This is a genomic window from Baekduia sp. Peel2402, from assembly GCF_052567285.1.
On the sequence record NZ_CP199582.1, the window covers coordinates 840573 to 895349 of the forward strand.

A 54777-nucleotide genomic window follows, 5' to 3' on the forward strand; every position below is an offset into this window, starting at 1 on the left:
GCATCCGCAGGCGCCCTACGTGGCAGGCGACCCGCGCTCGAACTTCACGCAGGGCGTCGAGCTGGAGCTGTCGACCGCCACCCACGCCGAGGCCGGGCTGATCGCCCGCGCCGCCCGCGAGGGCCGCGCGACCGACGGGGCGACGATCTACGTCACCGACTTCCCCTGTCCCCCGTGCGCCAAGCTGATCGCCAACGCCGGCTTCTCGCGCCTCTACTACCGCCGCGGCTACGCGGTGCTCGACGGGCGCGACGTGCTGGAGGCGGCCGACGTCGAGATCGTCGCCGTTACGGTCAAGGATCTGGAGCATCCAGCCGACTAACCGACCATGGAGCGAGCAGGCGCCATCCGGACGGGCGACGCGCGGCGCGTCGACCTCGACCTTTCCCCCATCACGCCCGAGCACGTCCTCGAGGGCGAGCCGATCGCGCGCAGCACGCAGCTGACCGCGTCGGACTGCGGCGCGGTCACGACCTACGTCTGGGACTGCACGGCGGGGCGCTTCCACTGGTACTTCGGCGTCGACGAGGTCGTCCACATCCTCGACGGCGAGGTCCACGTCACCGACGACGACGGCACCCAGCACGTGCTGCGCGCGGGCGACGTCGGCCACTTCCCGCTCGGCAGCCACTCGATCTGGCACGTGCCGGAGTACGTGCGCAAGTTCGCCGTCCACCGCGCCCCGGCGCGGCGGCCGCTGGTCCGGCGCGCGGCAGGACGGGTGCGGCGCCTGGCGCTGGGCCTCAACGCGCTGGCGCTGCCGGCGATCGAGCTCCTGCCGGTCTAAGGGCTAAAGCGCCGCGGCGTCCAGCGCCTGGTTGACCAGCGCGTCGGCGTCCGCGTTCTGCGCGCGGGGCACGGAGCGGATCGACCAGGACTCGAAGGCAGCCAGTGCCTCGGCGGCCTGGGCGTGCAAGGCCTTCATGTCAGGGTGCTTGACCTTGTACTCGCCGTTGACCTGCTTGGCGACGAGCTCGGAGTCGTTGATGACCTCGACGCGGGTGGCGCCCAGCGCGCGCGCTCGTTCGAGGCCGAGCAGGAGCCCGCGGTACTCCGCCACGTTGTTGGTGGTCTCGCCGAGGTAGGCCGAGGCCTCGTCCAGCACCGCGCCGCTCGACGCGTCGCTGAGCACCGCCGCAGCGGCCGCCGGGCCGGGATTGCCGCGGGCTCCGCCGTCGACGTGGACGACGACGTCCAGCGCCACGGTCACTCCGGGTCGAGCTGCGGGAACTCGCCGGGGACGCGTGCGCGACGGCGGTCGCGCAGCTCGCGGCGGTGCTCGCCGTTGTCGGATCCGCGATCGCGCCGCTCAGACTTGCGGCGGTCGATGATGACCTCGACGTTGGGATCTTCGGAGTAATACGACGTCAGCTGGTCGTACAACTCCGGTGCCAGCTCTTGTGGGACGACGCAGTAGATCATCGCTCGATACCCCCCGGCGGCGAACCCTAAGCCAGCGAGGCTGCAGGGTGCAAACGACCGCTGTCGTCGGCCGCCGCGTTCGGCGTCTGGTCGATCGTGTCCAGCTCGGACAGCTCCGAGCCCTGCGCGGCGACGCGCACGCCCGCCGCCTCGTTGCCCAAATCCACTTCAAAGCGGTACCAGGACAGCTCCCACGCGACGACGATCGTCACGACGCTGCCCTCGGTCTTCGACGGCCGCGCGCTGACGATCGGCGCGCCCAACGAGCGTGCGACGCCGGCGACGGTGCGGACCTGCGGCGACCCGTTGAAGAGCTCCATCGCGCGACCGACCTTCAGCTCCGCGTTGGTCGGCACGCCGTGGACGTCGCGCTGCGTGTAGAGCGTGTGGTCCAGCGGCTCGGCGACCTCGGGCTCCGGCGCGGCCGCGGCGGGCAGGGGCGCTGGCGCCGGCGCGTCGTCGTAGAACGGCGGCTCGTCGTCGCGCGGGTAGGCGTTGTCGGCCTCCACGCGCTCGACGTGCGCGCGCGGGCGCGAGTACGGCAGCTCGTCGGGCGCCAGCTCGCGCTCGCCGACGCGGGGCTCGCGGCGGCTGCGCAGGCGCGAGAGCAGCGAGCCCCGGCGGTTGCGTCCGTCGCGGCCGCGGGCCACGACGTCGTCCAGGCCTTCGCGGATCCAGCCCTCGTGCACGGCGCGTCCGGTGCACAGTTCACACACGCTGCGACGCTGGCCGCCCGCGATGAACACGTCGTGATGCTCGCCGCGCAGCAGCGTGCGGCCGCAGACGTCGCATGTGACGACGACGGGGTTTGTGGTGATCGACTTGCGGGTCAAGTCGCCGCCCACGGTAGCGAAGTGCCTCTTGGCACCGGCCTCCCGCAACGGCGCATGCGTTTAGGCGTGTGCCGCCTCCTCCTCCTTGGCCGCCGCCGCGACCACCTTGCTGGCCAGGTGCCCCGGCACCTCCTCGTAGCGCACGAACTCCATCGTGTAGTCGCCCTGCCCGCCGGTGATCGCGCGCAGGTCGGGCGCGTAGGTGAGCATCTCCGCCATCGGGACCTCGGCCTTGACCTCCGTCATGCCGGTCGCGCTGGGCTCCATCCCCTGCGGCCGCCCGCGCCGCGAGTTGAGGTCGCCGATCACATCGCCGACCGAGTCCTCAGGCACCGAGAGCGTCACCATCATGATCGGCTCCAGCAGGACCGCGCCCGCAGCCTCCATCGCTTGGCGCATCGCGATCGCGCCCGCGGTCTTGAACGCCTGCTCGGACGAGTCGACCGAGTGGTAGGACCCGTCGAAGACCGTCACGCGGACGCCCTTGAGCGGGTAGCCGGCGATCGGGCCGTGGGCCATCGCGTCCAGGACGCCCTTCTGCACCGCCGGGATGAAGCCCTGCGGGATCACGCCGCCCTTGATCGCGTCCACGAACTCGAACTCGCCTTCGGGATGCGGCTCGATCGTGATGTGGCAATCGCCGAACTGGCCGCGGCCGCCGGTCTGCTTCTTGTGGCGGCCGTGCGCCTTGGCCGGCCGACGAATCGACTCCTGGTATGGCACCCGCGGCGGCTTGAGCGTGACCTCGACGCCGAAGCGCGACTTCAGCCGGTCGACGACCACCTCGACGTGCATCTGCGACAGGCCCGCGACGATCTCCTCACCGGTCTGCCGGTCGCGGTGCAGGTCGATCGTCGGGTCCTCCTCCTGGAGGCGCCGCAGCGCGGTGAAGACCTTCTCCTCGTCGCCCTTGGCCTTCGCCTCGATCGCGAACGCCATCACCGGCGCCGGGAGCCTGATCGCCGGCATCGCGATCGGCTCGTCGACCGCCGCCAGCCAGTCGCCGGCGCGCGTCTCCTTCAACTTGGCCACCGCGCCGATGTCGCCGGGGCCGAACTCGTCGACGGTCTCGGACTCCTTGCCGGAGAAGCGGATCAACTGGCCGATGCGCTCCTTGCTGTGGGAGCGGGTGTTGAGCACGTGGCTGTCGTGGGCCATCACGCCCTGGTAGACGCGGAACAGGTTGATGCGGCCCGCGAACGGGTCGGCGCGCGTCTTGAAGACGTAGGCGAACAGCTCCTTGTCCTCGACCGGCTCCAGCGCGACGTGGTCGGTGACCTCCATGAGGCCGTGCTTGACCGGCGACGGCAGGTCCTCCACGATCGCGTCGAGCAGGCGGTTGGTGCCGAGGTTGCGCGTCGCGACGCCGCAGACGACGGGGAAGATCCCGCCGTGGTTGGTGCCGTCCTTGAGCGCGGCGACGATCTCGTCGTGGGAGATCTCGCCGCCTTCGAGGTAGCGCTCCATGAGCGTGTCCGAGACCTCGGCGACCTCGTCCATCAACTTCTCGCGGTATTCCTCGGCGGTCGCGCGGAGGTCGTCCGGGATCGGGATCTCTTGGCAGTTGTCGCGGCCGGCGCCGTCGTAGGCGTAGGCCTTCATGTCGACCAGGTCGACGACACCGGAGACCTCGTGCTCGGCGCCGATCGGGATCTCGACGGCGACGACGTGCGGCCCGAACGCGGCCTTGAGGCCGTCGAGCGACCGGAAGAAGTCCGCGCGCTCGCGGTCCAACATGTTCACGTACACCATGCGCGCGAGGTCGAGCTCGGACGCCCGATCCCACAGCCGGATCGTCGAGACCTCCACGCCCATCATCGCGTTGATGACGAAGACGGCCGACTCGCAGACGCGCAGGGCGCCGAGCGCGTCGGCCACGAAGCTCGGCTCGCCGGGCGTGTCGAGCAGGTTGATCCGCCGGTCCTGCCATTCGAACGAGTTCAGCGCGGCGCCGATCGACATCCCGCGCGCCTGCTCGTCCGGCTCGCTGTCTGAGAGCGAGGTGCAATCCGCGACGCTGCCTAGGCGGTTCGTCGCCTGTGCCTGGAAGAGCAGCGCTTCAAACAGCGACGTCTTGCCGCATCCGCGGTGGCCGACAAGGGCCACATTGCGGATGCGATCCGCAGCCTTGTGCATGCCCAGGCTCCTTTCCTCGGAGGCCGCCTCCAAATGCGCCCGGGACCCGTTTGACTCAGGCGCCCGCGGCCTGATGTTCGGTGCGGCGACCCTAGCGGCAAACGGCACAAGGCCGCAAGCGGCAGACATGCCCGGCGTCAGAGCCGACCCGCGGCGCGGACGTTCGGTGCGCCGTGCTACTCGGTCTCGATCAGCCGCGCACGCAGCCGCAGCACGGCCTTCGTATGCAGCTGCGAGATGCGCGACTCGGTGACGCCCAGGACCTCGCCGATCTCACGCAGCGTCAAGTTCTCGTAGTAGTACAACGCGACCACGAGCTTCTCGCGCTCGGGCAGTCGCGCGATCGCGTCGGCCACACGGTCCTTGAGGTCCGTCTGGTCCATCACCGCGGCCGGGTCCGGCGCGTTCTCGTCGGTCAGCGTGTCCAGCAGCGACACGGCGTCTCCGCTCGAGTCGCCGACCGTCCACAGCTCGTCCAGCGCCGCAACCGAGGAGTTGGAGATCTGGAGCAACGACTCCTGGAACTCGTCGGTCGTCACACCGAGCTCGCGCGACATCTCCTCGTCGGTCGGCGCGCGCTGCAGCTGGTGCTCGAGCTTGGTGTTGGCCTTCTCGATCTCGCGGGCCTTGGCGCGGACGGAGCGCGGCACCCAGTCCAGGGAGCGCAGCTCGTCGATGATCGCGCCCTTGATGCGGGTGATCGCGTAGGTCTCGAACTTGATCTCGCGCTCGAGGTCGAAGCGCTCGATCGCGCTGATCAGGCCGACCAGCCCGTAGGAGATGAGGTCGGCCTCTTCGACGTGTGCCGGCAGGCCCGAGGCCATGCGGCCAGCGACGTACTTGACCAGCGGCGAGTACGCGACGACCAGCCGTTCGCGCGCATGGACATCCCCCGTCGCCTTGTAGCGGCGCCAGAGGTCCCGTAGCTCAATCGCCTTGACGTTTGTCTCCATCCGTGTCCCCGACTTGCTCATGCCCTCGGATGCGCCCGCGCATACGCTGACTTGAGCCTCGCGGACTCTACACGGGTATAGATCTGCGTCGTGGAGATGCTGCTGTGGCCGAGCATCTCCTGGATCGCGCGGAGGTCGGCGCCGCCGTCCAAAAGGTGGGTCGCGAACGAGTGACGCAGCGCATGTGGGTGCGCGCCGCCTTGCAGCGCGGCACGCTTGGACCAGACGCGCAAACGCCGCCGGACGTCGCTTGTGGACAACCGCTTGCCGGACTTGGACAGAAACAGCGCGGGCTCGGCGCGATCAGTCTGCAACGCGGGACGCGCGCGTTCCACATACCTCGTCAGGGCGCGGACGGCGGCCTCGCCCACGGGGACGATCCGGGTCTTGCCGCCCTTGCCCTCGACGCGGACCTCCTCGGCGTCGAAGTCCAACGAGGGCGTGTTGAGGTTGACGAGCTCTTCGGCGCGCAGGCCGCACGCGTAGGCCAGCTCGAACAGCGCGCGGTCGCGGACGTCCAGCGGCGTGGTCTGCGGGATGCGATCCAGCAGCTCGGCGACCTCGTCGGCCTTTAGGACGCGCGGCAGCTTGGATGGCTTCTTTGGCGCCGGGACCAGGTCGGCGGGGTTGGCAGGCATGACGCCGTGCTCGCGCAAGGTCCGGTAGAGAGCGCGTAGCGCGGCGAGCTTGCGGGCGACGGTCGCCGGGACGACGTCACGCTCGCCGAGCGCTTGGGCGTAGCGGCGCAGGACGCGCGTGGTGACGTCGGTCGGCTCGCAACCCTGGGTCGTGCACCAGAGCGCGAACTGCGAGCAGTCAAAGCCATAGGCGCGGCGGGTGCGCTCGGCGGCGCCGCGGCGGACGAGGTCGGCCTCGAAGAGGCGCAGGGCATCGGTCCACGCTTCGCTCAGCGCGGGCCTATCCTCCGTGGGCGTGGGACTCTTCTTCATCGACACCAACTCCGGTCAGGTCGCCACGCACGCGCAGCTGATCGAGGCGGGCATCTCGCCGCCCAGCGACGACCCGCCGCGGCCCTGGCATCGAGTCCGCGGGGACATCGACGGAACGACCATGTGGTACGCGGTGCTGCGCAAGAGAACGCACGGGATCTTCATCGGCACGCTCGTTCTTCGCCACTCGGACCGCCAGGCCTCCCTGCTGGAGGACGGCTGGGAAGAAGTCCCAATCGACGCTATTCGCGACGTGGACCTCACCGCCGGCTAGGCGATGAGGATCGGCGCGCCGACCGGGACCCGCGGGTAGAGCTCTTCGACGTCGGCGATCCGCATGCGCACGCAGCCGTGGGAGGCGGCGTGGCCGATCGAGCCGTACTCGGACGGGTCGACGCCGTGGATCCCCGCGCCGTTGAAGATCCCCAGCCAGCGGGCCTTCAGCGGGTTCGCCGCCGTGCCGCCCGGGACGACCGTGCCCTGCTCATCCTTCGGGACCCAGTCGCTGTAGGGCTTGGTCCAGGCGGGGTTAACCGCCTTGTTCTGGATGTGGTAGAGCCCCTCGGGCGTGTCGCGGCCGACCGCGCCGATCGCCACGCTGTAGGTCTTGGCCAGCTTGAGGTTCTTGTAGAGGCGCAGCTCGAAGTGCTCGCGGTCGACGACGAGCATGGTCGCGGCCTGCTGCTCGATCGCGGCCTCGGTGACCTTCGGCTGAACGTGCCTGGTCGCCGCGCTGAAGCGCCGCTTGGCGTCGGGTGCGACGAGCGCGGTCTTGATCTTCCTGTGCAACGAGGTCGCGTCGACCGCGAGGCCGTCGTGCGACGGCGTCGTCTTCGGGCCCTGAAGCGTGTACTTGACCGTCGCGTTCATCGCGGGCCGGTCGATCGAGCGGCGCACGCGGTCCAGCATCCGGATGATCGCGGCGTCGGAGAACGTGACCTTCGGCTCGAGCTTGGCGTCGATCGACTCGCCGGTGACGCCGCGCCAGGCCCGCTGCACCATGTTGCCCTCGCGGCTGCGCAGCAGCGCCTCGTCGACGGTGGCGGTGAGGTTGGTCGCGACCTTCGCCTCGCGCGCGCTCAGCGTCCAGCGCTTGTTGCCGTGGTCCACGACGACCGCCTGGTTGAGCGGATCGAGGATCTCGGCGCGCAGCTTGGCCTCGGCCGCCGCGCGCTTGAGCCCCCCGACGTCCACCCCGCCGATCGTCACGCCCTTGGCGATCGTTTCCTGACGACCGTGGTCGTAGACGTACGTGCCGATGGCGAGCGCGGCAATGGTGGCGACGATGACGGCGCCGGCGATGAAAGGACGGGTGAGCAACACTGAGTGCGAGGAGGGGCCCTGGAGAGTGTCAGGGTAGTCGGTCGGACAACCCGAGAAAACCCCTGCAAGGACCGCTGCCCGCCGGATCGGGCGCGTCGGCGTGCTTCAAATTGTCAGCGAGCGGACGTCTGCGGTTCGCCCAACAGGCGGTCGATGCCCCGCAAGACGGTCTGGCGCGCGGCGTTCGCGGCCTCGTGATCGCGCAATGCGCGGAGATCGTCGTGGCCCAGCGACGGCAGGATCGCGAGGATCTCCCGCGCGGGCAGCGAGGCGTAGGGCGTCGTGGGCGCCGCGATGGGCGCGGGCGAGTCCCCGTCTCCCGCCTGCTCCTCGGCCAGCCGCGCCCGGGGCGCGCTGTTGGACGGCCCCAGCTGCGGCCGCGCATTGGCCTGCCGCACGCTCGGGCTGAAGCGCAAGAACTCCTCGACCGCGGACTCATAGCGGTACGACGTCCCCGTCACCCCGCGCAGGATCGGCTCCAGGCGCTGCTGCTCGCGCAGCTTGAGGACCGTCTCGCGTGTCGTGTGCTGGTAGACGAACCCGGTCGCCTTGTAGCGGCGGTTGTCCAGCGCTCGGCCAAAGCGCAGCTGCGGGAGCATCTCGGCCTGGATCGGCAGCCCGGCACGGCGCGCGACCGTCGTCGCCAGGCCCGTTCCCCACGGCGGCAGGATCGGCAACAGCGGCTTGCCGAGCAGGTCGGCGACCTCGCTGAGGACCAGGACGCCGTCGGCCGCGCAGTTGAACGTGCCGTCGAGGTCGTAGAGGACCGCGTGCTGGAGGCAGTTGGCCATGTCCTCCTCGTGGATGAACTGGACCCGCGGGTCGAAGCCGAGGATCGCCGGGATCGCCGACAGGCCAAGGTAGGTCTGCCACGAGGTCCGCAGGTCCGGGCCCAGCGCGTTGGCGAAGCGCAGCGTCGTGACCGTGACGTCCGGGTTCTTGTGGCGGAAGTCGCGGACGTTGGCCTCGGCCTCGCAGATGTCGCGCTCGATCGGCGTCGTCGGCGCGTGCGGGCGGCGCATCGTCTCGGTGAAGAACGCCGGGTCGTCCTGCTCGGCGCCGTAGTAGCGGGCGCTCGACTTGAACACCAACTTGCGCACGGGCGAGTCCGGCCCGCCCGCCGCGGCCAGGACGTTCATGGTGCCGATGACGTTGTTCTCGTGCGCGCGGGAGCGCGACGTGACGATCGAGTCGACGACCAACCTCGTGTCCACGATCGTGTCGATCTCCGCGGCGTCCACGATCCGGCGGATGAGGCTGTGGGCATCTGAGACCTGGACGAACTCCGTGCGCTCCAGCGCGAGCTTGGGCGGCGTGCGGTCGATCCCGATGACGGTCTCGATCTCCGGGTCGCGCTCCAGGGCCTGCGCCAGGCGCGCGCCCCAGTAGGTCGACAGGCCCGTGATGAGGATGCGGCGAGAGCGCATGCCGCTATCCGAACCAGACGGACTTGCGCTTGCCGAGCATGTCCAGCAGCTCGTCCTGGATCGTCGCGCGGATGTCGTGCGCGATCGTCTGCACGAGCGCCTGGTCCTCCCATGGCTCGTCGACGCCCAGGTCGTCGGTCGGCACCGGCGGCAGGAAGCGGATCTTGAACTTGGCGGGCAGGTAGGCGGTGCCGAGCAGGCCGAAGTGCGGGAACAACGGCGTGATCGGGAAGTAGATGAGGCCCGTGAGCTTCTGCAGCGGGCGGACGTGGGCGAAGATCGGCTGGGCCTCCTCGGCGCCGATGACCGCGATCGGGACGATCGGCGCCTTGGCGCGCATCGCCGCCTCGACGAAGCCGCCGCGGCCGAAGCGGCGCAGGCGGTAGCGCTCCTTGTAGAGCTTCTCGGTGCCCTTGCGACCCTCGGGGAAGACGAGCACGAGCTGCTGCTCGTCGTGCAGCAGGCGGTGGACGTTGGCCGGGTGTGCGGTGACGCCGCCGATCTTGGGCAGCAGCATGCTCAGTCCCGGATAACCCCGAAAAAAGTTCTCCATCGTGAGGTGCAGGGGCCGCGGGTGAGCGTGCTCCTCCTTGATCGCCTTGGCGATCATCGGCGCGTCGGGCGGCAGCGCGCCGCTGTGGTTGGACACCAACAACGCGCCGCCGTCGGACGGGACGTGCTCGATGCCCTCCACCTCGGTGCGAAACCACAGGTGGTAGTAGAAGTCATACAACGTGCGGTCGAAGAAGCCCTCGACGCGCTCGCTGCGGCCCCAGTCGCTGACCTGGCGGTCGGGCTCGATCGGCGCCAGGTACGGGCGCAGATCGGGCTCCTCGGGGCGCTCTGCGACCTCTTGGCCGGCGCTCCCTGGCGCCGCGGGCGCCGGTGCGTCGTCGACCAGCGCCAGCCGGTCGTCCTCGTCGATCCGCGCGGGCTCCTGCTCGCCCTGCCGCAACGTGCTCCGGGTCGTGTTCGCCATCCCGCCGGGGATTGTCCCAGGCGGGGGCGTGCTAAGCGACCGAGGTCTTGGTCTTGGCCAGCAGCGGGGCGAGCTTGGCGGCCAACTGCGCCCAGTCCTTGGCGCACATGACGTCTTCAATCTCGCAGACGTCGGCGTTCCACGGGTGGTGGATCGTCGCCACGCGGATGCCGCGCTCCATCGCCCGCTCGATGTTCTTGGGACTGTCGTCGATCAGCAGGTCGATGCTGATCTCGGTGCAGCGCGTGACCTTGTCGTCAGAGCAGTAGAGCTCGTCGTACTTCAGGCCGATCGCGTCGAGCCACTGCTCGGTGGCCGCGTGCGCGCGCTGCGCGCGGTGGCTCGTGATGTGGATGAAGTGGCCGTCGGCGTGCCACGCGTTGACGGTCTCGACGGCCTTGTCGTACGGGCGACCCGCGAGGATCGCCGCGTCGGCGTGGGTCTCGTCAATCACGCAGCGGAGCTGCTCGGGCTTCAGGCGGGTGATCCCCCAGTCGAACTGCTCCTCGTAGGGCAGGTCGATCCCGAAGCGGCGCTGGGCGGCGTCTGAGAGGACGTCCCAGTAGTGGTGGAGGGTGGAGTCGATGTCGATCGCGATGCGCATAGGTGTGACCCGGTGCGCCGACGGCCGTCTCCTCCCGCGGCGACGACGCTCCGGGACGTATCGTAGGGCCATGGCGAGCGTGACGATGCCGGACCAGCCGACCGTGGCCGTCGACCTATACGGACCGGCAGGTAGAAGCCTGTGGCTCGACATCGACTGGCGACAGCACCAGCGCTGGGTCGAGGTGGCCGGACGACCAGTGAACGTGATCGACATCGGGCCGGGGCCTGATGCGGGCGCCGCCCACGGCACGATCGTCTGGATCCACGGCCTCTCCGGCTCCTGGCAGAACTGGCTGGAGAACCTGCCCGTGCTGGCGGCGGCTGGCTGGCGCTGCATCGCGATGGACCTGCCCGGCTTCGGCGCGTCGCCGATGCCAGCGGAGAAGATCTCGATCACGGGCTACGCGGGGATCGTCGACGAGCTGCTGCGCGGGCTGGGCGTGACGCGTGCGGTCGTGGTCGGCAACTCGATGGGCGGCTTCGTCGGTGCCGAGATCGCGCTGCGGTTCCCGACGTGGGTCGACCGGTTGGTGCTGGTCTCCCCCGCGGGCCTGACGATCGAGTCCCAGCGCAACGTCTACCGCGCGGCGCGGCTGACGGCGAACATCACGGCGGCGAGCGCGGGCTGGCTGGCCTCGCGCGCCGACTCCGCCGTCCGCCGTCCACGGCTGCGCAAGCAGCTGCTGGCGATCGTCGCGGCGCATCCGGGCCGGCTGCCGGCTCCGCTGGCCGCCGAGCAGCTGCGCGGCTCGGGCAAGCCCGGGTTCGTCCCTGCTTTGGATGCCCTGACGTCGTACCCGATCCGCGACCGGCTGCCGGAGATCACCGTCCCCACGCTGGTCGTGTGGGGCACCAAGGACCCGCTGATCCCGGTGCGTGACGCGTGGGAGTTCGGGAAGCTGATCCCGGGGTCGCGCGTGGTCGTCTACGAGGAGACGGGCCACGTGGCGATGCTGGAGCGCCCGGTGGCGTTCAACGCGCTCGTCGAGGAGTTCTTGGAGGACTAGGTCGTCACCGCGCCCTGGCCGGCGCTGCCGACCAGCTTGGCGTACTTGGCCAGGACGCCCGTGGCGTCGGGGCTGACGGGCGGGTCGTAGGCGGCCACGCGCTCGGCGATCTCCGCGTCGTCGAGGTCGACGTCGATGCGCTTGGCGTCGACGTCGATGGTGATGACGTCGCCGTCGTGGACGGCGGCGATCGGGCCGTTGAGCGCCGCCTCGGGCGCGACGTGCCCGCCCATGAAGCCGTGCGTCGCGCCGGAGAAGCGCCCGTCGGTCAGCAGCGCCACGTGCTCGCCGAGGCCGGCGCCATTGAGCGCGGCGGTGACCGCGAGCATCTCGCGCATCCCGGGACCGCCCACCGGCCCCTCGTTGCGGATGACGAGGACGTCGCCCTGCTCGATGGTGCCGGCGAGCACCTCGCGCATCGCGGCCTCCTCGCCTTCGAAGACCCGCGCGGGACCTTGATGGTGGCGTCGCTCGTGGCCGGCGAGCTTGACGACGCAGCCGTCGGGCGCGAGGTTGCCGCGGAGGATCGCGAGACCGCCGCTCGGTTTGATCGCCTCGCTCATCTCGCGCACGACCACTTGCCCTTCCGCCTCTTCCGCCGCCCGCGCGATCTCCCCCACCGTCCGGCCCGTCACCGTCGGCGCGTTCTCGTTCAACCGCCCGAGCTGTTGTAGGCGCTTCAGCACGAGCGGGACGCCGCCCGCCGCGTAGAGGTCGACCGCGACGTACTTCCCGCCCGGAGCCAGATCGCACAGCAGCGGCGTCGCGTCGGAGATGCGGTCGAAGTCGTCGATGCTCAGCGCGACGCCCGCCTCGTGCGCGACCGCGAGCAGGTGGAGCACCGCGTTGGTCGAGCCGCCGCTGGTCGCGACGGCGGCGATCGCGTTCTCGAGCGAGTCCTTGGTGATCACCTGCCGCGCGGTGACGCCGCGCTTGAGCACCTCCACGATGAGTTGCCCGGCCTCGAAGGCGACCTTCTGCTTGGTCTCGGCCTCAGCCGGAACCATCGACGAGCCTTCGGGCGAGATCCCGAGGACCTCGAAGGCCATGGCCATCGTGTTGGCGGTGAACTGCCCACCGCACGCGCCCGCGCCCGGGCCCGGGCTGGCGACGCCCTCCAGCTCGTGCAGCTCCGCGTCGGTCATCTTGCCCGCGGCGTGCGCGCCGACCGCCTCGAAGACCGCCTGGATCGTGACGTCCTTGCCCTGGAAGCGGCCGGGCCGGATCGAGCCGCCGTAGAGCATGAGTGACGGCAGATCCAGCCGCGCGAGCGCCATCACGGTGCCGGGCAGCGTTTTGTCGCAGCCGCTCAGCGCGACGACGCCGTCGAACAGATGGCCGCGCGCGACCAGCTCGATCGAATCGGCGATCACCTCGCGGGAGACGAGGCTCGTCTTCATGCCGGAGGTGCCCATCGTGATCCCGTCGGAGATCGCGACCGTGTTGAGCTCCATCGGCGTCCCGCCCGCCGCCCGGATCCCGTCCTTGACGTGCTTGGCCAGCATCCGCAGGTGGAAGTTGCACGGCATCGTCTCGATCCAGGTGTTCGCCACGCCGATGATCGGCTTGGCGAGGTCCTCGTCGGAGTAGTTGATGCCCTTGAGGTAGGCGCGAGCGGCGGCGCGCTCCGGGCCCTCGGTCAGCGCGCGGCTCTTGTGCTTGGGGTCCACGATCCGTGGGCTACCCCGCGGCGTGCCGCGTCTCCCCTACGCGCGGCCCATCGCCGGCGCGGCCGCCGCTTACGACGTGGTCGTGCGCTGCTCGCGCGCGAGGCGGCGCAGGCGCGCCTGCTCCCACTGCGTCAAGCGCCACAGGTCACGGCGGACCTGCTTGGGGTCGACCTGGCGGCCGGGCAGGTGCATGTTGGCCTGGCCGACGAGGTGGCGCTCGTCGCCGGTCAAGGCCATCCACTTGGCCAGCGCGTCGTCGGAGTCCGGCAGGCGCGCAGAGCCGTAGGGCCGCGTCTCGTCCGGGAAGGCCACGCAGTACTCGGCGAGCAGCTCGCGGGTCTGCGGCAGGTAGGCGACGACCGGCTTGTGCGGGTAGATGAGGTAGGCGTAAGGCGCGCCGGCGCGGGTCGCGTTCGTGCCGCCCTGGTCGGGACCCTCGGCCAGGCCGCCCCAGACGCGGATGAACCCGAGCTCGCGATACATATCCCACTCCTCGTCGTTGACGCAGGAGCGCAGGAGCTGGCGAGCGCGCTGCTCGGCGCGGCGCTCGCGGCCGGGGTCGTAGACGTCGACGGGGACGCGCGCGCGGCGGGCCTTGTGCCGCTCGAAGGTCTCGGTCAGGCGCGGAGCGGCGACTTCCCACAGCAGCGCCACGATCACGATCAGGGTGGCGCCGAGCGCGAGCAGCATCGCGGTGGTCCTCTACCGCCCGCCCGCGGCGCGCGGGAAGAAGATGACGCGGTCGGCGTCGCGCGGGACGTCCTCGAAGGCCTTCACCATCCGGGCCTCGCGGCGCCCGGCGCTGGACGTGACCGGCACCGCCGCCCACATCCCCTCGTCGAGCTGGCGGCGAAACTCGTCCAGGAGCATCTGCTCCTCGCTGACGACGTCCACGTCGCCTTCGGCCAGGAGGACCTCGCCATGACCAGGCTTCATGCGCAGGAACCTCACCGGCGTGATTATGGCAAAGGCCGAACGGTCCGGTGCGCCGTGAATGTGCCGGATGTCCTACTCCGTGATGGCGGGCGCGCCAAGGCGGCCGGCGTTCGGGACCGCGTGGACGTCGCCGTAGCCGACGCCGAGGACGTTGACGGGCCCGGCACCGGCGCCAAGGTCGCGCAGGCCGTAGCGCACGGCCTCGGCGGCGATCGCCCGCGCGGCATGGGCGGCTTCGACGATCTCGAAGCCGAGCGCGAGGTGCGCGGCGAGCGCCGAGGAGTGCGTGCAGCCGGAGCCGTGGGCGGCGCCGTCGGGGTGGCGCGCGCCCGGGATCTCGATGGCGTTGCCAGCGTCGGCGCCGAGCGGGAGCAAGACGTCGGTCGCCGTCGCGCGGTGGCCGCCGGTGACGACGACGGCGTTCGCGCCGCGTTCGCGGACCGCGACGGCCAGCTCCGCCCCATCCAGCGTGGCGGCGGTCGCGCCCGCCAGCGCGCGCGCCTCCGGGACGTTCGGCGTGACCACCGTCGCCCGCGGGAGCAGCAGCTCGACCAGCGCGCGCTCGGCGTCCTCGGGCAACAGGCGGGCGCCGGACTCGGCGATCATCACGGGGTCCAGGACGACGGGCGTGTTGGGCGGCAGCGCATCGAGCGCCTTGGCCACCGCTTCGATCACGGGCGCCCCTCCGACCATCCCGATCTTCACGGCGCCGATCGTGAAGTCGCTCGCCACCGCCTCGATCTGCGCCACCACCATCTCCGGTGACACCGGCTCCACCCGCGTGACCGCCACCGTGTTCTGCGCGGTGATCGCGGTGATCGCCGTCGTCCCGTGCACCCCGCAGCGCGCGAACGCCTTCAGATCCGCCTGGATCCCCGCGCCCCCACCCGAGTCCGAGCCGGCGATCGAGAGGCAGACGGGGACGCGCGGGGAGGTCGTGGCCATCGGCGGCGATGCTAGCCGCCGCCCCTGCCAAGCGGCGTCCTCTTCGTGCTAGCACCCCTGGCCACGCGCTGCGACGGCTGGTACCGTCGGCGATGAGGCCTCTGACGACGATTCGTTGCCAAGACGCCGCCGGCCCTGTGCGCTGACCAAGCGCCGCCCGCGGCCCAATGCGATCTCCCCCGCCGAACGCGATGTTCGGCGCGGTCGTCGATTCCTTCCTGCCGAAAGGCCTACAAGAAGTGCTTTCCGATCACCGGATCCAGCAGTACCTGCGCGGCGCGGCCGCGCGTGGGCGCGACGTCGAGCGCGTCGGCCCGTTCCTCGCGACGTTCAACGCGCGCGATGCCATGCCCTACACCAACTACGCGATCCCCGACGACGGCGCGCGGCCGACGGCGGCGGACGTCGCCGCGCTGGTCGATGCCTACAACAAGCGCGACCGCCTGCCGCGGCTGGAGTACCTGCCGAACGCCGCACCGGACGTCGAGGCCGCGCTGATCGCCGGCGGCTTCGTGGTCGAGGCGCTCCTGCCGGGGATGGTGTGCGAGCCGCCTGACGTGGTCGCCCTGCCGGCACCCGACGGGATCGTGTTCGAGGTGCCGGCGTCCGACGACGACTGGCACGAGCTGGACACCGTGCAGCACGTGGCCTTCGGCGTTGAGCCATCGCCCGCCACGGCGGCCGAGCGTGCGGAGGCCGCCGAGCGTGGCCGCGAGCGCTTGGCCGACGGCGGCCTCACGCTGCTCGCCCGTGACGTCGAGACCGGCGCGGTCGTCGGCGGCGGCGTGGCGACGGTTCCGGGCGATGGCGTGACCGAGATCGCCGGCATCGGCGTCTCGGCGACCCACCGTCGCCGCGGCATCGCCGGCGCGCTGACCGCGTCGCTGGCGAGCGCCGCCTTCGCCGCGGGCATCGAGATCGTCTGGCTGACGCCCGGCGACGCCGGTGCCCACCGCGTCTACGCCCGCGCCGGCTTCACCGACGCGACGACGATCCTGCACGTCAGCTTGGCGATGCCGTAGAGCTCGCTCGGCGGGGCGACGGCCAACGCCGTCGCCCCGTCGCCGAGCGCGGCGGGACCTTCACCAGCGCACTGGGCCGTCGGCGTCGAAGAAGCCGCCGGTCGGGCCGTCTGAGTCGAGGAGGGCGAGGTCGACGACGACGTGGGCCGCATCGGCGGGCGTGGTGGGTGCGGCGGCGCGGTTGTGCGGGCCGCCGAGATCGGTCTGGACCCAGCCGGGACACACGGCGTTGACCTTCATGTTGGTGTCGGCCAAAGACTTCGAGAGGCCGATCGTGATCGAGTTCAGCGCGGCCTTCGACGCCTGGTAGGCCGGCACGACGAGGCCGTGGTAGGCGGAGGTGGGGTCGGACTGGTCGGCCAGCGAGCCGACGGTGCTCGACACGTTGACGATCCGTCCCCGCGGTGCGGCGAGCAGCAGCGGCAGGAACGCGGCGGTCGTCGTCACGACGCCGAAGAGGTTCGTTGCGAAGGTCTCGCGGAACATCGCGATGTCCATCGGCCCTTTGACGCGATGGGCGGCAGCCGCCTCCGGCAGGATCCCGGCGTTGTTGATGAGGATGTCGACCCGTCCGTGCTCGGCCCGGACGAGCTCCGCCGCGGCGCGGACGCTGTTGTCGTCGGTGACGTCGATCTCGACCGCGACGGCCTCGACGCCCTTCTCCACCAGCTCCGCCACCGCCGCCGCGCCCTTCGCCTGCTCGCGCGCGCCGACCACGACGCGCACCCCCATCCCACCCAGCCGCTCCGCGGTCGCCAACCCGATGCCCTTGTTGGCACCGGTGATGAAGGCAATGTCCATATCTCGCTCCCTGCCTCGTTCGCACGTTGTCGCCTTCCACAACGCGCCCGCGGCTCGGGACGTGAGATCGACGTCAGGCGAACGCCGAGCGCATCGTGCGGGTCAGGCGGCCGGTGGGCGAGCGGCGGACCAGGCCGAGGAGCTCGAGCTCCATGAGTGCGGCGCGGACAGTGGAGGCTCCCGCGGGGTCGGGTGCGAGAGCGGCGATCGTGTCTTGTCCGTCCTCGACCGCGGCCAGCAGCGCGGCGAGGTCCGGCGCGAGGTTGGCGGGCGGTGGGAGCGTGGACGTCGCGGCGTCGCGCAGCGCGGCCTGGGCGGCGGTGATGCCGACGGTGAGGTCGAGGGCGTCGATCGCGTCGCGGACCACCGTGGCGCCGTCGCGCAGGAGCGCGTTGGTGCCGCGCGAGCGCCAGCTCATCACCGGGCCGGGAACGGCACCGACGTCGCGGCCGAGCTCCAGCGCCAGCTCGGCGGTGATCAGCGAGCCGGAGCGCTCCGCGGCCTCCACGACGATCGTCGCGGGCGCGAGCGCCGCGATGATCCGATTGCGCGCCGGGAAGTTCCAGCGGAACGCGCGGAAGCCCGGCGGCATCTCCGACACGACCGCGCCGCCCCCGGCCAGGATCGCGTCATACAACTTGGACTTGCTCGCGGGGTACGGGACGTCGGCGCCGCCGGCCAGGACCGCGATCGTCCGGCCGCCCGCCTCCAGCGCGCCCGCGTGGGCGGCGGAGTCGACGCCAAGCGCCATGCCGGAGACGACCGTCACGCCCGCGGAGGCCAGCCCGCGCCCGAGCGCACGAGCGACCTCTAGGCCTTCATCCGACGCGCGCCGCGTCCCGACGATCGCCGCAACGGCCAGCGGCGTGCCCTCGGGGCGATCGTGGCCGAGCAGCGCCGCCAGGCGCGCCCGCGCCTCCTCCCCGCCGCGGACGAACAGCGCGTGCGGCGCGGCGCGGTCGTCGGCCAGCGGCTCCGGGTAGTCGGCGGTGTGACGGCAGAGCACCTCCAGCTCAGCGTCGGCGGCGGCGATCAGGAGGTCGAACGGGTCGAAGGCGGCCATGTGGTCACGCAGCGCGTCCACCCCGTCGCGCTTGCCCGCGGCCGCGACGATCAGCGACTCGTCGTCGAGCGCCAGCACGTCGCGGATCGGCCGCCGCTGCTTGTGGGCGACCTCCAGCCCGCCCGCGACCAGCGCGAGCAGTCGCGCGCGTCGCAGGCAGGCCGGGCACGCCACTCCCGGAGCGTCGCTCATGCCGCGCCCTCCATGCGCGCGTCGTCCAGCGCCTGGCGCAGGCTCAGCGCCTCCAGCAAGTGGTCGGTCGCGACCGCCTCGCGCTCCGCCAGGTCGGCGATCGTCCGCGCCACGCGCAGCACGCGATCGTGCCCGCGCGGGCTGAGCGTGCCGCGGTCATACGCCCGGCGCAGCACCGACGCGCCGCGGGCATCCAACGGGATCATGTCCCGGATCAGCGACGCGGGCAGTTGCGCGTTGCAGCGCGCGCCCGTGCGCGCGAGCCGCGCCACCTGGCGCTCACGCGCGGCGACCACCTGCGCGCGGACCTCCGCGCTGCGGCACGTCGGCGGTCCTTCGAAGTCCTCCGGCGTCGGACGCTGCACGTCGACCAGGAGGTCGAGGCGGTCGAGCAGCGGTCCGGACAGGCGCTGTTGGTACTTCATCATGTCGCCCTCGCCACAGCGGCAGCGCGGCGTGCCCGCGTGGCCGCACGGACACGGGTTGGTCGATGCCACCACCATCACTTCAGCTGGGAACACGGAGCGACGCTGCCCGCGGACGATCGCGACGCGACCATCCTCCAGCGGCTGGCGCAGCGACTCCAGCGCGGAGCGCGAAAACTCCGCTAGCTCGTCCAGGAACAGAACGCCCTGATGCGCCAGCGTGATCTCGCCCGGCTGCGGATAGGACCCGCCGCCGACCAACCCGGACGCCGACACCGTGTGGTGCGGCGCGCGGAACGGCCGCTCGGTCGCCAGCCCCTCACCCGGCCGCAGCCCGGCGATCCCCTGGATGCGCGTCACCTCGATCGCCTCCGCGCGTGACAGCGGCGGCAGGATGGTCGGCAGGCGCTGGGCGAGCATCGTCTTGCCCGTTCCCGGCGGACCGGCCAGCAGCAGGTTGTGGCCGCCCGCCGCGGCGATCGCCAGCGCGCGCAACGGTCCGGCGTGGCCACGGACATCGGCGAGATCGAGCGCGTACGCGGCAGTAGCCGGCACGTCCGATGGCTCGGGCGGCAGCGTCCCGGCGCTCTCGCCGCGCAGGATCGTCACAACCTCCGCGAGGTCCTCCGCACCCGACACGCCGACGTCCTCGACCAGCGCCGCCTCCCGCGCGCTGTGCGCCGGGAGCACGAGGGCCGGCAACCCTGCCGCCGCCACGCCCTCCCCCACGGCCAGCGCGCCGCGGCACGGCCGCAGCTCGCCACCGAGCGCCAGCTCGCCGAACACCGCGGTGCGCTCCAGCGACGCGGCCGGGAGCTGGGCGCTCGCCGCGAGGATCCCGCACGCGATCGCCAGGTCGAACCCCGGCCCCTCCTTGCGCAGCGACGCCGGAGCGAGGTTGACGGTGATCCTTCGCGCCGGGAACTCGAAGCCGGAGTTCAGCACCGCCGAGCGGACGCGCTCGCGCGCTTCGCGGACGGCGCGGTCGCCCAGCCCGACGATCGCGAACCCGGGCAGCCCCGGGCGGATGTCGACCTCGACGGTGACGCGGCGGCTCTCGACGCCGTGGATGGCAAACGTGGTGACGTGGGCGAGCATGGCCGCCGAAGCTATGGCGGCGGTCGTGACGGATCAGCGCGTGGCGGTGACGAAAGCGCGCGCGGTCCGCGCAGCGGCGCGCCGCCTCAGCGGTGCTTCTTGGCGGCGGCGGTGGCGCGCGCCCGCACCACCGTCACCTGCACGCGCGCGCCCTTGGCCACCTTCAGCTTCAAGGTCGCGCGGCGAGTCAACGTGATTGCCTTGCTGCACGGCGTCGTCTCGTCCGCCGCCGGCTTGACCAGGCACGCCCACGCGCGCAGCTTGCCCTTCGGTGCCTTCTTCGCGCGCGTGAGTGACACGCGGACCGTCCGGTCACGGGTCCCGGAACCAGCGGCCGCCGCACGCGCCACGCCGCCCGTCGACGCCGCCACCGTCGCCGACGCCAGCGCCATCCCGCTCGACGTGCGCAGCACCTCGGTCCCGCCGCGCGCCGCGAAGGACGACGACGCCACCGTGGGCGAGTGCACCGGACCGACCCACGCGCTCGCCCACGCGACGATCGTCCCGCCCGGGCCGACCGCCGTCTCCGACCCGCGGATCAGCGCGCCCGCGTCGTCGTTGGTCAGCACATAGGAGCCCGCGCCGCCGGTCGTCAGCGAGACGCAGCGCGGGTTGCAACGCCAGAACTCAAGCGTCTTGGACGTGATCTCGGTCGTCCCGTTCCAGGAGCCCGGGGTCAAGGTGATGGTCTTGCCGACGTCCGCGCGGCCGGTCGACGTCAGCCGCGGCGTGGTCATCAGGCCGGGCTTGGCGGGGACGATCGGCACCGTCACCGGCGTCGCGGCGGTCACGGTCCCGTCCGGGTTGGTCGCGCTCTGGACGACCCGCAAGCGCTTGCGCGCATCCGCGGTCTGCAGGCGGTAGTACTGGGCGCGCGCGCCCACGATGTCCGCGCAGTTGGCGCCATTGGCGTCGCAGCGCTGCCACTGAAAGCCGTAGTTGGTGTCCTGCGTCGTGCGCCAGGTGCCACGGCGGACCTGGATCGTCTGCGGCACCTGCAGCGTCCCGATGATGTCGCCGACGGTGACGAGCTGCGGCAACACCTGCGCGACCACGCCGGTGGCCGCCGACGGCGCCGCGGTGATGCCCTCGGTGTTCTCGGCCGATACGACGGCGACGATCGTGTGGCCGGTGTCGGCCGCGGTCAGGACGTAGTTGGCGCGCGTCGCGCCCGTGATGTCGGCGCAGTTGGCGCCGTTGGCGCCGTTGGCGTCGCAGCGCCGCCACTGGTAGCTGAACGCGGTCGGGTCGTTGCGCCACACGCCGCGCGACACCTGCAGGTTGGACGCGCGCGCCGCCGTGCCGGTGACGACCGGCGCCGAGACGATCACCGGCACCGGCTGGTCGGCGACGGTCGCGGCGAGGCTGTCGGCCGTCGCGTTGCGCCCCCAGGACGTCGCAGCTTCGCGCAAGACCAAGGTGTGGTCCTTGTCGCTCGTGACGACCTTGTACTCCGTGCGCGTTGCGCCGGGGATGTCCGCGCAGTTGGTCGTGCCGTCGGGGTCGCAGCGCCGCCACTGGTAGCGCAACGCGATCGTCGGGACGCTCCACGCGCCTGCGATAGCCCGCACGGTCTGGGCGACCTGCACGGTCCCGGAGATCACCGGGACCACCGAGTTGGTGAGCGCGCGGCCGGTGACGTTGGCGGTCAGCGCCGAGGAGACGACCGTCGAGGCGCCCGGGATCGTGCCGGTGACGCGGACGCCGATCGTGTGCCCGACGTCCGGGCCGACCAACGTGTAGGTCCTGCCGGTGCCGATCGTGATGCAGCCGCCGATCACGGTCGCGCCCGACGGGCAGCGCAGCCACTGGTAGGTCAGCGTGGTCGTCGACGGCGTCCAGGTGCCGCCGTTGATCGTGAGCGTCCCGGTGTCCTGCAGCGTGCCGGACGGCGCAGCGATCGTCGCGGGCGCGACCGGCGGGGCGATGACCGCGGGCGTGGCGGGGCTGTAGCCGTCGCCGGTGCCGTCGGCGTTGGTCGCCGTCACCTTCGACCGGATCTCCGCGCCCTCGTCAGCGGCGACCAAGGCGTAGGTCTGCGAGGTCGCCCCGCTGATGTCCGTGAACGTCCCGGCGACCTTGCGCTGCCACTGGTAGGCGTAGCTCGTCGCCGCCGGGATCCAGGTGCCGGTGTTGGACGTCAGCAGCTCGCCGACGCGGGCGCTGCCGGTCACGATCGGCGGGGTCGCGCTGCCGGGCGTGGCTGCGAGGACCGTGGCGGTCGGAGCCGAGTAGGCGGTGGTGTTGCCGTCCACGTTGGTGGCCTTGACCGCGACGCGGACCGTCGCGGCGACGTCGCCGGCGACCAAGGTGTAGGTGGTGGCGGTCGCGCCGCTGATGTTCGCAAAGCCCGAGCCGGTGTCGCGCTGCCACTGGTAGGTGTAGGCCGCGCCCGCAGGCGTCCAGGCGCCGGCCGAGGCGGTCAGCGTGAACGTACGCTTGGCGGTGCCGGCGATCCCGGGCGTGCCCGTGTTGACCGGCGGGTCGGTGGCGATGTTGGCGGTCGGCGCGGAGGTCGCGACCGTGTCGCCGAAGGAGTTAGACGCGGTGACGACGACTTGCAACGGGTAGCCGATGTCGTCGTCGCCGAGCGTGTAGGTCGTCCCGGTCGCGCCGGCAACGTCCGCGTAGCCGGTGCCGTCGTCGCGCTGCCACTGGAAGCTGTAGGTGTTGGCCGTAGGGCTCCACGTCCCGGCGGTGACCGCGAGCCGGTACCCGCGCTTGGTCGTGCCGGAGACGACGGGCGCGACGACGCTGGCGGGCTTGCCGGTCGTGATCGCGCCGAGCGCGTTGGTCGTAACCGTGGTCGAGGCGTAGGCGTTGGTCGCGGTGACCGTGGCGCGAACCGTGGCGCCGACGTCCGCGGGGAGCGTCGTGTAGGTCGACGTCGTCGCGCCGCTGATGGCGGTGTAGCCCGAGCCGGTGTTGCGCTGCCACTGGTAGGTGTAGGACGTGCCCGCGGGGTACCAGGAGCCGCGCGTGGCGGTCAGCGTGTTGCCGCCGACGGTGCTGCCGGAGATCGTCGGCGCGACCGTGTTGACCGGCGTGGCGGCGAGAACCGGGCCGACCACGTTGGAGTCGACGGCGCCGTTGCCCGAGGCGTTGGAGGCGATGACGTGGACGCGGATGGTGGCGGTCTGGTCCGTGGGGACCAAGGTGTAGGTCGTCGCGGTCGCACCGGAGATGTCGGCGTAGCCCGAGCCGGTGTCGCGCTGCCACTGGTAGGCGACCGAGGTCGCGGACGGGTTCCACGAGCCGGAGTTGACGATCAGCGTGTTGCCGCGGACGGGCTGTCCGGAGATGGCCGGAGCGCCGATGGAGATCGGCGGGCCGCTGGTCAGCGAGGACGTGGTCCCCGTGAACGGATCGTCATCGAACACGGTCCCGGCGCTCGCAGGGGCGACCGACGTCGCCAGGAGGGCGACGGTGGCAAGCAGACAGCGAAACAGGGCACCGAAAGCGCGCGGCACCCCCCTTGCAACGGCAGGCGCGCGCGTGGGGCACAGCGTTTTGGACGCATGTCGGGCGCGCCGTTAGGTCCGGACCGTGACGCGCGTGGCCGGACCGAGTTGGAGCTGGTCGCCGTCGTGGAGCGCGGCGCCGGTGCGGATCGCGCGGCCGTTGACGCGCGTGCCGTGGGTGGAGGCGAGGTCGGTGAGCAGCCAGCCGCCGTCGTCGAGGCGGTGCAGGACGGCGTGGCGGCGGGAGACGGTGGGGTCAGCGAAGCGGATCCGGGCGGCGCGGGAGCGGCCGAGCAGGAGTTGGGTGCCGGGCGGCGCGGCCGCGGGCGGCGGCAGGACGAGGACCGGGAGGTCGCCGGCCGTCCGGGCCTTCCGTGCCCGCGCCGCCGTCGCCCAGCAGCCGTGCCGGTGTGGATGCCTCATCAGGCTTTGAACGGCTTTCTGCGCCGGATCGTGACGTTCGCGCCTTGGTCCGTCACGGTGCGCCGCCGAGGGTGAAGCGCATGCCCGTCACCGATCCCCGACACCACCTCGGCCGCCTCGGCGAGCGCCTGGCCGCCGAGCACCTCGAGCGCCGCGGCTGCTCGATCATCGGCCGCAATCACCGCACGCGCTACGGCGAGATCGACCTGATCGTTATGGACGGCGACATATTGGTCTTCGTCGAGGTCAAGACCCGCCGCGGCCGCGGCTCACCTTGGGACGCGCTGCACGGAGCCAAGCAAGCGCAGGTCCGCCGTATGGCCCGTGCCTACCTCACCGAGGTCCCGGGCCGCCCGCGCGCTGCGGGGTTGCGCTTCGACGCGATCGGCATCCAGATCGATGGGCGCGGGCAGCTCACGTCGCTGAGCCACCTGGAGGGAGCGTTCTAGTGCTTGGCGGCAGGCGTGCGCTTGGCGACCACGCCGGCGATGATGAGCACCAGGATCACGCCGATGATGGCGCTGAGCAGGCCGCCGAGGTCGAAGGCGTCGTCGTCGCCGATCCCCAGCCCGCGCGTGAAGATGAAGTAGCCGACGAGCGCGCCGACCAGGCCGAGCACCACCGAGGCCGCCCAGGACTTCGGCCCTCGCTCCATGCCGCTGAAGACGTCGTTGGGAACCAGGGCGCGGCCGATGAAGCCGGCGACGAGGCCGAGGATGAGTGCACCGATCATGCGCTCGACGTACCCGACCGCCGCGCTCCGATACATGGGTCTTGCGTCGAACAGCGAGGCGCGGCGCGCCTACAGCGGAAGTCGCTGGTAGGCCGCCGACTGAAACGACATGCGGTGCAGCGGCGAGACGCCCTGGCGCTGGATCGCGTCGCGGTGCTCCGGGGTCGAGTAGCCGACGTGTGCGGCGAACTCCCAGCCGGGATGCAGCGCGTCGGCGCGGCGCATGAAGCGGTCGCGGGTGACCTTGGCGATGATCGAGGCGGCGGCGATGGCGGCGGAGGTCGCGTCGCCGTCGACGATCGCGCGGCGGTCGTGGCCGTCCATCTCCCCCACGGCGAACCCGTCGCTCAAGAGGATGCAGCCCGGACACGCGACCTTCAGCAGCGTCTCGCGCAGCGCGGCGATGTTCGTCTTGTGCAGGCCGCGGCGATCGATCCCGCCGGCGCTGCGCGACGTCACCACGACCTTGGTCGCGATGCGCATGACGAGCGGGTAGAGCTCCTCGCGCGCTTCCTCGGTGTGCTGCTTGGAATCGTTGAGCTTGCCGAGCGCGCGAACCTCGCGCGGGCCCAGTCGCTCGTAGTCGAACAGCACCGCGGCGGCGACCAGCGGACCGGCCAGGCAGCCACGCCCCGCCTCGTCGGCGCCCGCGACCCAGCGGTAGCCGAGCTTGCGGTCGTGCTGGAAGAGACGGCGGCCGCCCTTGGTCTTCGGCTTGCGCTTGGCGCGGGTACGCGGCTTCTGCGGTGCCGCGCCCTCCACCACGCCGGCCAGCTCGTCGGCGAGGTTCACGCGCGACCCACTAGAGGAGACCGATGCGCTTCGGTGGCCAGTAGGTGGCGAAGGCGCCGCCGATGATCCACTTGCGTGGGACGGGCCCCCAGAAGCGGCTGTCGTCGGACTCTCCACGGTTGTCGCCCATCATGAACCAGTGGTCCGCCGGAATCGTGATCGGCCGCGTGAAGTCGCAGCCGGAGCCGCCGTCGGCACACGGGCGGGTGAAGTCGTCCTTCTGCCGCTTGCCGTTGACGTAGGCGTGCCCGCCCTTGATGTACAAGGTGTCGCCCGGGCCCGCGACGACGCGCTTGATGAAGTTCACGTCCGATCGTTGCGACGTCGGCTTGTCGCACGCCTGGTCGGGCTTCTTGTTGTTGTCGCCGCAGGTGTTGGACTCGCTGCCCGCCGGCGGGTGGAAGACCACGACCTCGCCGACCTCGGGCTTGTTGAAGCGGTTGCCCAAGCGGTTGACGAGCACGCGCTGGCCGATCTTCAAGGTCGGGACCATCGACTCGCTCGGGATCCGGTACGGCTTGACCAGGAAAGCCTGGATGCCGAGCGCCAGTCCGAGGGCGACTACGACGATCACGACCAGCTCGACGAACGAGCTGCCGGCCGACTTCTCCTTCTTCGCTCCGCCGGCGGCGGCGCTCATCGACTGCTACTTGGCGTCGGCGTCGGGCTCCGTGGACGCCTCGGCGGCGGCCTCGGACTCGGCCGCGGCGCCGTCGTCGGTCGCCTCAGCGGCCGGCGCGTCAGGCGCCTCGACGACCGTCTCCTCGGCCGTCGCGCCCTCGGCGTCGACGGCACCGTCGCTCGCGGCGGCCTCGGCCTCGAGCTGGGCGGCGGGGTCGTGCAGCAGACCGGCCTCGACGACTTCCTCCGGGCCGATGTACCGACGCTCGCGGACGCGGGCGGCCTTGCCGACGCGATCGCGGAGGTAGTACAGCTTGGCGCGACGGACGTCACCGCGGGCGGCGACCTCGATCTTCTCGATCTTCGGCGAGTGCACGGGGAACGTGCGCTCCACGCCGACACCGAACGACTGCTTGCGGACCGTGAAGGTCTCGCGGGCACCGTGGCCCTGGCGCTTGATCACCACGCCCTCGAAGACCTGCGTACGGCGACGCGTGCCCTCGATGACCTGGAAGTGGACACGGACGCGATCGCCCGCCTGGAAGCGGGGGACGCGGCGCAGCTGGGCGCGCTCGAGTGAGTCGATGACGGTGCTCATGGCAAAGAGGGGGCGCGACAGGCGCAGAGCGGATCTCCGCGCGTCGGCCGGATGATGGTAGCGAACACGCTCTTCACGAGCGGAGCGCCTGGGGTTCGAGCCTGGCGAAGCCTCGCCCTGCGGGCTCGTTTCGCTGCGGCAGCTCGCCTGGCGGCTCGCTCCCGCGGTTTGCGGGTCCTTTTACCCGGACATGGGCCCGAACGGGTCGGGCCCGGACGCGCGTGGCGCGTCCTCGTCGCCGGACATCGGTCCGAACGGGTCCGGACCGGCACCGCGGCGAATGGTCGTGTCGCCCTCGGGATCCGGCGGGTGAGCCGTCGGACCGACGACACCGCGCTCGGCGGAGCGCATGCGGCGCCAGGTGTGGATCTCCTCGTGGTGGCCGCTCAGCAGCACCGGAGGGACCTTCCAGCCGCGGTACTCGGCCGGACGGGTGTAGTGCGGGTACTCGGGATCGCCGCCCAAGGCCTGGGAGAACGACTCCTCCAGGGCGCTCTCGGAGTGGCCCAGAGCGCCCGGCATCTTGCGCAGCACCGCGTCCATGACGACCATCGCCGCCAGCTCGCCGCCGCTCAGCACGAAGCGGCCGACGCTCACGGCATCCGACGCGAAGTGCTGGACGATCCGCTCGTCGAAGCCTTCGTAGCGCCCGCACAGCAGCGTGATCGCCGACTCCTCCGCGAGCTCGTTGACGAGGTTGTCGTCGAGCATCCGACCGCCGGGCGTCAGCGCGATCACGCGCCGCTCGCGCCGCAGGTCGAGCGGGTCCTGGTTGTAGATCCCCTGCAGCGCCTTGTCCATGACGTCGACGCGCAGGACCATGCCGGCGCCGCCGCCGAAGGGCGTGTCGTCGACCTGGCCGCCGCTCAGCGGCGTCCAGTCGCGCGGGTTGAACGCCCGCACCTCGTGGCCGCGCTGCACCGCGTTGCGCACGTGGCGCTGCGTGTGGAACCAGTCGAACCACTCCGGGAAGAGCGTGACGACGTCGAGCTGCATCTAGGCGTTGTCTCCAAGGAAGGCCAAGTTGATGTCGATGACCTTGGCCTGGACGTCGACGGTGCGGACGGCATCGGAGATCAACGGCACGAGGATGGCTTTGGTGCCGGGCTCGGGCCGTTGCACTTCGAGCAGCTCGCACGACGGGTACGGCAGCAGCTTTGCGACGACGCCGACCCGCGTCTCACCGTCTACGACCGCGCAGCCCACGAGGTCCTCCGCCAGCCACTCGTCCTCTTCCAGCGGCGGCGCCTCGGCGCGCGGGAAGAAGAGGTCGTGCCCACGCACCGCCTCAACAGCCTCGCGCGACGTCATGCCGCGCAGCCGCAGGATCGGCTCGGCGGGCGTGCCGTCGTGGCGGACGATCTCCACCTCGCGGCCATCGAGCACCAACCGCGTGGCGTCAGCGAGGACGCGCTCGCGCGGTTGGGTCACTTTGAAGGAGCCGTCCAGGCCGTGCGGGCGCCCGATGCGCCCGACGGCGAGGAGATCGCCGGCGGCGGAGTCGGTCACCGCCGCGTCAGTCGACGATGTCGACGAGGACGCGGCGCTGCTCCTTGACGGCGGAGGCCTTGACGACCGTCCGCAGGGCGTTGGCGGTGCGCCCGCCCTTGCCGATTACGCGGCCGTAGTCCTCCTCGCCCACCGACAGCTCGAGGACGACGGTGCCGTCCTCTTCGTCGAACTGCTCGACGGCCACCTTCTCAGGGTCGTCGACGAGCTGGCGGGCGAGGTAGTCGAGCAGGTCCTTCACGGCGATGGCGAGCTAGGAGAGCTCGATGCCCTGCGTGCGCAGGAGCTTGCGGACCTGCGGCGTCGCCGTCGCGCCGGTGGCGACCCAGTGACGCACGCGATCCTCGTTGAGCGTGATCGTCGAAGGCTCGGTCTGGGGGTTGTACTGACCCAGGATCTCGATGTTGCGGCCGTCGCGGGGAGAGCGCTGATCAGCGGCGACAATGCGCCAGATCGCGTTCTTCTTCGCGCCCACGCGCGTCAATCGGAGTCGAACTGCCATGAAGTTCCTTGCGTTACGGGATGAAAGCGGCGAAAACCGACGCTGGAGGTTAGCGAGCCTGGCGCATCAAGGCCTGGAGGTCGGGCATACGGCCCTTCCCCATCTGCTTCATGACCTTGCGCATCTGGCTGAACTGCTTGACGAGCTGGTTGACCGCCTGGACGTTCGTGCCCGAGCCCTTGGCGATCCGCAGACGGCGCGAGCCCTTGATCAGCTCGGGCTTGCGGCGCTCTTCCGGCGTCATCGAGAGGATGATCGCCTGAACGCGGTCGAGCTCGCGCTCGTCGACCTTCAAGTTCTTGAGCTGCTGGCCCGCGAAGCCCGGCATCATGCCCAGCAGCGAGGTCAGCGGGCCCATCTTGCGCAGCTGGCGGAGCTGCTTGAGGAAGTCGTCGAGCGTGAACTCGTCCTTGCGGAGCTTGCGCTCCAGCTCCTTGGCCTCGTCCTCGTCGAACTGCTGCTCGGCCTTCTCGATGAGCGACATGACGTCGCCCATGCCGAGGATCCGCTGCGACATGCGGTCCGGGTGGAAGGCCTCGAACTGGTCGAGCTTCTCGCCGACCGAGGCGAAGACGATCGGCTTGCCGGTGACGGCCTTGACCGACAGCGCGGCGCCGCCGCGGGCGTCGCCGTCCAACTTGGACATGATGACGCCGTCGAAGTCCACCGCCTCGGAGAACTGCTCGGCGACGTTGACCGCGTCCTGGCCGGTCATCGCGTCGACGACGAGCAGGATCGAGGTCGGCTTGACCGCCTTGCGGATGTCCTTGAGCTCCTGCATCAGGCGCTCGTCGACGTGCAGACGGCCGGAGGTGTCGACGATGAGGACGTCCTTGCCCTCCATCTTGGCCTGGTCCAGCGCCCAGCGGGCGATGTCGACCGGGTCCTTGTCGGTGCCCTGCTCGTAGACGGTGGCGCCGGCCTGGCCGCCGACCTTGATGAGCTGGTCGACCGCGGCCGGACGGTAGACGTCGCACGCGGCGACGGCGACCGAGGAGCCGTTGTTCTCCTTCAGGTACCGCGCGAGCTTGGCCGTGGCGGTCGTCTTGCCGGAGCCCTGCAGGCCGGCCATCAGGATGACGGTCGGCGGGCGCGGGGCGAACGTGATCCCGGCCGAGGCGCCGCCCATCAGGGCGGTCAGCTCCTCGTTGACGATCTTTACGACCTGCTGGCCCGGGTTGAGCTGCCCGATGACGTTGGCGCCGAGGCAGCGCTCCTTGACGGTCGCCGTGAACTGCTTGACGACCTTGAAGTTGACGTCGGCTTCCAGCAGCGCGAGGCGGATCTCGCGCATCGCCTTGTTGACGTCGTCCTCGGTCAGCGTGCCGCGGCCGCGGACGTCGGACAGGGTCTCCTGGAGCTTCTCGGCGAGGGCGTCGAACACGTCGCAGACAGTCTAGGGCGCGGGGCGCGCCGCGACCGAGAAGAGGCTCGACGTTCCGGCGAACTGGCCGAACTCGGCAAGCGCGGCGCCGGTGGTCGGCGCGAGGGTGATCTGCGGCGTGTAGGGGAACGACGTGTTGGTGGCCGAGCCGGTGACGGCGGCGGGCGCGGAGGCGATCGTCTCGGGCGCGCCGAAGGGCGCAGACGGCGTGGCGCGCGTGGCGGCGGCGATCGACTGCGGGCCGTTGTCGGGGTCGGCGCCGGCGATCCCGGTACGCCAGATCACGGCGGCGGTGCCGTCGTCGTCGACGCTCAGGTCGCCGAGGACCGCGTTGGCGCTCGTGCCCGACACGTTCTGCGCGGTCCCGACGTGGCCACCGCTGAGCGACGCGACGCGGACGACGTAGTGCGACGAGGCGGCGTCGTAGCCCGTCCACGCCAGCAGCGACGCGCCGCCGGTGATCAGCCGGACCGCGGGGTCGGAGACGTAGCGGCCGGTGCCCTCGACGCCGACGTCTTCCAGATGGCGGGCCTTGTTGAAGGCCTTGCCGGGCGCGGCGGTGACGAAGTAGACGGACGCCGGGGTGTGGGCGTCGCCCTCGCCGACGCGCTGGCTGACCCAGGCGATCATGAGGCGGCCGCCAGCCTCGACCGCGGCCTGCAGGTGCGATTGGACGCCGTCGCCGACGTGGTGCACGGAGCCGACGCTGCCGGACGGCCCGACGTGGCGCGCGTAGATGTGGTGCTCGTTCTCCCAGACCATAAGGACGTCGCCCTTGGCGCCGACGGCGACGGTCGCGCCGCGGCCCTGCGAGCCGACCTTGGTGGAGAACGCCTGGACGAAGCCGCGGCCGTCCGGGCGGCGGATCAGCAGGCGGCGCTCGGTGGTGTTGCCGATGACGATCGCGACCACGCCGTCGTCGTTGGCGGCGAGGCCGAACGCGTGGCGGCCGGTCGAGCCGGAGATGCCCTTCAGCGGGCCGAGGTCCGAGGCGCCGGAGCCGTAGCCGACCTGGACGTGGCTCTTGTCGGAGATCGTGCCGCGCGAGTCCAGCGTGGAGCCGGCGAGGACCCAGTGGTCGCGGGCGTAGGCGGCGGCCATCGTGGAGGCGATCGTGATCGGGCGGATCGTGCCGTTCGGCGCGCCGGAGGCGAGGTCCAGCGGGACGATCTGCGTCGGCGCGGTGGAGGAGGACGGGAACGCGAGCGCGTGACCGTTGGTGGTGATGATCAGCGGCGCGGGCGTCGCGGAGGCGCCGGGCGTAGTGACGGGGCTCGTCCAGGGCGCGGCGGCGGCGGCGCTGGCGGCGGAAGCGCCGAGCGCGACGGCGGCGGTCAGGACGGCGGCGGCGGCGGCGGGGAGTCGACGAAAGGCCATGACCCTTCGAACGTACTCCCTGCGCCGCGGGTTGCGTGAGGGTTCTATGAGGCGTCCGCGCGGCGCAGGATCGTCACGCCGTCGCGGACGGTCAGCTGCGTGGCGACCACGCGCGGGTCGCTGGCCCAAGCCGCGTTGAGATCGGCGATGACGCGGTCGCCTTCGGAGTCCGGTGCCAGCACGCCGCCGCCGCGCAGCGTGTTGTCGACGACGATCAAGCCGTTGGACGACAACTTGGCCAACGCGGCCTCGTAGTAGTCCGGGTAGCCGGTCTTGTCGGCGTCGACGAAGACGAAGTCGAACGGGCCGTCGATCTGCGCCAGCGACTCCAGCGCCGGGCCGCGCCGCAGCTCGATCCGGTCGCCGAACGGCGAGGCGTCGAAGTGGCGCTGGGCGAAGTCGGCGTGCGCGTCCTCCAGCTCCAAGGTGATGATCTTGCCGCCGGGCGGCAGCGCGGCCGCCATCGCCAGCGCGCTGAAGCCGGCGTACGTCCCGACCTCTATGACAACGCGCGGCTGTGTGGCGGCGACGAGCGTCGCCAGGAGCTGACCGACGACCGGCCCGGACAGCATGGACGGGTAAGGCAGCTCGCGCTCCGCCTCGGCGTGGAGCGCGAGCAGGCCGTCAGGCAGCGGCGTGGTGTGCGCCGCCGCGTAGTCCTCGATGTCAGAGCGAACGAGGTCCGCCATGCGGGGGCTCCGGCTTGCGGTCATCGGCGTTGCTCCCGCCCGTGAAGGCGGAGGACAGCTGCCCCAGCGCGGCGGTGAACTCCGACGGGATGACCCACAGCTTGTTGGCGTCGCCCTTGGCGATCTGCGGCAGCATCTGCAGGTACTGGTAGCTGAGCAGCTTGGGGTCCGGATCGCCGTCGTGGATCGCCTTGAAGACCGTGGCGATCGCGCTCGCCTCGCCCTCGGCCTGGAGGATCGCGGCGGTCTTCTGGCCCTCGGCCCGCAGGACCGCGGACTGCTTCTCGCCCTCGGCCGTCAGGATCTGAGACTGCTTGAAGCCCTCGGCGTTGAGGATCGCGGCGCGACGGTCGCGCTCGGCGCGCATCTGCTTCTCCATCGCCTCCTGGATGCCGGCCGGCGGGTCGACGGCCTTCAGCTCGACGCGGGCGATCCGAATCCCCCACTTGCCGGTCGCCTCGTCCAAGACGGTGCGCAACTGCGAGTTGATCTGGTCGCGGGAGGTCAGCGAGTCCTCCAGCGTCAGGCCGCCGATGACGTTGCGCAGCGTCGTGACCGTCAGCTGCTCGATCGCCTGTAGCGGGTTGGCGATCTCGTAGGAGGCGGCCTTCGGATCGGTGATCGTGAAGTAGAGGACCGTGTCGATGTTGACCGTGACGTTGTCCTCCGTGATGACCCCGGACGGCGGGAACGACACGACCTGCTCGCGGAGGTCGATCAGCGGCTTGACCCGGTCGATGAACGGAATGACGATCGCCAGGCCGGGCTCCAGCGTGCGGCTGAAGCGGCCGAAGCGCTCGACGACGCCGGCGCGGGCCTGCGGGATGATGCGGATCGTCTGCGCGGCCACGAAGAGCGCGAACAGCAGGACGACGATGAGCGCGATCAGCGCGACCACGGGTTGACCTCCAGGTCGGGGGTGTTGTTGAAGTGGTTCATGGCGCGACCAGCGCCGTGGCGCCGCGGATCTCGACGACCTCGACCTTCGTGCCCGCGTCGATGACCACGTGGTCGTCGAGTGAGCGGGCGGTCCAGACCTCGCCGTCGATGCGCACCGATCCGACGCCCTCGTCGTTGGCGACCCGTTCCAGCACGATCCCGCTGCGCCCGATCAGCGCGGCGGTGCCGGTGCGGATCGAGGGCGGCGTGTACATGTGGCGCCGGGCGATCGGCCGGACGAGCGCAAAGCAGGCGATCGTGACCGCGAAGAACGCGATCAGCTGGATCACCGCGCCCGCGCCGAGCAGCGCGGCGAGCATCCCGCCGAACGCGCCGGCGGAGAAGGGGGCGAGGAAGAAGCCGGCGGTGAGGATCTCCCCCACCGCGGCCGCTACCGCGCAGATCAGCCAAATGAGCCAGGCGTCCATCGGTGAAGCGAGTATCCCAGGGGCGGCATGTCCCTGGGAGAACCTGGGTGTTCTGGTCGTATTACGCGGACACGACGAGGGCGCGCGCGAAGTCGTCGGCATCGAACGGCCGGAGGTCTTCCAGGGCCTCGCCGATGCCGATCAGCTTCACGGGGATGCCGAGCTCGCCGGCGATCGCGAGCGCGATGCCGCCCTTGGCGGTGCCGTCGAGCTTGGTCAGGACGATGCCGTCGACCGGAACCGCCTCGGAGAAGAGCTTGGCCTGGCGGACGCCGTTCTGGCCGGTGGTCGAGTCGATCGTCAGCAGCGTCTCGTGCGGCGCGTCGGGCATCTGCTTCTGGATGACGCGGCGGATCTTGGACAGCTCGTCCATCAGCTGGTCCTGGTTGTGCAGGCGGCCGGCGGTGTCGATGATCACGACGTCGAAGTTGCCCTCGCGGCCCCGCTTGACCGCCTCGAAGGCGACCGAGCCCGGGTCGGAGTTCTCGGGGCCGGTGACGATCTCGACGTCGGCGCGCTTGGCCCACACGGCGAGCTGCTCGACGGCGGCGGCGCGGAAGGTGTCGGCGGCGCCGAGGACGACGGTCTTGCCGAGCTCCTGGCGCAGGTGCCAGGCGAGCTTGCCGATGGTGGTGGTCTTGCCGGTGCCGTTGACGCCGATGGCCATGATCACCGTGGGCTCGTGGCGCAGGTCGATCGTGTCGGTGCCGGTCTTGGCGATGCCGGAGAGCAGCTGGACGAGGCGCTCCTGGAGCGCGGGGCCGCCTTCGACCTCGCCGGAGGTCGCCTCCTGCTCGAGCTGGCCGACGACGCCGGCGGTCGTGCGCGCGCCGACGTCGGCCATGATCAGCGCCTCCTCGAGGCGCTCCCAGGTCTCGTCGTCGAGCGTGTCGAAGAGCGTGGCCTGGATCTCGGTGGCGAGTGCCTCCCGCGTCTTGGCCATGTTCTCCCGCAGGCGGCGGAAGAAGCCTCGACGCTTCTCGGGCTCCTCGGCGTTGTCGGGGGTGTCGCCGGCGGCGGGTGCCTCGCCGGTGATGAACAGTTCGCGCCAGTCTCGGGCCATCGCTGCGCGAAGATAGCGGGGTGATCGAGTTGCGCACCGTCCCGTCCGATGACCCGCAGGCATTGGCGCTCGTCGCCGCCATGGTCGACGAGGTCTCCGAGTTGTACGGACGCATCGACGTCCCGAACGCGCCGAGCGCCACGCCGGAGGACTTCAGCGAAGCGCGCGGAGGCTGCTACTTAGTGGTCTTGGAAGACGGCGTAGCGGTCGCCGGCGGCGGGCTGAAGCGACTGGACGATGAGGCGGTGGAGATCAAGCGCATGTTCGTGGTGCCGTCGGCCCGCGGGCGCGGGCACGCCTCGCGGTTGTTGAAGGGGTTGGAGGACGAGGCGCGGCGGTTGGGCTACAAGATCACGCGTCTGGACACGGGCGAGCACCAGCCGCAGGCGCAAGCGATGTACGAGCGCGCGGGCTATGCGTCGATCGGGAACTTCAACGCGAACCCGTTCGCGGCGTTCTGGGGCGAGAAGGCGCTGTGAGGGTTTTCGCTGTTGGGTTGCTCGCGGCGCTCGCCTTCGCGGCGCCCGCCGGTGCCGCGACCGAGACGGCAGCCCTCGGCGCGGTCAACGCGACGTTCTCCTATGAGAAGGTCGATGACTTCCAGTACGACGGCCTGACGCTGACGATCACGCGCGGCGGAGTCGCGGCGTTCGACGCGGTCGCGGTGCCGAAGCAGTGCCCCCTCCCCTACTGCGCGCCCGGCAAGACGGTGGACGAGCAGTCGCTGCGCGTGGTAGATCTCGACGGCGACGCCGAGCCCGAGGTGATCGTCGACTTCTACACCGGCGGCGCCCACTGCTGCCTGGTCGCGCAGATCTTCCGCTGGGACGGCGCGCGCTACGTGGCGACGTCTCGCGACTTCGCGGACTTCGGCTACACGTTGGCGGACGGGATCTTTGCCACCGGCGACGCGCGGTTCGGCTACGCCTTCGCGTCGTTCGCGGACTCCGCGATGCCGGTGCGGTTGTTGACGTTCTCGCATGGACGCTGGAAGGACGTGACCCGCGCGCATCCGGAGACGCTGAGGACCGACGCGGCGCGGTGGCTCAAGGCATATAAGTCTCGCCGGTCGGGGATCCGGGCGCTCGGGATCCTCGCCGCGTGGGTGGCCGACGAGTATCGGCTCGGGAAGCGCTCGGCGGCCGACGCGTTCCTCCGCTCGGAGCTGCGGGCGGGGCGGTTGCGGGGTGATCGCTATTGGCCGCGGGGCAAGACCTATATCTCGACGCTCCAGCGGCGGTTGCGGGTGTGGGGGTACACGTAGGGCGCGTTGTGTCGGGGTTTGGCGGCGAGGAGCGTGTCACGAGGGTGGCTGAGCGCCGCCGCTCGGGGTGTGGCTCGTCGTGGTGGCGTGGTGGACTGTTGGCGCCCTAGGGGCTGAGGGCACGATCGGCGTTGGGATCGGGTAGCCGGATCGCGGCCGTGGTCGTGGTTGGCAGCGCGCGAGGGTCGGTTCGGGACCGAAGAACCCCCTGATTCGAGGTCCGGGTCGTTCTAGCGTCGATAGGCGACGCAAAAGCGACCCGCATCGCCGATTTCGGGATCCGGGTCGCTCTATCCCCAATAATTACGGCTAACGCGACCCGGATCGACGCTTCGGCCCCGAACTTCGCCCCTGCGTCCCGAAACGGGCGTTTCGAGGCCGCGATCCGGCTACCCGATCCCAACGCCGGCCGTGCCTTTAGCAGCTAGGGCGCCGCCGGTCGCCACGCCCCAGCGACCAGCCACACCGCACACGGCGGCGCTCAGCCACCTCCGTGACACGCTCCTCGCCGCCTCCCCACGCCCGCGGACGCCCGCGAGCGCTCCGCGCCCTACGCCCCCGCCCCCACCGGCTCGCCCTGCGTCGCCGCCGCCTCGGCGTCGGCCACGTACTCCTTGGGCATCTTCCGCGACACGATCTTCGAGACGCCGTCGTTGCCCATCGACACCCCGTACAACGTGTCGGCCGCCTCCATCGTGCGCTTCTGGTGGGTCACGACGATGAACTGGGCCGAGTCGGCGTGCGCCTGCAGCAGGTCGAGGTAGCGCGTGATGTTGAGGTCATCCAACGCGGCTTCGACCTCGTCGAGGATGTAGAACGGGCACGGCTTGGCAAGGAAGACCGAGAACAGGAACGCGATCGCGGTCATCGTCTTCTCGCCGCCGCTCAGCAGCGTCAAGCGCTTCATGGACTTGCCGGCGGGTGTGATCTCGATCTCGACGCCGAGGTCGTCGTCGGGGGCGATGCCGCCCTCTTCGGCTTCGGCCTCAGCGTCGGCGGCGGCTTCTGCGGCGGCGTCCGCCTCGACCTCGGAGGCGCCGTCGCCGTTGTCGTCCGCCTTGGCGCCGCCGAGCACCGGCCGCGGTGCGTTCTCCTCGCGCACCAGCGTCAGGCGGCCCTTGCCTCCCGGGAACAGGGTCTGGGAGAGCTCCTCGAAGTTCTTGGCCGCAGCCTCGAAGGTCTCGGTGAACGTCGTGCGGATCTGCTTGTCGGTGTCCTTGATGAACGCCTTCAGCTCGCGCAGCGCGGTCTCGAGGTCGGTCCGCTGACGCTCCAGCTCGTCGACGTGCTGGACAGCCTCGTCGTACTCCTGCTTGGCCAGCGGGTTGACCGGGCCGAGCTGCTCGCGACGCTTGATCAGGCGCTCGATCCGCTGCCGCAGCTGGGACGCCTCCTCAGGCGCCAGCGGCTCGTCGCGCGGCTCAGCCGGCAGCTCGAGCTTCTCGGCGAGTTGGCCGAGCTCCTCCGAGGCCTCCTTCTCCTGGTCGCGCAGCTGCTGCGCGCGGACCTCGGCCCGCGTGACGGCCTCGTTGCGCTCCCCGAGCTTCTGCTGGATCTCGGCCTCGGCGGCCGCGCACGCGCGCAGCTCCTGAGCCACGCCCTCGCCCTCGGCGCGGTCGGCGGCCAGCGCGGCCTCCATCTCGCTCACGCGCGCGCGGACCGCCTCCAGGACCGTGGCCAGGACGTCGGCGACGCGACCGGCAGCCGGGCCGATCGCGCGATCGCGCTCCAGCTGCGCCGACAGGTAGGCGATCCGCTGCGTGCGCTCCTCACGCGCCTTGGCGGCCTGCTCGGCGACGCGCTTCTCCGCCGCCAACTCGCCTTCGAGCTGCGCGCGCCGGACCGCGGCCTCGCCCTGCTCGGGCGCCTTGCGGCGCTCCTCCATCAGCCACGCGGCCTGACGCTCGGACTCTTTGGCCTCCGCGTAGGCGCGCTCGGCGTCGCGCCGTGAGCGCTCGGCCTCGTCGCGCGACGCGTCCGAGGCGGTGACGGCCGACGTCGCCGCCTCCACGCCCTTGCCCGCCTCGTGCTCGGCCTGGACGTGCGTCTCGGCCTGCGCGATCAGCGCGTCGCGCTGGTTGCGCATCGCCAGGACGCGCTCGGCGCCGCCTTCGGCGGCCTGCTGCAGCTCGCGCGTCGCGCCGAGCCAGGCGCGCCCCGCCGCGGTGACTGCGACGCCGGTGAACGAGTCCGGCACGTCGTCGAGCGACTCGACCAGCCAGGCGTCGGCGAGCAGGCGACGCGCCAGGGAGAGCGCAGGCTCGGGGCCGCGGACGAGGTCGGTGAAGGGGCGCGCGCCGTCGACCGGCGGTTTGGCGTCGGCGAGCGAAGCGGCGTGGCCGGAGGCGATCAGCGTGCGGCCGCCGTCGCGCTTGGCCTTGTCGAGCAGGTCGGCGCCCGCGGCCCGGTCCTCTACGACCGCGGCGCTCAGCCGCGCGCCCAGCGCGGCGGACAAAGCCAGCTCCGCGCCGGCCTCGACCTCCAAGTCATCCGAAAGCGAGCGCGCGCCGCCCGCCGGCCCGGAGTGCGTGCGCAGGAACTGGTTCGCGCGGGCGAGCTCCGCGCCGACCTTCGCCGCCTCGCGTCGGGCCGCTTCGGCGGACGCTTCGGCCGCGCGCCGCGCCTGGCGCGCCACCTCGCACGCCTGGTCGGCCTCGGCCAGCGCCGCGCGCTTGGCCTCGACGTCGGTCTGTAGCTCGGCCACGCGGGCGGCCGCCGCGGCGCGCTGCTCGTCCAAGGCCTTCAACTCGCGCTCCAGCGCGGCCGCGCGGTCACCGTCCAGCTCGACGAGCTGCGCCTCGATCGACTCGATCCGCTCCAGCCCGTTCTCGTCCGGCTGGTCCTCCGCGGCCTGCAACTGCAACGCGCCCAACTGGCGCTCGCGGTTCTGCGCCCGCTCGGCGACCTGCTCGGCGGTCTCCCGCGTGCGCTCCAGGCGCAGCTCGATCCGGTCCGCCGCGGACCGCGCCCGCTCCACCCGCCGCGCCAGCTGCTCGCGCTGCTCGGAGCGCTTGGCCAGCGCCTCCTCGGCGAGCTGACGGCGCGCCGCGACCTCGCGCAGCTCGCCCTGGGCCTCCTCGCGCGATGCACGCGACGACGTCACCTTCTCGACGGCCTCGGCCATCTCCGCCCGCCGCGCGCGCACGACCTCGCGCGCCAGCTCCCAGCGCGCCTCGACCGTCTGGCGCTCCAGGCGCTCGTGCAGCTCGGCCGCCTCGGCCTGGCGCTTCAAGGGACGCAACCGAGAGCGAGCTTCCCGCTCCACGTCCAACGCGCGATCCAAGTTGTCTTGCGTGCGCTCCAGCTTCAGCTGCGCTCGCCGGCGGCGCTTGCGGTGCTTGCCCAGCCCCGCCGCCTCCTCGATCAGCAGCCGCCGGTCCTTCGGCTTGGACGTGACGATCGCCTCGACGCGGCCCTGGGAGACGACCGAGTGCGACTCCTTGCCCAGGCCCGTGTCGGAGAGCACCTCCAGCACGTCGACCATCCGGCACTTCGCGCCGTTAAGGCGGTACTCGCCGTCGCCACTGCGGTCCAGGCGCCGCAGGATCGAGATCTCGCCCACCGGCAGGTCGACCGTGCCGTCTGAGTTGTCCAACACCAACTCGACCTCGGCCGACGACCGCGCCTGCACGCCGCGACCCCCGCCGAAGATCACGTCCTGCATCGACTGACCGCGCACGGCGAGCGGCGACTGCTCGCCCATCGCCCACAGCACGGCGTCCGTGATGTTCGACTTGCCGGACCCGTTGGGCCCGACGATGACCGACACGCCAGAGCCGAACTCGAGCTTGGTGCGGTCGGGGAAGGACTTGAAGCCCTTCAGGGTCATCGACTTCAGATGCACCCGTACATCCTTGCGACTCCATCGGACGTTCGTGCCCGAAGGTTCGGCGCCCGTCCCTTATGCAGGGGTTTCGGCGGGCTCGTCGCTCTCCAGCGACTCCAGCGCCACGCGCGCGGCCTCCTGCTCGGCGTGCTTCTTAGAACGCCCGGAGCCGGTCCCGATGACCGCGCTGTCCACCTGCGCGGCCACCTCGAAGGTGCGATCGTGCGGCGGCCCGTGCTCAGCGGTGACCTCGTAGGCCACGACCTCGCCGCGCTGCGCCAGGCGCTCCTGGAGCGTCGACTTGTAGTCGACCGGGTGCTCCAGCGCGTTCTCCAGCTCCGGCTCGAACGCCGCGACGACCGCGGCCGCCGTCCGCTCGTAGCCCGCGTGCAGGAAGCACGCGCCGATGACCGCCTCGATGATCGACGCGAGCACGCGCTCGGTCTCCATCAGCGCGGTCGTCTGCTCGGCGCCCTCGGGCGCCGCGGCCCGCAGGCGCTCCGGCACGCCGAGCCGCTCGGCCACGTTGCGACACGACGGCCCGGACACCGTCTGGGCCCGGATCTTCGTCAGCCGCCCGGCGCCGTAGCGCTCGGCCTCCAGCAGTGGGTAGATGTGCGCGGTGATGGCGAGGCCGAGCACGCTGTCGCCCAGGAACGCCAGGCGCGCGTAGGAGTCCGACCGCCGGGCCGTCCAGGACGCGTGCGTGAAGACCTGGCGAGCCAGGTCTTCGGGCACTTCATCGAGAAGATCGCGAAGCTGCTGCACGCGGGTGACCGGGGACGAGGTCCTTCTCAGGTCGCGCTCGGCGCGTGGGCGAGGACGAAGTCGACCGCCTGGCCGACCGAGAGGATCTGCGCGGCCTGCTCGTCGCTCATCTTGACCCCGTAGGAGTCCTCGAGCTCCTGCACCAAGGTGTACAGGTCGAGCGAGTCGGCATCGAGATCCTCTTTGAAGCGCGTCTCCTCCGTGATGACACCGGCGTCGAGGTCGAGCTCGTCGGCCAGGTGGTTGCGGATCAGCGTGAGGACGTCTTCGCGGTTCATGACGGTTCCTGCACGGTAGTGCTCGGAGCGGACGCGAGCGGCGGTCGAGACTTCAAAGCGCCAGCATCGTCCAGCGCGGTCAGCGTAGAGCCGACCACGTCGTTGCGCACGCCGCGGGCCGCGAGCAGGATCGCCTGCGAGAAGCCGGCGCGCGTGAAGCGCCCGTGCGGGACCACGCCGAGCTTGCGCAGCCCGAGCAGGTAAGCGCCGCCCTGGGCCTCCGGGTCGATCTCGGCGCGCAACGCGGCGAGGTCGCCGCGCAGCAGGAGACCGCCGAGCTTCCCGCGCGAGGAGCCGAGTGCGGCCTCGCGGATCGAGCGCAGCGTCGCGGACGAGACGCCCTCGATCAGCTTCAGCGCGACGTTGCCGGTGAAGCCGTCGGCGACGACCACGTCGGCGACGCCGTCCATGATCACGTTGCCCTCGGTGTTGCCGACGAAGTCGACGAGCGGCGACGCGGCGGCGCGCTCTTCGAGCAACTTGTAGGCCTCTTGCACCAGCGGCGTGCCCTTGATCGCCTCGGTGCCGTTGGAGAGCAGCGCCACGCGCGGGCGCTCCAGGCCGAGGACGGCAGTCGCCAGCGCGGCGCCCATGAACGCGAACTGGACGAGGTGCTCGGGGCGGACCTCGGCGTTGGCGCCGACGTCCAGCAGCGTGACCGGCGGGCGGCCGCCGGGGACGGGCAGCGGGATCGCCAGCGCCGGACGGTAGATGCCTTGAGCGCGACGGATGTTCAGCAGGCCCGCGGCCAGCGCGGCGCCGGTGGAGCCGCCGGAAACGAGCGCGTCGGCGCGCCCCTCAGCGACGGCCTTGGCGGCCAGGACGATCGAGGCGTCGTTGGTCGACCGAGCCGCCGCGACGGGGTCCGGGACCTTGGCGATCGACACCGGCGCGTCGACGATCTCGACGAGATCGCCCGCGGGGAGATCGGCCTCGCGGAGCTTGTCCGCGGGCCCGAAGACGATGGAGCGGACGCCTTGGGCGGCCGCGAGGGCGGCGCCGGCAGCGACCTCCGCCGGGCCGAGATCGGCCCCATTGGCATCGACCGCGACGACGACGCGGCCGCTGGCCCCTTCCGAGGCCATGGCGCTAGTCGTGGCTGTGGCCGTGCCCGGCGTCGGGCTCGAGGACCTGGCGGCCCGAGTAGGTTCCGCAGACCGGGCACACGCGGTGCGGACGGCGCGGAGAATGGCACTGCGGGCACGCGTTGACGGCGGGCGAGCTGATCTTATGCTGCGACCGGCGCTTCGTCGTGCGGCTGTGTGACTGCTTCTGCTTCGGGACGGCCATGAGCGACCGGGAAGGGTAGCGGACGCGCGACCGCAGTGCCGTGCGGCCCTCCGCGTGGTTGACTCAGACGCCGTGTCCGCCGTCCCATCCGCCTCCGTTCGCCTCATGACCGCCGACGACGTCGACGCCGCTTCGGCGGTCGGCGGCGCCGCGCTGGCGAGCGTCATCCCGATCGAGTTCCAACCCTCCTCCGAGGCGGAGGCGCGGCTCTACGACGAGCGCCGCGCGCTGCGCGTCCGGCACATGGTCGCCAACGACCCCGCCGGCTGCTGGGTCGCGGAGTCCGACGAGGACGGCCAGATCGTCGGCGTCGCGCTGGCGATCGTGCGCGAGGGCATCTGGGGCCTGTCGCTGCTGGGCGTGGCACCGACCTGGCAGGGCGCGGGGCTCGGCGGGCGACTGTTGGAGGGCGCGCTGACGACGCTGGAGGGCTGCCGCGGGGGCCTGATCCTCGCCTCGACCGACCCGCGCGCGCTGCGGCGCTACTTCCGCGCCGGGTTCGCGCTGCGGCCGTGCGTCGCCGCGACGGGCCAGATCAACCGCTCGCGGATCCCCGCCGGGCTGCGGTCGCGCGCGGGCGACCCGGACGCCGACCGCGAGATCCTCGACGACGCCTCGCGGTTCGTGCGCGGCGCGTCGCACGCCCAGGACCTGCCCGGGTTCCTCGAGACCGGCGGCAAGCTGCTGGTGCACGACGGCGGCGGCTGGGCGGTCGTGCGCGACGGCTCGCCGATGATCGTCGCCGCACGCGACGCCGCGGTCGCCCAGGACCTGTTGTGGTCGTGCTTCGCCGCCGGCGAGCCCGGCCAGACCGTGCACCTGGACTTCGTCGCCGCCGACAACGACTGGGCGATCGCGGTCGCGCTCGACATGGGACTGTCGTTGACGACCGAAGGGCCGATCTTCGTGCGCGGCGAGACCGGGCCGCTGGCGCCCTACCTGCCGTCCGGCGCGTACCTGTGAGGCTGCGGCCCGCGACCCGCGCCGATCTGCGCGCGCTGGTGCGTCTCACCCGCCGCTGCGATGAGACGCACCGCGCGTGGGCCGGCGCCTCGCTGGCGGTCCCGGACGAGGCGGCGGAAGAGCTGGAGTGGGAGCTGCGGCTGGCGCGCTCGGGCGCATGGGTCACCGTGGCCGAGAACGAGGACGACGACGCCGCGAGCGGGATCCTCGGCGTGTGTGCGCTAGCCGGCGCGCAGGCCGCGCGCGAGGACCCCACGCCCGTTCCCGGCCTGGCGCACGTCAGCGCGCTCTTCGTGGACCCGGACCACTGGCGCCGCGGCATCGCGCGCACGCTGCTCGGCGCCGCCGACGACGCGATGCGCGCCGCCGGCTACAGCCGCGCCCAGCTCTGGACGCTGGCCGGATCGCCCGCCGAGCAGCTGTACCGCGCGCTGGGCTGGGCGCCCGACGGCCGCCGCGACGTCTTCGCCCCGATGGACCTCGAGACCGTCGCCTACGTCAAGGCGCTGGACTGACTCCCTGACGATCGGCATTCCGGACTAACCGGAGGTCGAGTAAGGAAGCTCACCAAAAGACGTTAGGTCTGGCGTATGCACCGATCGCTCATCGCCGCCGCAACCTCCGCGGCTCTCCTGCTCCCCGCTTCGGCGGGCGCCTCGACGGTCTCCAGCGCTCCGGTCTCCGGGTCCATCAACCTGACGACGTTCCAGGCCGGCCCCGGCCCCGCTGACGTCACGCTGGCCTCCAACAACCAGTGGACGGCCTCGGCTCAGACGCTGACCGCGGGCGCGAACTGCACGGCCTCCGGCGGCACGGTCTCCTGCCCGCCGACGAGCGACGTCGTGGTCAACCTGCGCAACGGCGCGGACACGTTCACCAACACCTTCTACTGGTACGGGCTCGTGGTCCACGGCAACGGCGGCCCCGACACGCTGACGGGCAACGGCAACACCACCGAGCTGTTCGGCGACAACGGCGCCGACCACCTGGACACGAAGGCCAACAGCCCGTCGCGCGCCCACGGCGGCAGCGGCGCGGACGAGATCCGCGGCGGCTTCCCGCAGGGCAACGGCACCTACCTCGACGGCGGCACTGGCCAGGACCTCGTCGTCGGCAACTCCAACGACGACCACGTCACCGGCGACGACAACGCCGACCAGCTATTCGGCGTGCGCGGCGTCGCCGGCACCTACGACGGCGGCCCCGGCCCCGACGTGCTCGTCAGCCTCGGGACGGCCAACCCGGCCTTCCTCGGCACGCTGTCGCTGAACGGCGGCGACGGCAACGACGTCATCCAGGGCGGCCCGACGACCGACCTCTTCAGCGGCGGCAAGGGTTCCGACGTCATCGACGTCTACGACGGCGTCGTGGGCGCGCCGCACCGCGACAAGGGCACCTGCGGCCCGGGCGTCGACACGGTCTACGCGGACTCCGACGACGTGATCGGCGCCGACTGCGAGAACGTCGTCAACGGCCCCGCGCCGACCCTCACCGCGGTCGACGCCGCCAAGGCGCACCTCGCCGCGGCGTTCCCCGACACGCCGCAGACGCCCTAGATCTACAGCGTCACCAAGCCCCGGCGGCCACCCCCGCCGAAGGACAGGCCGATGGCATGATGCCATCGGCCTGTCGCATTGATGGGAGCATTCCCGCCATGACCTACGACAAGGCCAAGACCAAGAAGTCGCTCGACAAGCCCACCGCGCGGATCGCGTCGTGGACCGGCTTCGGCTCGATGATCGCGATCTCCGCCGGCTCGGGGGCGATCGGCGCCCTAGCCGTCGGCGCCCTCGCGATCGGCGCCCTGCGCGTCGGCAAGCTCACGATCGGCCAGGCGAAGATCGACCGCCTGGAGATCGGCGAGCTGGTCCTGCTCAGCGACCTCGGCCCCGGGGCCGAGACCGTGGGCGCCGCTACTCCTCGAACTTGATCTGCGACAGGGCCGCCCAGCGCGAGTCGGGGCCCTTCTCGTGATGGTGGTCCGGGCCCGCGGTGTTGAGGTTCGTGCCGCAGTCCGGGCACAGGCCGAGGCACTGGGGCGTGCAGAGGATGTTGGCGGGCAGCTCGAGCGCGAGCGCGTCACGGGTCCAGCCCGCGATGTCGACGACCTCGTTGTCGACGTAGGGCGAGTCGAGCTCGGGGCCATCGCCGGGCTGGTCGACCTCGTAGGCGTCGACCGAGAACGTGGGCGACGCGGGTTCGAGGCAGCGCATGCACGGGCCGTTCAGGGACGCGCTGAGGCGCAGGCGCAGGGACCAGCCGCCGCCGGTCATGCGCGTGGCGTCGAGCTGGATCGGGATCGGCGTCGGCTGGACGTCGTAGCGCTCGTTGGAGAGCTCGAAGTGGTCGAGCCCGACCTCGAGGTCGAGATGGCGGGCCTCGCCGGCGCGAAGGCGCAGCGGGCCGAGATCGAAGGTGTCGGTGCGAGGAGCAGACATCGCCATAACGAGGGTAGAAGATGGTCCGGTGCGCACCGGACCATCGCCCCCGGAGCCGGCGCTCAGGCCTTGGCCTCTTCGTCCTGCTCGGCCAGCTCGCGCTTGAGGACCTTGCCCGTCGCGTTGCGCGGCAGCTCGTCCAGGAAGACGATCTCGCGCGGCACCTTGTAAGAGGCGAGGTTCGCCTTCACGTAGGACTTCAGCTCGTCCTCGCTGACCGCGCCCTCGCTGGACAGCACCACGAACGCGCGCAACCGCTGGCCGAACTTCTCGTCGTCCACGCCGAGCACGGCGCACTCGTCGACCGCCTCGTGGTGGGAGAGCAGGTCCTCGACCTCGCGCGGGAAGACGTTCTCGCCGCCGCTGACGATCATCTCGTCGTCGCGGCCGTCCACGAACAGGCGGCCGCCGTCGTCGAGGTGGCCGACGTCGCCGGTCGACATCAGACCGTCGACGACCGCCTTGGACCCGCCGCCCGTGTAGCCGTCGAAGACCAGCTCGTTGCCGACGAAGATCCGGCCGGTGTCGCCCTGGGCGACCTCGCGACCGTCCTCGTCGAGCAGCTTGACGATCGTCCCGAACGGCGGCTGGCCGGCGGTGCCGGGCGCGGCGCGCAGATCGGAGGGCGTGGCGATCGTCGCCCACGCGACCTCGGTCGACCCGTACAGGTTGTAGAGCACGTCGCCGAAGCGATCCATGACCTCGGTCGCCAGCGGGCCCGGGAGCGCGCTGCCGGAAGCGCCGATGATCTTCAGCGACCGCAGGTCGTAGCGCGCGACCGTCTCGGGCGGCAGCTCGAGGATGCGACTGAGCATCACGGGGACGACCACGAGCGTCGTGCACTCGTGCTGGGCGATCGCGCTGAGCGTGCCCTCCGGGTCGAAGCGGCGGCGCAGCACGAGCTGGGCGCCGAGCGCCATCCCGAGCGTGAAGTGCGCGAAGCCCCAGGAGTGGAACATCGGCGCCGCGACCATCCACGGCTCCTCGGCGCGCAGCGGGATCTTCGACAGGAAGCCGGCGGCGGGCAGCAGCGACTTGGGCTGCGAGCGGTTGGCGCCCTTCGGCGTGCCGGTCGTGCCCGACGTCAGGATCACGACCTTGCCCTTCTCGGCCGGAGGTACGAGGTCGGACGTGTCGCCGCCTGCGATCAGATCCTCCAGCAATGGATCCCCTGACGGCTTGCCTTCCTCGCCGTCGAACCAGGCGACGAAGCGCTTGCGGCGCTTGCCCGCGTCCTCGACCATGCCCGCGAACTCCTGGTCGTAGACGATGGCCTTGGGCTTCTCGCGCTTGCAGACGTCGGTGATCTGCGGGCCCGCGAACATCGTGTTGAGGTACAGCGCGTTGGCCCCCAACTTGGAGCACGCGACCGTCGCGTCGATGAAGCCGCGGTGGTTGCGGCACAAGATCGCGACGCCGTCGCCCTCGCCGATTCCCAAGTCGCTCCAGGCGTTTGCGAGCGCGTTGGTGCGCTCGTGGATCTCCTTGAAGGTCAGCGTCCCCAGCTCGTCGACGATGCCGATCTTGTCCGGGCGTCTGACGGCGGAGACGGTGTAGCCCGCGGCGGGCGTCGGGCCCCACCGCAACATGGTCGACGCCATGGAGAAGAGCTTCTCGGGCCGCATCGGCCGGATCACGCCGGCGTCGGCGAGGATCTTGACCGAGTGGCCGGCGTGACCGACCCGGTCGAGCACCTGATGAACCTGAAAGGACATGTGATTCGTGACTATCGCAGCTAGACGGGTGGAAGGGCGAGGTCGGCCGGGACCTCCCCGCGCTCGATCAGCGCGCGGATGTCGGCGGCACGCCGCGGGTTGAGGAACACGTGGCGTTGTCCCACGCTCGGCTTCTCGGCAAGCAATCCTGAGACCAGCAAGGCCTCGCCCACGGCGTCGGCCAGCGCGCGGTCGTTGCCCGCAAAGCCGCGCGCGAGATGGGTGAAGTCGGTGTGGTACCCGCCCCACTTCCCCATGCCGTCCAGGCGCTGGAGGATCCGGCGCGCGACGCGCCGGGCCGGGTCCGGATCGTCGTGGGGCCGCGCGGGCCCGCGGGCCTGGTCCTGGAGGGCGAGCAGCGCGTCCTCGTGCTCGTCGAAGGCCCGCGGGTCGGCGGGGCGAGCGCCGAGGCGGGCCAGCTCCAACGCGATCAGGAGCGGGTGCGCGGGACCGATCGGCGGCTTGAGGTCGTCGGCGTGCAGCAGCTCGGACGGGACCGCGAGCGCGACCGCCTTGAGGCGGTCCACCGGTTCGGCCTGTTCCTCGAAAGCCAGCGGCAAGAGCTCGAGGTCGGTGCTCGGGCTGGCCAGGTGGAGCGCGAGATGGCCGCCGGCGGCGACGCCCGCGGTGAGCGCGAGGAGCGTCTCGCCGGTGCACTGGACGAGCGCGCCGACGGTCGCGGCGACGAGCAGCCACGAGCGCTCGTCGATGACGTCGGGGTCGGCGCGCAGCTCGACGGGGACGGGCAGCACCGCGATCAGCCCGTCGTCGTCGGAGGCCGCGGCAACGACGATCGGATGGTCGTAGCCGGAGCGGGTCTGCTGGAGCTCGCCGGCGCCGTGCTGCAACTCGCGTTGCAGGAGGTCGCGGAGCTGGCCGTGGCGCTCGCGCGGCGCGTCGGCGCCGCCCGCGTCGGCGAGGACCTGCTCGATGCCGGTGACGGTCGGGCGCATGGGTCGGGCGCACAGAGTAGGTCCGTCCGTCGCGGGCCGCACACTGGTCGATCTTGGTCATGAAGCTGGTCCACGCCGCAGACATCCATCTCGACAGCCCGATGCACGGGCTCGCCGCCTACGACGGCGCGCCCGTCGACGAGCTGCGCCTCGCCGCCCGGCGGGCGTTTTCGGCGTTGGTGGACCTGTGCGTGGACGAGCGCGCCGACCTGCTGACGATCGGCGGCGACCTCTACGACGGCGACTGGCACGACTACGCGACGGGCGCGTTCTTCGCGCGCGAGGCGTCGCGCCTGGCCGACGCCGGGATCCCCGTGGTGCTGGTGACCGGCAACCACGACGCCGCCTCGCGGATCACGCGGTCGCTACGGCTTCCGGACTCCGTGCACGTGCTGCCGGTGGACGCGCCCGCGACGGTCTTGTTGGAGGATCTGGGGGTCGCGGTCCACGGGCAGGGCTACGCGACGCCCGTGGTCTCCACCGACCTCTCGCTCGACTACCCCGCGCCGGTCTCCGGGTTGATCAACGTGGGGTTGTTGCACACGTCGGCCGACGGCAAGTTCGACCACGCGCCGTACGCGCCGTGCCGGGTCGATCGCCTGGCGCAGCGCGGCTACGACTTCTGGGGCCTCGGGCATGTGCACGAGCGCGTGGTGCTGTGGGAGGACCCGCCGATCCTGTTCCCCGGGTGTCTCCAGGGGCGCTCGGTGCGGGAGACCGGGCCGAAGGGCGCGACCGTGGTCACGTTCGGCGCCGATGGGCGGCCGGTGCTGGATGCGCGGGTGCTGGACGTCGTGCGCTGGGCGGTTGTTGATGTGGATGCCTCGGATGCGTCGCATCCTGATGACGTGCTGGCGGACGCGACAAGCGCGCTGGCCGCTGCGGTCGAGGCCGCCGAGGGCCGGCTGCTCGCCGCGCGGGTGCGGTTCGTCGGCGCGTCTGCGGTCCACGGCGCGCTGCTGCGCGAGGCGCGGCGCCTGGAGTGGGACCTACGCGCCGCCGCCGGCGACGGCGTGTGGATCGAGAAGGTCCAGGTGCGCACGACCCCGCTGGTCGCGTCGTCGGCGTCGTCGTCCGCCTTCGCCGCGGATGCCGACGACGCGCTGGCCTCCGTTGCTCAGGCACTAGCGGAAGCCGACGCGGGGTCGCTGGCCGACGAGCTGGCGCCGCTGGCCGCGCGGCTGCCGGTGACGCTGGCCTGGGATCCGACCGACGACGCGACGCTGCGCGCGCTGCTGGAAGACGTCGAGCGCGAGCTGCCCGCGCTGCTGCTGGACGGCGGTGGCAGCACGTGATCCGGATCGCCCGGCTGGACCTCGAGCGCTGGGGCCATTTCGAGGGCCGCTCGCTCGCGTTCGGCGCTGCCGGCGCGCTGCACGTCGTCTACGGCCCCAACGAGGCCGGGAAGTCGACGACGCGGCGGGCCGTCGGCGCACTGCTGTTCGGCGTGCCCGAGCGGACCGGCGACACCTATGGCCGCCCGGGCGCGGACCTGCGGATCGGCGCGCGGCTGGAGCTGGGTTCCGAGTTGGGGTCTTTGGAGGTCGTCCGGCGCAAGGGGCGCAAGGACACGTTGTTGGACGCCGGCGGCGAGGTGCTCGATCCCGCCCCGCTGGAGGCCGCGCTCGGCGGGCTGACGCGCGAGGTTCACGAGAACCTGTTCGAGATCACGCACGAGTCGCTGGTCGAAGGCGGGCTGGACCTGTTGGCCGGGCGCGGCGCGGTCGGCGAGTCGCTGTTCGCGGCGGCGGCCGGGACGTCGCGGCTGCACGGGCTGATGCGGACGCTTGAGTCCGACGCCGACGACCTGTTCTCCACGCGCCCGTCCAAGAAGTCGCTCAACGTGCTGCTCGCGCGGCACGCCGAGATCTTGAAGGTGTTGCGCGACGCCTCGCTGCGCCCGCCGCAGTGGGAGCAGCTCTCGCGCGAGCTGGCGGAGCTGGAGAAGGCCTATGACAGCGCGGGCGCTGCGCTGCTGGAGGCCGATCGCGAGCGCTCGCGGTTGCAGCGGTTGCAGGGCGTCCTGCCGCTGGCCGCCCAGCGCACGACCGCGGCGCGCGCGCTGGAGGCCTTGGGCTCGTTGCCCGCGCTCGCGGCCGACGCGAGCGCCCGGCGCGTGGGCGCCACCGAGCGCCGGCGCGAGGCCCGTTCCCGTGCCAGCGCCGCCGAGCGCGACCTCGAGCGCCGCCGCGCGCGCCTCGCCGACCTGACCGTCGACGACGCGCTGCTGCCCGCCGCCGACGACATCGAGCACCTGCACGAGCGCGCCTCCGCGGTGGCGCAGGACGACGCGCGCCGGACCGAGCTGCTGACACAGGCCGGACCGCTGGAAGTGCGGCTCGGGGAGTTGTTGTCGTCTTTGAACGGCGCGCTTGGTGCGGACGGCGCCGAGCCGCCAACGCTGGATGACGCCTCGCGCGCGCGGCTGGAGAGCTGCCTACAAGAGCGGGCCGGGGTCGAGCAGGCGGCGCGCAGCGCCGTGGAGGCGCTGGAGGACGCGCGGCGTGCTGCCGCTCGTGCGGCGGACGCCGCCGAGCGCGTGGGGGCCGTCGCCGACGACGCGCCGTTGGCCGCCGCGATCCGCGCGGCCCGCGCGGCGGGTTCGCTTGACGAGAGCGTCGGCCGTGCCATGGCCGACGAGCGCGCCGCGCTGGACGAGGCGGACGCGCTCTGCGCCCGCATGAACCCGCCGGTCCGCGACGCCGAGACGCTGCGCCGCCTGCCGGTCCCCGACCGCGAGCGCATCGCGACGTTGTTGGAGTCCTTGCTCGACGCGCAGTCGGCCGCCGAGCACCTGGCGACCGAGGCTTCGGCCATCGCCGACCGCGTCGCCGTGCTGCACCGCGACCGCGACCGCCTCACCACCGACGCCCCGCTCCTCTCCCGCACCGCGCTCACCGAGGCCCGCACCACCCGCGCCGCGCTGTGGTCGCAGCTGCGCGCCGCGCTGACCACCGGCAACGCCGCCGATCCCGCGCCCTTCGAGCAGGCAGTCCAGCACGCCGACACGATCGCCGACACCCGTCTCCAGCACGCCTCCGCCCTCGCGCGCCTGGCCACCATCGACGACGAGCTCCAGACCCTCGCCCGCGACGCCGACGAGCTCGCCCACCGCCGCACCCGCCACGCCGCCACCCTCACCGAGGCCGAGGCGGCCTGGACGAGCGCCTGGCCCGAAGCCTTCGCCATCCCCTCCCCCGCCCAGGCAGGCGCCTGGCTCGCCGCGCGGGATGCGGTCCTCGCGCAGCTCACGCTCGCGACCGCCGCGGCGCGCGAAGCGGCGCTGGTGAGCGAGCTGCGGGAGCGCCATGCGGTCGCGATCCGGGCGGCGCTGGGCGAGCAGGCGCAGGCCGACATGCCGCTGCTCGCGCTCGTCGAGCTGGCCGATGCGCGGCTGGAGACGCTGCGCGAGCAGGCCGAGCGTGCGGCGCGGCTGGCCGACGACGCCGCGCGGACCGCGGCCGACCAGGAGGACGCGGAGGCAAGCGCCCGGCGCGCCCGCACGAGGCAGGACGAGTGGCGCGCGCAGTGGAGCGCCTTGCGCGATGCGTGCGGGCTAGCGGCGTCGCTGGACCCGGACGACGCGCTCGCGGCCTTGCGCGCGCTGGACCAGGTCGCGCGGGATCGCGCGCAGCTCGACGCCCTGCGCGGCGACGTCGCGTCGATCGAGGCCCGCCGTGGCGCGTTCGAGCAGGCGCTCGCCGAGCTGATCGCGCGCGTCGCGCCCGAGCTGGGCGACGAGGCGCCGCTCGCCGTTGCTGGCACCCTGCACCGCCGCGCCGCCGCCGCCCGGGCCGCGGCCGCCGAGCGCGAGGCGCTCGCGGCCGCCGTCGCCGAGCTGGAGGCCGAGCAGGCCGACGCGATCGCGATCGCCGACGAGGCCGATGCCGAGCTCGCCGCGCTGCGCGAGGCCGCGGGCGCCGAGGACGACGAGGCGCTCGTCCGGCGCGAGCGCGACGTCGCCCGCGCCGAGGAGCTGCGCGCTGAGCTCCAGCGCCTCGACGCCGACCTCGCCCGCGCGGGCGGCGCGCCCGCCGACGAGGTCCTGGCCGCGGTCGCCGCGCTGGACGCCGACGCGCTGCCCGCTCGCCTCGACGCCCTCGAAGCGGGCGCCGCCCAGCACCGTGACGAGCGCGACGCCATCAACAAGCGCCTCACGCTGGCCCGCGACGAGCTCGGTCGGTTGGAGCGCTCCGACGAGGCCGCTCGCGCCCGGCAGGAGGCGACCGTCCTGGAGGCCGAGATCCAGGCGACCGCCGAGCGCTACGCCCGCGCGCGCCTCGCCCAACGCGTCCTGCGCGACGCGATCGCCCGCTTCCGCTCCGCGCACGAGGGCCCGCTGCTCGCCCGCGCCAACCAGCTCTTCCCGGCGCTGACCTGCGAGCGCTTCGCGCGCCTGGAGACCGACCTGGACGAGAAGGACCGCGACATCCTCGTCGCGATCACCGCCGACGGCGCCCGTCTGCGCGTCGACCAGCTCAGCGACGGCACCCGCGAGCAGCTCTTCCTCGCGCTGCGCCTCGCCGCGCTGGAGCGCCACGCCGCAACCGCCCAGCCTGTCCCCGTCCTCTTCGACGACGTCCTCCTGGAGTCCGACGACGCCCGCGCCGAACGGATCCTCGCCGCCCTCGCCGACCTCGCCGCGCTGACCCAGGTCATCGTCCTCACCCACCACCGCCACCTCGTGGACATCGCCGCCGCCGCCGTCGGCGACCGCCTCGACGTCATCGCGCTCGCGGAGGGCGGCGACGACCTCGCGCCGCGCCCCCGCACCACGCCCGCGATCACGACCACGACCACGACCGCGCCACCCGTGAAGCGGCGGCAGCGGGTAACGGCGAACGTCGGCGCGCCGCAGGACGACGGCGTCGAGGACGAGGACGGCGTGGCGGCCACCGCGTCGCCCACGCTCGCCGAGGAGCTCACCGCCGCCGTTGGCGGTGGCGGCCCGCCGCGGGTGACTGAGTCGCCTTACGGCGAGCAGACGACGTTCTTGTAGGCCTCGCTCGCCGGTCTCAGGCGGCCGAGGGACTCGCGGCTGTAAGGCCGAAGCCGACGCCGGTCAGCTCCTCGGAGAGCGTCCAGAGGCGGCGGGCGACGTCGGCGTCCTGCGCGGCCTTGGTGCGGCCGACGATCTTCGGGTGCCCGCGCTGCTCGAGGAAGCCGTCAGGGCCGACGAAGGTGTCGCCGGGCAGGTCCTGGGTGGCGGCGTAGAGCGTAGGTAGCGCGCCCATCACGTCCGACTGGGCCAGCAGCCGGTTCCCGACGCCGACGAAGAGGACGTGCTGCAACCGGCTACCGGTGTGGCTCTGGAGGTGCGTCCGCGCGTAGCCCGGGTGCGCGGCGAGCGCCCGCACCTCGCTGCCGGCCTCCTCCAGGCGCCGCTGCAACTCCTTCGTGAACAGCAGGTTCGCGAGCTTCGTCTGCCCGTAGACGCGCCAGCGGTCGTAGCGCCGCCGCTCCCAGTTCAAGTCCTCCAACTGCATCTTGCCGATGCGGTGCGCGCCGGAGGAGAGCGTCACGACACGGTCGGTCACGTGCTTCAACATCAGGTTGGTCAGCGCGAAGTGACCGAGGTGGTTGGTGCCGATCTGCGCCTCGAAGCCGTCCTCGGTCTTCGCCTGCGGGACGGCCATGATCCCGGCGTTGTTGATCAACACGTCGAGCGGGCCGCTCCACCCCGCCGCGAACGCCCGCACCGACGCCAGCGACGCGAGGTCGAGCTCCCGCACCTCCCACGACCCTTCGAACGGCGCGGCGACGCCCTCGCCCTTGGCGACGTCGCGCACCGCCAGGACGACGTGCGCGCCCGCCCGCGCCAGCTCCCGCGCGGTGATCGCGCCCAGGCCGCTCGACGCGCCCGTCACCACGACGGTGCGGCCGGAGAGGTCGGGCAGGTCGGCGGCGGTCCAACGGGCGGCGGCAGAAGACATGATCCGCAAAGTAGACGCCGTCGACACTGTTGTCAATGACAACAATGCAGGCAGCGTCTACTCCGACCGATATCGTGGAGTGAGCGTGTCCGCCACCGCCCGCCCTTACCACCACGGCAACCTCCGCGAGGCCCTCCTCGTCGCGGGCGAGCGCGCGCTGGGGACGACCGGCGCGGCCAACCTGTCGCTGCGCGAGCTGGCGCGCGAGGTCGGCGTCAGCCACGCCGCGCCGCGCCGGCACTTCGCCGATCGCCAGGCGCTGCTGGACGCGCTCGCGCTCAACGGCTTCGAGCAGCTCGGCGCCCAACTCGACGCCGCGCTGGCCGGCGCCGGCGAGGACTTCACCACGCGGATCCTCGCCCTCGCCCGCGCCTACGTCGGCTTTGCGACCACGCGCCCCGCGCTGATCGAGCTGATGTTCGCCTCCAAGCACGAGGCCGGCGCGCCGCCCGAGCTGGCCCAGGCCGCCGACCGCGCGTTCGCCGCCGCGCTGGCGGTCGTCGCAGACGGCCAGGCCGCGGGCGCCGTCGTGCCCGGTGACCCCGAGCGCCTCGCCAAGATCGCCTTCGCGCTCTTGCAGGGCCTCGTGGCCATCGCCAACAACGACATGTTGGACGACCAGCCGCTCGACGCCCTCCGCGACGCCGCGGTCGAGCGCTTGCTGCTCGGCTTCGCGCCCCGCTAGCGGCGCGCCCGCCTAGTTGTAGTCCCTGCTCGCCTCCTGCACGAGCAGCGCGATCTGCACGCGGTTCTCCACCGCCAGCTTGACCAGCAGCCGCGACACGTGCGCCTTGACGGTCGGCACGCTCATGTGCAGGTCGGCGCCGATTTCTGCGTTGGCCTTCCCCTGCCCCACCGCGACCGCCACCTCGTGCTCGCGCGCGCTCAACCCCTCCAACAACTCGCGGGCGTCGCGCGCGCGCCCCGCCGCCTCGCCGTCGCCCGCGACCAGCGCGATCAGCTGCCGCGTCACGCCCGGCGAGAGCATCGCGTCGCCAGCGTGCACGCGCTCGATCGCCCGCACGATCTCGCCCGGCGGCGT

Annotated in this window: 58 protein-coding genes (2 of these 58 running past the window's edge); 15 read left to right on the top strand and 43 right to left on the bottom strand. The window is 72.0% G+C overall.

The genetic code is table 11. From position 1 onward, the window contains the following. Window positions 1–322, top strand: partial view of a deoxycytidylate deaminase gene (locus ACT01A_RS04130; RefSeq protein ID WP_445150976.1) — the 3' end only. 539 nt of this gene lie to the left of the window's left edge; only the last 322 of its 861 coding nucleotides appear in the window; its start codon lies beyond the left edge, outside the window; the stop codon is at window positions 320–322. A gap of 6 nt (window positions 323–328) precedes the next feature. Next, on the top strand, window positions 329–787 hold the full coding sequence (locus tag ACT01A_RS04135) for a cupin domain-containing protein (RefSeq protein WP_445150977.1): 459 nt from the start codon (window positions 329–331) through the stop codon (window positions 785–787). A gap of 3 nt (window positions 788–790) precedes the next feature. Here the strand turns inward: ACT01A_RS04135 and ACT01A_RS04140 are convergent, their stop codons facing one another. From ACT01A_RS04140 to ACT01A_RS04165, 6 genes are all read right to left on the bottom strand, one after another. Further along, window positions 791–1204: a reverse transcriptase-like protein gene (locus tag ACT01A_RS04140; protein ID WP_445150978.1), complete on the bottom strand. Its 414-nt coding sequence runs from the start codon at window positions 1202–1204 to the stop codon at window positions 791–793. Between the two features lie 2 nt (window positions 1205–1206). Further along, entirely contained in the window at window positions 1207–1422 is a 216-nt protein-coding gene (locus tag ACT01A_RS04145) for a hypothetical protein (protein ID WP_445150979.1), read from the bottom strand. A 26-nt stretch (window positions 1423–1448) separates the two neighbouring features. Next, complete coding sequence (locus ACT01A_RS04150; RefSeq protein ID WP_445150980.1) at window positions 1449–2255, bottom strand: hypothetical protein; 807 nt, start codon at window positions 2253–2255, stop codon at window positions 1449–1451. A 60-nt stretch (window positions 2256–2315) separates the two neighbouring features. Then, window positions 2316–4391, bottom strand: coding sequence for an elongation factor G (gene fusA / locus ACT01A_RS04155; protein WP_445150981.1), 2076 nt, complete (start codon window positions 4389–4391; stop codon window positions 2316–2318). 176 nt (window positions 4392–4567) lie between these two features. Then, entirely contained in the window at window positions 4568–5365 is a 798-nt protein-coding gene (whiG, locus tag ACT01A_RS04160) for an RNA polymerase sigma factor WhiG (RefSeq protein WP_445150982.1), read from the bottom strand. Beyond that, on the bottom strand, window positions 5362–6294 hold the full coding sequence (locus ACT01A_RS04165; RefSeq protein WP_445150983.1) for a tyrosine recombinase XerC: 933 nt from the start codon (window positions 6292–6294) through the stop codon (window positions 5362–5364). Before ACT01A_RS04165 ends, whiG begins: the two co-directional genes overlap by 4 nt. Here ACT01A_RS04165 and ACT01A_RS04170 point away from each other — a divergent pair. Then, window positions 6278–6568 carry a hypothetical protein gene (locus tag ACT01A_RS04170; protein ID WP_445150984.1) on the top strand — a complete coding sequence of 97 codons (291 nt, stop codon included), beginning with the start codon at window positions 6278–6280 and terminating at the stop codon, window positions 6566–6568. The genes ACT01A_RS04165 and ACT01A_RS04170 overlap by 17 nt on opposite strands. Here ACT01A_RS04170 and ACT01A_RS04175 read toward each other — a convergent pair. The 4 genes from ACT01A_RS04175 to ACT01A_RS04190 all read right to left on the bottom strand — a co-directional run bounded on the left by ACT01A_RS04175 (window position 6565) and on the right by ACT01A_RS04190 (window position 10627). After that, window positions 6565–7614 (bottom strand): L,D-transpeptidase family protein, encoded by a 1050-nt coding sequence (locus tag ACT01A_RS04175; RefSeq protein ID WP_445150985.1) that lies wholly within the window; start codon window positions 7612–7614, stop codon window positions 6565–6567. The genes ACT01A_RS04170 and ACT01A_RS04175 overlap by 4 nt on opposite strands. A 116-nt stretch (window positions 7615–7730) precedes the next feature. Further along, window positions 7731–9044, bottom strand: a complete 1314-nt coding sequence (locus ACT01A_RS04180) for an NAD-dependent epimerase/dehydratase family protein (RefSeq protein ID WP_445150986.1) — start codon at window positions 9042–9044, stop codon at window positions 7731–7733. A 4-nt stretch (window positions 9045–9048) separates the two neighbouring features. After that, complete coding sequence (locus tag ACT01A_RS04185; protein WP_445150987.1) at window positions 9049–10023, bottom strand: lysophospholipid acyltransferase family protein; 975 nt, start codon at window positions 10021–10023, stop codon at window positions 9049–9051. Window positions 10024–10054: 31 nt separating this feature from the next. Further along, window positions 10055–10627: a 5' nucleotidase, NT5C type gene (locus ACT01A_RS04190; RefSeq protein WP_445150988.1), complete on the bottom strand. Its 573-nt coding sequence runs from the start codon at window positions 10625–10627 to the stop codon at window positions 10055–10057. A gap of 70 nt (window positions 10628–10697) precedes the next feature. On the opposite strand from ACT01A_RS04190, the gene ACT01A_RS04195 reads away from it, so the two are divergent. Continuing rightward, the gene (locus ACT01A_RS04195) at window positions 10698–11636 is read left to right on the top strand and encodes an alpha/beta fold hydrolase (protein WP_445150989.1); all 939 of its coding nucleotides are present in this window, start codon (window positions 10698–10700) and stop codon (window positions 11634–11636) included. On the opposite strand, the gene ilvD is transcribed toward ACT01A_RS04195, so the two are convergent. The 4 genes from ilvD to thiD form a co-directional block, all read right to left on the bottom strand. Further along, window positions 11633–13306, bottom strand: coding sequence for a dihydroxy-acid dehydratase (ilvD, locus tag ACT01A_RS04200; RefSeq protein WP_445150990.1), 1674 nt, complete (start codon window positions 13304–13306; stop codon window positions 11633–11635). The two genes, ACT01A_RS04195 and ilvD, sit on opposite strands and share 4 nt — an antisense overlap. Before the next feature lie 69 nt (window positions 13307–13375). After that, window positions 13376–13996 carry a hypothetical protein gene (locus tag ACT01A_RS04205; RefSeq protein ID WP_445150991.1) on the bottom strand — a complete coding sequence of 207 codons (621 nt, stop codon included), beginning with the start codon at window positions 13994–13996 and terminating at the stop codon, window positions 13376–13378. A gap of 12 nt (window positions 13997–14008) precedes the next feature. Continuing rightward, on the bottom strand, window positions 14009–14242 hold the full coding sequence (locus tag ACT01A_RS04210) for a hypothetical protein (RefSeq protein ID WP_445150992.1): 234 nt from the start codon (window positions 14240–14242) through the stop codon (window positions 14009–14011). Between the two features lie 72 nt (window positions 14243–14314). Next, window positions 14315–15187 carry a bifunctional hydroxymethylpyrimidine kinase/phosphomethylpyrimidine kinase gene (gene thiD / locus ACT01A_RS04215; protein ID WP_445150993.1) on the bottom strand — a complete coding sequence of 291 codons (873 nt, stop codon included), beginning with the start codon at window positions 15185–15187 and terminating at the stop codon, window positions 14315–14317. 167 nt (window positions 15188–15354) lie between these two features. Here thiD and ACT01A_RS04220 point away from each other — a divergent pair, with 167 nt between their 5' ends. After that, window positions 15355–16209, top strand: a complete 855-nt coding sequence (locus ACT01A_RS04220) for a GNAT family N-acetyltransferase (RefSeq protein WP_445150994.1) — start codon at window positions 15355–15357, stop codon at window positions 16207–16209. Between the two features lie 60 nt (window positions 16210–16269). Here ACT01A_RS04220 and ACT01A_RS04225 read toward each other — a convergent pair whose 3' ends face one another. The 5 genes from ACT01A_RS04225 to ACT01A_RS04245 all read right to left on the bottom strand — a co-directional run bounded on the left by ACT01A_RS04225 (window position 16270) and on the right by ACT01A_RS04245 (window position 23672). Next, window positions 16270–17010 carry an SDR family NAD(P)-dependent oxidoreductase gene (locus ACT01A_RS04225; RefSeq protein ID WP_445150995.1) on the bottom strand — a complete coding sequence of 247 codons (741 nt, stop codon included), beginning with the start codon at window positions 17008–17010 and terminating at the stop codon, window positions 16270–16272. A 73-nt stretch (window positions 17011–17083) separates the two neighbouring features. Further along, complete coding sequence (dprA, locus tag ACT01A_RS04230) at window positions 17084–18265, bottom strand: DNA-processing protein DprA (protein WP_445150996.1); 1182 nt, start codon at window positions 18263–18265, stop codon at window positions 17084–17086. Further along, a complete protein-coding gene (locus ACT01A_RS04235; RefSeq protein ID WP_445150997.1) occupies window positions 18262–19788 on the bottom strand; it encodes a YifB family Mg chelatase-like AAA ATPase in 1527 nt (508 codons plus the stop codon). Before ACT01A_RS04235 ends, dprA begins: the two co-directional genes overlap by 4 nt. 86 nt (window positions 19789–19874) lie before the next feature. Beyond that, complete coding sequence (locus tag ACT01A_RS04240; RefSeq protein ID WP_445150998.1) at window positions 19875–23168, bottom strand: hypothetical protein; 3294 nt, start codon at window positions 23166–23168, stop codon at window positions 19875–19877. A 153-nt stretch (window positions 23169–23321) separates the two neighbouring features. After that, window positions 23322–23672 carry an FHA domain-containing protein gene (locus ACT01A_RS04245; protein ID WP_445150999.1) on the bottom strand — a complete coding sequence of 117 codons (351 nt, stop codon included), beginning with the start codon at window positions 23670–23672 and terminating at the stop codon, window positions 23322–23324. Between the two features lie 80 nt (window positions 23673–23752). On the opposite strand from ACT01A_RS04245, the gene ACT01A_RS04250 reads away from it, so the two are divergent. Beyond that, the gene (locus ACT01A_RS04250) at window positions 23753–24121 is read left to right on the top strand and encodes a YraN family protein (protein WP_445151000.1); all 369 of its coding nucleotides are present in this window, start codon (window positions 23753–23755) and stop codon (window positions 24119–24121) included. Here ACT01A_RS04250 and ACT01A_RS04255 read toward each other — a convergent pair. The 14 genes from ACT01A_RS04255 to ftsY form a co-directional block, all read right to left on the bottom strand. Continuing rightward, window positions 24118–24405, bottom strand: coding sequence for a GlsB/YeaQ/YmgE family stress response membrane protein (locus tag ACT01A_RS04255; protein WP_445151001.1), 288 nt, complete (start codon window positions 24403–24405; stop codon window positions 24118–24120). The two genes, ACT01A_RS04250 and ACT01A_RS04255, sit on opposite strands and share 4 nt — an antisense overlap. 69 nt (window positions 24406–24474) lie before the next feature. Next, complete coding sequence (locus ACT01A_RS04260) at window positions 24475–25197, bottom strand: ribonuclease HII (protein WP_445151002.1); 723 nt, start codon at window positions 25195–25197, stop codon at window positions 24475–24477. A gap of 10 nt (window positions 25198–25207) precedes the next feature. Then, a complete protein-coding gene (gene lepB / locus ACT01A_RS04265) occupies window positions 25208–25837 on the bottom strand; it encodes a signal peptidase I (protein ID WP_445151003.1) in 630 nt (209 codons plus the stop codon). A 6-nt stretch (window positions 25838–25843) separates the two neighbouring features. Next, window positions 25844–26416: a 50S ribosomal protein L19 gene (rplS, locus tag ACT01A_RS04270; protein WP_445151004.1), complete on the bottom strand. Its 573-nt coding sequence runs from the start codon at window positions 26414–26416 to the stop codon at window positions 25844–25846. Between the two features lie 180 nt (window positions 26417–26596). Further along, window positions 26597–27412 carry a tRNA (guanosine(37)-N1)-methyltransferase TrmD gene (gene trmD / locus ACT01A_RS04275; protein WP_445151005.1) on the bottom strand — a complete coding sequence of 272 codons (816 nt, stop codon included), beginning with the start codon at window positions 27410–27412 and terminating at the stop codon, window positions 26597–26599. After that, window positions 27413–27925, bottom strand: a complete 513-nt coding sequence (rimM, locus tag ACT01A_RS04280; RefSeq protein WP_445151006.1) for a ribosome maturation factor RimM — start codon at window positions 27923–27925, stop codon at window positions 27413–27415. Window positions 27926–27932: 7 nt separating this feature from the next. Next, window positions 27933–28166, bottom strand: coding sequence for a KH domain-containing protein (locus ACT01A_RS04285; RefSeq protein ID WP_445151007.1), 234 nt, complete (start codon window positions 28164–28166; stop codon window positions 27933–27935). A 12-nt stretch (window positions 28167–28178) separates the two neighbouring features. Further along, window positions 28179–28427 carry a 30S ribosomal protein S16 gene (rpsP, locus tag ACT01A_RS04290; RefSeq protein ID WP_445151008.1) on the bottom strand — a complete coding sequence of 83 codons (249 nt, stop codon included), beginning with the start codon at window positions 28425–28427 and terminating at the stop codon, window positions 28179–28181. Between the two features lie 49 nt (window positions 28428–28476). Next, window positions 28477–29811 (bottom strand): signal recognition particle protein, encoded by a 1335-nt coding sequence (gene ffh / locus ACT01A_RS04295; RefSeq protein ID WP_445151009.1) that lies wholly within the window; start codon window positions 29809–29811, stop codon window positions 28477–28479. A gap of 12 nt (window positions 29812–29823) precedes the next feature. Further along, window positions 29824–31188, bottom strand: coding sequence for a hypothetical protein (locus tag ACT01A_RS04300; RefSeq protein ID WP_445151010.1), 1365 nt, complete (start codon window positions 31186–31188; stop codon window positions 29824–29826). 44 nt (window positions 31189–31232) lie between these two features. Next, entirely contained in the window at window positions 31233–31877 is a 645-nt protein-coding gene (locus ACT01A_RS04305) for an O-methyltransferase (protein WP_445151011.1), read from the bottom strand. Next, window positions 31855–32775: an SPFH domain-containing protein gene (locus ACT01A_RS04310; protein ID WP_445151012.1), complete on the bottom strand. Its 921-nt coding sequence runs from the start codon at window positions 32773–32775 to the stop codon at window positions 31855–31857. Before ACT01A_RS04310 ends, ACT01A_RS04305 begins: the two co-directional genes overlap by 23 nt. A gap of 37 nt (window positions 32776–32812) precedes the next feature. Then, the gene (locus ACT01A_RS04315; protein WP_445151013.1) at window positions 32813–33244 is read right to left on the bottom strand and encodes an NfeD family protein; all 432 of its coding nucleotides are present in this window, start codon (window positions 33242–33244) and stop codon (window positions 32813–32815) included. 61 nt (window positions 33245–33305) lie between these two features. Continuing rightward, complete coding sequence (gene ftsY, locus ACT01A_RS04320; protein ID WP_445151014.1) at window positions 33306–34307, bottom strand: signal recognition particle-docking protein FtsY; 1002 nt, start codon at window positions 34305–34307, stop codon at window positions 33306–33308. 20 nt (window positions 34308–34327) lie between these two features. Here ftsY and ACT01A_RS04325 point away from each other — a divergent pair, with 20 nt between their 5' ends. Together ACT01A_RS04325 and ACT01A_RS04330 are read left to right on the top strand one after the other, a co-directional pair. After that, window positions 34328–34786, top strand: coding sequence for a GNAT family N-acetyltransferase (locus ACT01A_RS04325; protein WP_445151015.1), 459 nt, complete (start codon window positions 34328–34330; stop codon window positions 34784–34786). Continuing rightward, complete coding sequence (locus ACT01A_RS04330) at window positions 34783–35571, top strand: hypothetical protein (RefSeq protein WP_445151016.1); 789 nt, start codon at window positions 34783–34785, stop codon at window positions 35569–35571. Before ACT01A_RS04325 ends, ACT01A_RS04330 begins: the two co-directional genes overlap by 4 nt. Before the next feature lie 550 nt (window positions 35572–36121). Here the strand turns inward: ACT01A_RS04330 and ACT01A_RS04335 are convergent. From ACT01A_RS04335 to rpmF, 5 genes are all read right to left on the bottom strand, one after another. Beyond that, the gene (locus tag ACT01A_RS04335; RefSeq protein WP_445151017.1) at window positions 36122–39400 is read right to left on the bottom strand and encodes a chromosome segregation SMC family protein; all 3279 of its coding nucleotides are present in this window, start codon (window positions 39398–39400) and stop codon (window positions 36122–36124) included. A 72-nt stretch (window positions 39401–39472) separates the two neighbouring features. Continuing rightward, window positions 39473–40135 (bottom strand): ribonuclease III family protein, encoded by a 663-nt coding sequence (locus ACT01A_RS04340; protein ID WP_445151018.1) that lies wholly within the window; start codon window positions 40133–40135, stop codon window positions 39473–39475. Window positions 40136–40191: 56 nt separating this feature from the next. Further along, window positions 40192–40443: an acyl carrier protein gene (locus ACT01A_RS04345; RefSeq protein ID WP_445151019.1), complete on the bottom strand. Its 252-nt coding sequence runs from the start codon at window positions 40441–40443 to the stop codon at window positions 40192–40194. Next, complete coding sequence (gene plsX, locus ACT01A_RS04350; RefSeq protein WP_445151020.1) at window positions 40440–41528, bottom strand: phosphate acyltransferase PlsX; 1089 nt, start codon at window positions 41526–41528, stop codon at window positions 40440–40442. Before plsX ends, ACT01A_RS04345 begins: the two co-directional genes overlap by 4 nt. A gap of 4 nt (window positions 41529–41532) precedes the next feature. Then, window positions 41533–41733 carry a 50S ribosomal protein L32 gene (gene rpmF, locus ACT01A_RS04355; RefSeq protein ID WP_445151021.1) on the bottom strand — a complete coding sequence of 67 codons (201 nt, stop codon included), beginning with the start codon at window positions 41731–41733 and terminating at the stop codon, window positions 41533–41535. A gap of 105 nt (window positions 41734–41838) precedes the next feature. Here rpmF and ACT01A_RS04360 point away from each other — a divergent pair, with 105 nt between their 5' ends. From ACT01A_RS04360 to ACT01A_RS04375, 4 genes are all read left to right on the top strand, one after another. Beyond that, entirely contained in the window at window positions 41839–42696 is an 858-nt protein-coding gene (locus ACT01A_RS04360; RefSeq protein WP_445151022.1) for a GNAT family N-acetyltransferase, read from the top strand. Window positions 42697–42734: 38 nt separating this feature from the next. After that, on the top strand, window positions 42735–43211 hold the full coding sequence (locus ACT01A_RS04365; RefSeq protein WP_445151023.1) for a GNAT family N-acetyltransferase: 477 nt from the start codon (window positions 42735–42737) through the stop codon (window positions 43209–43211). Window positions 43212–43286: 75 nt separating this feature from the next. Next, window positions 43287–44252 carry a calcium-binding protein gene (locus ACT01A_RS04370; protein WP_445151024.1) on the top strand — a complete coding sequence of 322 codons (966 nt, stop codon included), beginning with the start codon at window positions 43287–43289 and terminating at the stop codon, window positions 44250–44252. 98 nt (window positions 44253–44350) lie between these two features. Continuing rightward, on the top strand, window positions 44351–44626 hold the full coding sequence (locus ACT01A_RS04375) for a hypothetical protein (protein WP_445151025.1): 276 nt from the start codon (window positions 44351–44353) through the stop codon (window positions 44624–44626). Here ACT01A_RS04375 and ACT01A_RS04380 read toward each other — a convergent pair. The 3 genes from ACT01A_RS04380 to ACT01A_RS04390 form a co-directional block, all read right to left on the bottom strand. Then, entirely contained in the window at window positions 44610–45134 is a 525-nt protein-coding gene (locus tag ACT01A_RS04380) for a YceD family protein (RefSeq protein WP_445151026.1), read from the bottom strand. The genes ACT01A_RS04375 and ACT01A_RS04380 overlap by 17 nt on opposite strands. Window positions 45135–45196: 62 nt before the next feature. Next, entirely contained in the window at window positions 45197–46849 is a 1653-nt protein-coding gene (locus tag ACT01A_RS04385; RefSeq protein WP_445151027.1) for an acyl-CoA synthetase, read from the bottom strand. A 20-nt stretch (window positions 46850–46869) separates the two neighbouring features. Continuing rightward, a complete protein-coding gene (locus ACT01A_RS04390) occupies window positions 46870–47802 on the bottom strand; it encodes a hypothetical protein (protein ID WP_445151028.1) in 933 nt (310 codons plus the stop codon). 59 nt (window positions 47803–47861) lie between these two features. Between ACT01A_RS04390 and ACT01A_RS04395 the strand changes: the two genes are divergently transcribed. Together ACT01A_RS04395 and ACT01A_RS04400 are read left to right on the top strand one after the other, a co-directional pair. Then, a complete protein-coding gene (locus ACT01A_RS04395; protein WP_445151029.1) occupies window positions 47862–49097 on the top strand; it encodes a metallophosphoesterase family protein in 1236 nt (411 codons plus the stop codon). Then, window positions 49094–52801, top strand: a complete 3708-nt coding sequence (locus ACT01A_RS04400) for an AAA family ATPase (protein ID WP_445151030.1) — start codon at window positions 49094–49096, stop codon at window positions 52799–52801. Before ACT01A_RS04395 ends, ACT01A_RS04400 begins: the two co-directional genes overlap by 4 nt. A gap of 16 nt (window positions 52802–52817) precedes the next feature. Here ACT01A_RS04400 and ACT01A_RS04405 read toward each other — a convergent pair whose 3' ends face one another. After that, a complete protein-coding gene (locus ACT01A_RS04405) occupies window positions 52818–53735 on the bottom strand; it encodes an oxidoreductase (RefSeq protein ID WP_445151031.1) in 918 nt (305 codons plus the stop codon). Between the two features lie 85 nt (window positions 53736–53820). Here ACT01A_RS04405 and ACT01A_RS04410 point away from each other — a divergent pair, with 85 nt between their 5' ends. Beyond that, entirely contained in the window at window positions 53821–54420 is a 600-nt protein-coding gene (locus ACT01A_RS04410; RefSeq protein ID WP_445151032.1) for a TetR/AcrR family transcriptional regulator, read from the top strand. Between the two features lie 12 nt (window positions 54421–54432). Here the strand turns inward: ACT01A_RS04410 and ACT01A_RS04415 are convergent, their stop codons facing one another. Beyond that, a protein-coding gene (locus ACT01A_RS04415) for a response regulator (RefSeq protein ID WP_445152794.1) crosses the window boundary here: on the bottom strand, window positions 54433–54777 show its 3' portion. The gene runs 258 nt beyond the window's last position; only the last 345 of its 603 coding nucleotides appear in the window; the start codon falls outside the window, past its right edge — the gene reads right to left on this strand; it ends in the stop codon at window positions 54433–54435.

What these genes read in the sequence shown, in the direction of transcription:
- ACT01A_RS04380 (WP_445151026.1), bottom strand. Translation starts at nt 45,134, where the DNA reads ATGTCTGCTCCTCGCACCGACACCTTCGATCTCGGCCCGCTGCGCCTT.
- ACT01A_RS04385 (WP_445151027.1), bottom strand. Translation starts at nt 46,849, where the DNA reads ATGTCCTTTCAGGTTCATCAGGTGCTCGACCGGGTCGGTCACGCCGGC.
- ACT01A_RS04185 (WP_445150987.1), bottom strand. Translation starts at nt 10,023, where the DNA reads ATGGCGAACACGACCCGGAGCACGTTGCGGCAGGGCGAGCAGGAGCCC.
- ACT01A_RS04225 (WP_445150995.1), bottom strand. Translation starts at nt 17,010, where the DNA reads ATGGACATTGCCTTCATCACCGGTGCCAACAAGGGCATCGGGTTGGCG.
- ACT01A_RS04390 (WP_445151028.1), bottom strand. Translation starts at nt 47,802, where the DNA reads ATGCGCCCGACCGTCACCGGCATCGAGCAGGTCCTCGCCGACGCGGGC.
- dprA (WP_445150996.1), bottom strand. Translation starts at nt 18,265, where the DNA reads ATGAGCGACGCTCCGGGAGTGGCGTGCCCGGCCTGCCTGCGACGCGCG.
- ACT01A_RS04395 (WP_445151029.1), top strand. Translation starts at nt 47,862, where the DNA reads ATGAAGCTGGTCCACGCCGCAGACATCCATCTCGACAGCCCGATGCAC.
- trmD (WP_445151005.1), bottom strand. Translation starts at nt 27,412, where the DNA reads ATGCAGCTCGACGTCGTCACGCTCTTCCCGGAGTGGTTCGACTGGTTC.
- ACT01A_RS04245 (WP_445150999.1), bottom strand. Translation starts at nt 23,672, where the DNA reads ATGAGGCATCCACACCGGCACGGCTGCTGGGCGACGGCGGCGCGGGCA.
- ACT01A_RS04405 (WP_445151031.1), bottom strand. Translation starts at nt 53,735, where the DNA reads ATGTCTTCTGCCGCCGCCCGTTGGACCGCCGCCGACCTGCCCGACCTC.
- ACT01A_RS04195 (WP_445150989.1), top strand. Translation starts at nt 10,698, where the DNA reads ATGGCGAGCGTGACGATGCCGGACCAGCCGACCGTGGCCGTCGACCTA.
- lepB (WP_445151003.1), bottom strand. Translation starts at nt 25,837, where the DNA reads ATGAGCGCCGCCGCCGGCGGAGCGAAGAAGGAGAAGTCGGCCGGCAGC.
- ACT01A_RS04345 (WP_445151019.1), bottom strand. Translation starts at nt 40,443, where the DNA reads ATGAACCGCGAAGACGTCCTCACGCTGATCCGCAACCACCTGGCCGAC.
- ACT01A_RS04360 (WP_445151022.1), top strand. Translation starts at nt 41,839, where the DNA reads ATGACCGCCGACGACGTCGACGCCGCTTCGGCGGTCGGCGGCGCCGCG.
- ACT01A_RS04220 (WP_445150994.1), top strand. Translation starts at nt 15,355, where the DNA reads ATGCGATCTCCCCCGCCGAACGCGATGTTCGGCGCGGTCGTCGATTCC.
- ACT01A_RS04165 (WP_445150983.1), bottom strand. Translation starts at nt 6,294, where the DNA reads ATGAAGAAGAGTCCCACGCCCACGGAGGATAGGCCCGCGCTGAGCGAA.
- ACT01A_RS04205 (WP_445150991.1), bottom strand. Translation starts at nt 13,996, where the DNA reads ATGCTGCTCGCGCTCGGCGCCACCCTGATCGTGATCGTGGCGCTGCTG.
- ACT01A_RS04305 (WP_445151011.1), bottom strand. Translation starts at nt 31,877, where the DNA reads ATGGCGGACCTCGTTCGCTCTGACATCGAGGACTACGCGGCGGCGCAC.
- ACT01A_RS04210 (WP_445150992.1), bottom strand. Translation starts at nt 14,242, where the DNA reads ATGAAGCCTGGTCATGGCGAGGTCCTCCTGGCCGAAGGCGACGTGGAC.
- rpmF (WP_445151021.1), bottom strand. Translation starts at nt 41,733, where the DNA reads ATGGCCGTCCCGAAGCAGAAGCAGTCACACAGCCGCACGACGAAGCGC.
- ACT01A_RS04255 (WP_445151001.1), bottom strand. Translation starts at nt 24,405, where the DNA reads ATGATCGGTGCACTCATCCTCGGCCTCGTCGCCGGCTTCATCGGCCGC.
- ACT01A_RS04250 (WP_445151000.1), top strand. Translation starts at nt 23,753, where the DNA reads ATGCCCGTCACCGATCCCCGACACCACCTCGGCCGCCTCGGCGAGCGC.
- ACT01A_RS04375 (WP_445151025.1), top strand. Translation starts at nt 44,351, where the DNA reads ATGACCTACGACAAGGCCAAGACCAAGAAGTCGCTCGACAAGCCCACC.
- ACT01A_RS04235 (WP_445150997.1), bottom strand. Translation starts at nt 19,788, where the DNA reads ATGCTCGCCCACGTCACCACGTTTGCCATCCACGGCGTCGAGAGCCGC.
- plsX (WP_445151020.1), bottom strand. Translation starts at nt 41,528, where the DNA reads ATGGCCTCGGAAGGGGCCAGCGGCCGCGTCGTCGTCGCGGTCGATGCC.
- ACT01A_RS04370 (WP_445151024.1), top strand. Translation starts at nt 43,287, where the DNA reads ATGCACCGATCGCTCATCGCCGCCGCAACCTCCGCGGCTCTCCTGCTC.
- ACT01A_RS04180 (WP_445150986.1), bottom strand. Translation starts at nt 9,044, where the DNA reads ATGCGCTCTCGCCGCATCCTCATCACGGGCCTGTCGACCTACTGGGGC.
- ACT01A_RS04335 (WP_445151017.1), bottom strand. Translation starts at nt 39,400, where the DNA reads ATGACCCTGAAGGGCTTCAAGTCCTTCCCCGACCGCACCAAGCTCGAG.
- ACT01A_RS04145 (WP_445150979.1), bottom strand. Translation starts at nt 1,422, where the DNA reads ATGATCTACTGCGTCGTCCCACAAGAGCTGGCACCGGAGTTGTACGAC.
- ftsY (WP_445151014.1), bottom strand. Translation starts at nt 34,307, where the DNA reads ATGGCCCGAGACTGGCGCGAACTGTTCATCACCGGCGAGGCACCCGCC.
- ACT01A_RS04315 (WP_445151013.1), bottom strand. Translation starts at nt 33,244, where the DNA reads ATGGACGCCTGGCTCATTTGGCTGATCTGCGCGGTAGCGGCCGCGGTG.
- rplS (WP_445151004.1), bottom strand. Translation starts at nt 26,416, where the DNA reads ATGAGCACCGTCATCGACTCACTCGAGCGCGCCCAGCTGCGCCGCGTC.
- whiG (WP_445150982.1), bottom strand. Translation starts at nt 5,365, where the DNA reads ATGAGCAAGTCGGGGACACGGATGGAGACAAACGTCAAGGCGATTGAG.
- ACT01A_RS04190 (WP_445150988.1), bottom strand. Translation starts at nt 10,627, where the DNA reads ATGCGCATCGCGATCGACATCGACTCCACCCTCCACCACTACTGGGAC.
- thiD (WP_445150993.1), bottom strand. Translation starts at nt 15,187, where the DNA reads ATGGCCACGACCTCCCCGCGCGTCCCCGTCTGCCTCTCGATCGCCGGC.
- ACT01A_RS04135 (WP_445150977.1), top strand. Translation starts at nt 329, where the DNA reads ATGGAGCGAGCAGGCGCCATCCGGACGGGCGACGCGCGGCGCGTCGAC.
- ACT01A_RS04300 (WP_445151010.1), bottom strand. Translation starts at nt 31,188, where the DNA reads ATGGCCTTTCGTCGACTCCCCGCCGCCGCCGCCGCCGTCCTGACCGCC.
- rpsP (WP_445151008.1), bottom strand. Translation starts at nt 28,427, where the DNA reads ATGGCAGTTCGACTCCGATTGACGCGCGTGGGCGCGAAGAAGAACGCG.
- fusA (WP_445150981.1), bottom strand. Translation starts at nt 4,391, where the DNA reads ATGCACAAGGCTGCGGATCGCATCCGCAATGTGGCCCTTGTCGGCCAC.